The organism is Limosilactobacillus walteri, assembly GCF_014830205.1.
GTDB lineage: Bacteria > Bacillota > Bacilli > Lactobacillales > Lactobacillaceae > Limosilactobacillus > Limosilactobacillus walteri.
This window is the reverse complement of record NZ_QORN01000029.1, coordinates 57,672-115,342: the sequence shown is the minus strand read 5'-3', so window position 1 is coordinate 115,342 and position 57,671 is coordinate 57,672. Positions and strand designations below refer to the sequence as shown.

Here is a 57,671-nt window from a genome sequence, read left to right as displayed (position 1 = left end):
TCGTAATAAGTTTTCCAGACATTGATGTATTCAGCAGGTGCATCAATTGTGTTAACCACTGGCTGATTTGCTTCCGCCTTCTTTAACGCATCTTGTGCGTCACTCAACTTATCTTGGGCATTTTTAACCGCTTGATTTGCCGCCTTGTTTGCAGCATCTTTTGCGTTAACCACATCTTGATCAGCGTTAACAGTTTGTTGAGCCTTGCCGACTTCGGTATCGGCTGCAGAGATTTGGCTGTCAAGGTTCTTAGCAGCTTGATTAATTGCACCTTGCTCATCAGCCTTTTGGCGTGAAATTTCCTTTTGAATAGCAGCGTTTGTGCCATCAGTATTGTTCTTTAAGGCTTGGTCCAACTTGTTTAACGTAGCGTTATGTTCAGAATCAAGGTTGCCAGCTTGGTTTTGATAATCAGCGTTTTCTTGAGCCGTTTCTTGGTTCTTTTGTTGTTCAGTCACAATTGTTGATTGAGCTGACTTTAAGGCTGCATCATTAGCGGCAGTTTGACTAGCCACTGCTTGTGAGTAACTAGCGTTTTCAGCAGCAGTAGCGCTGGTTGCTGCTTGGTTAACAGAAGCAATTGCACTTGCTTGGCTTGCTTGTTGCATGGCAGCGTCACTTGCTTGACGCGTTTGAATTTGGTTATTTAAGTCCGCAATTTGACTATTAGCACTGGTTGTTGCTTCAGACATCACTGCTGCGTTTGAAGCTGCAGCAGCAGATTCAGTTGCGGCGTGAGCGCTTTGCATGTTAGCTAATTGTTGGTCAGTAGTAGTTGCACTAGTAGCGGCAGTAGAGGTGGCTACAGTGTCGGCGTGTGCTGTAGTAGCGACAGCACCGGTAGCGGTTAAGGCGCCGGCTAGGGCAACGGACTTTAAGATAGTATTTTTTCTGTTCATAATATCCCCCAAGATTATAGATTTTCTGCTCATTTCTTTTTTTGATAATTACCACGTTAATATTCTTTTTAAGTTTTGTGCTTTTGTATTTAACATCTCCCTAAAATAAATACAGTAATCTTTATTTAATTACCAAAGTACGACAATTTTTTCTAGAATAGACTATTTTAACTATTCATAATTAACGTTTTCATTATATTTTTCATCATCCAATAAGTCAACACATAAGCACATATTTTATTGTGCATACTCACATATAGAACTAGAATGATACTTATAGATAACGTTCCTATTCGCTATTCTTACTTTTATCCTAATATTAAAAGGATAAGTGAGATTAACTATGCAACAATTATTAGGAAAGAACATTGCTAAACGTCGTCATAAGTTAAATATGACTCAACAAGAACTTGCCGAACTAAGTAACCTATCAATTAATTTTATTTCTCGTCTTGAACGTGGTCGTTCAAATACTGTTAGTTCGACTACTCTTTTAAGTTTAGCCAGCGCTCTTGGCACCTCGATGGATTCTTTAATGGCCAATCCTACAGCTCAAGAAAACGAAACCCACTACGGCCCACACTTAACTAAATTAATTAGTAAACTTGAAAGCTATGATTACCCTAAAACAGAACACTTAAGTAAAATAATATTAGAATTACTTGAAGATAAATAGTTTATAAAAAAGCCTCCCTATTTTAAGGGGGGCTTTTTATTAGAGCGTGAATTCATCTTCTTGTTTTTTTGCATGACGATGTTGAACTTTATCCTTAGGTCTGTTGAGTTGACTGTCTTTATCCTCTTGTTCTTGTTTTTGTAATTGGGTATGGCGTTTTCGTTGCTGATTTTGTTGGGCCTCTTCAATAGCCTGTAAATGAATCGCTGCCAATCGAACGCGCTTATTCTCGTGGGCTACCTGGGAGTTTTCATATACCCAGGGAGGAATTTGTTGCCCCTGTATTGCTAATCGTAATGCGCCTTCATTGTCAATATCGATATTTAGATTATATCCCATCAATATCTTCCTTTCCTTTTAGATAGTGATTTAAGATAGCAAATATCCCAACAGCTATTACTAAACCTATTAACTTCCACCACCCAGGAAGTACGATACCAATTGTAATAATCACTCCTAATTCAAAAACAAGTACGCTCATTAAAAGTGTAAACATTTGAATTAATAATGTTACCCTTTTTAGTGCTTCTTCGGCTACCTGAGCTTCTTTTATTGCCGATATTTTAGCTTGCTTAGCTTCATACACATTGGCATTAATTTGTTTAATAATTTCATTCTGTAGGAACTCATTAATTGTAAAACCGGTAAGCTCCTTAAACTCTTTAACCACGGATTTCGTAACGTCAGTAGTATGTACAAAGAATCCATGTACTAACGCGCGATTTAAAATATCGCTATTATTATTTTGGGCCTTAACTACTTTTGCAATAGCCGGTCCAATCTGTTTAAGGTCAGCATTCATAGCCTCATTCTGACGCGTTACCTCATTCATATGCACATTAGCTGTGTCTTGCCGTTTCTGTAGTGCATCAACTATTTGACGAGTATTTGTAATGTCTGCTTGTAGGCCCTTGTTATAAGCAATATCATGTGTACTCTTGGTGATTTCAATCACCTTAGAAGTTTGGTCCGACATCTTTTCCGTGAGTTCGTTTTGCACGCTCTTGGTGTTCTTGAATACGTCGTCGCGTAGTTGCTGTAAGGCGGCGCTGCTGGCTAATTGACTTAGATCGGCTTTGGTTGCCCCGTCTTGGATTAGTTGATCCAGCTTGAGATTTATTTCTTTGTTTCCGCTCTTCAGCTTCGGTGGTTTGGATGTGCTGAATATTGAGTCTGATTCGTTGCTGTCGTTGGTTTGCTGCTGCCTGAGCATCTCGGGCGAGTGTTCTAATTTTAATGAGTTCTTCTCGTTCAGTTTGAACATCTTTTCTGTCATTAGCTTTTACTTCCTTCCTGTAATGACTTTGAACAGGCGTAATATCCTGCTCTTTTTCTAGTTGTTGACGCCAATAATCTTCTAAGCCTTGTCTCGTATAAGCCTGACCTAAACCACGCGTAGATAACACATGTCCCGCCTTATCCTTACGTTGATAATAAGCACGTACTCGATGAAGTTTTGGCTTGCCATTTTTGTCTGGGATAATCTGAGTATAAGTCCATCGTTTCTTTTTACCTCGCTCTTTAATCTGGATACCTATAGTAGATAAACGATTAATAAAGTCGATAACATTACACACTTCTTGTTTAACTTGATCTATTGTCTGTTTAAGCTGCTGCTCCCAACTTGATCGCGTAATTATTTCTTTAGCATCTTTACGCGGACTTGCTTTATTAAACGAATTAGACCATTTTCTCCCTGTAACCAGTTGAAAATTACGTTCAAGATACTTATTAAAATCTCTTCGCATTCGATATACAGAAAAGCGATTTGTTGGGACTGTTTTACCATTTGTTTTTACTGTGTTGATCAGTAAATGGACATGGATTTTTCCACCATCACCATCGCATTGAACACAAGAAACGCTTTGTGCATCACCAAAATGTTGGTAAACATACCCCTGCACTAGTTGTAACGCTTGTGTAGCCTGTTTATTTAGGTCTGAAGTGTCAAATTCCTCGTTTGAGAAACTAATAATAATACTTTGAGCTTGATATTTCCGTTTCGGATTATAAGCTCGTCTTAAACTTTGATGAAATTGCTTTTCTAAGTAAGCACCCGACTGTAATGTTGATAAATGACCATTAGGAGTATGCAACATATTAATATTAGTTCCTGAACAAGCTAAGACACGATGACTCGTTTTAATTGTATTATGAGCAGTTTGATTGAAAATATAACTCAAACGGCCATAAGAAGATTGACAAGCAGTTGAATTAAGCACTGCCAATTTCATCAAGTCCTTTCTTTAAATAAGACTTAGTTTCATTACACAATTGATTTAATTGCTGAATTGTAGGAAAAACTTGTTGTAATTGTTGGATAATCCAGTTCCAGGTATCCTCGTTTGTTGGATCATTATTCTTAGCAATATTAGCGGCATGAGCAATTTCATTTAAATTCTTCGTAACATTTGAACTGTCCCACATTAACGCACTAATCTTAGCGTCTAAATCATCGTATTCCTTCAATAAGTGCTTAACTTGTGTTTGGGACTGTTCTTCAGTCAACGGTGCTAATCGAATTAGTTCTCTTAATGTAGCAGCATTAGTTTTTTCGCTTAATGACAACTTTACTGCTTCAAATTGTTTCATTTCAGCGTCATTTAATCGTACCTGAATCATGTTACGCTTAGCATTAGGATTCACATTTCTCCCTCCTCATTACCAGTAAAATTCTAAAAATTTTAAGTGATTTTCAACCTATACCTTTGGTAAGTGTCGGTTGACTAAATCACGTAATTCGTCGGTTTGATCATCAATGTTTCAGCTATACCACTTATTGGTCTATACCAATACTACAACATTGATGATCAATTTGCAAGTAGTTAATATTAGCTGTAATACAGCTAATGTACTCCTTGGATGGGCGCTTAATCAGCTCCCCTTCACCCCTGCGATGGTCCAATTATTCGTTCAAACACTAACCGTTTTGAGACTTATAATTGGACATTCTTTTGACTCGCCAAAAGAATCAAAACCGACCAGATTTGATTGTAAATCTGGATAAAACAAGTTCATTTTTCCCTGTCGAAAACGAACCAAACAGACCCTTCTCTTTCAATTGATGAAGAGAAACAGACAATCATTTACTTGTTCTGTCAAGTAAACAAACAGATTACTTCTAATATCAGAAGTAATACAAGACGAAACTACCGCCTTCCGCTATAGCTTCAGTTGGTAGACCTCACCTTCATTATCTAAGTTAAAACTTAGATAATTACGTTCGGTAAATAAAAAAGCCTGTAATAATTACAGACTTAATATATTTAATAATCATTAACGGGATATGGCTTTAAATCTTGTAATTCATGCCATTTTGGCATAAATGTATCATCGGGTGGATTATTCTTTAGGTCCTTAAGTCCCAAGTTAAATTCTCGGCATAAATTATTAATTTGATCAGATAACTTTTGCAATTCATTAAAGTTTTTTTCAAATTGCAAATCTTTCTTAAGAGCTTCAATCTCGACTTCATCATCATGAAGTGCTTCTTCCATATCAGACGGATTATAATAAATCATTCTGATCACCATCCTTTTCAAATTTTATTTACTATAACAAAATTAAACTAATAAAAGGAAAGCAAAATTTTAAAATAAAAAATCCACCACAGTAATATGTGGTGGCCATGCTTAAATGATATTTTTAATTTCTGTACAACATTTCATACAACATTTAGATGCAATTTAATGAAATTGTTTAAATCTTATATTTTGAGAAATCTTATTATATCAGCATTTTGAAGCTATTTGAAATTGGTTGCAACCCAACAATGGAGATGACGGGAGTCGAACCCGTGTCCAAGCATATCGCCATTTCAACCTCTACGTTCATATCTCAACTATTTAAGTTTCACTAACCAAAACGCCGTTGATCAGGGCAACCATGATTAGCTAGCTTGATTAGACTCTTCTTATTACTTCAAGCGGGAGTAATAAGCGTAGTCCACTAATTATAAAACCCATTACCGCATCATGGACGAACCCGGAATGGATCTACGCGCGCTACTTGTTAGGCAGCGTATGCGTAAGCGTTTGAATTATTGTTTGCAGTTATAATTTAAAACTGAGCGTTTTTACGAAGACGCAACCTTCGAAACGCAATTGAAACTCGACCTATACCTGTCGAATCCATAAAACATCCCCATAAAGAAGCAACTATATTATATCATATTTATGAAAAAATAAAAGTCGGAAAAGCCCTTATAAGAACTGTTCCGACTTAAAGTTAAATTCAAATTAATTTTAGTACCAACCGTTTGCTTGCCAGTGAGCTTGAGCATTTTGCCATGAGCCGTAACGACTAGCAACGTATTGGTCAGCTACCCGTTCTTGGTTTGCTGGAGAGTAATCACCATTAAGGTATGATGCTGATAATTGGTACTTACCAATGTATTGACCATTTGTAGCACCGTAGTTACCACCAGATTCACGACCAGCAATCCAAGCCTTAGCAGCAGCTTCTGAACCAGAAGCATTTGAAGTATAGCTTTGGTTAGCTTGGTTTTGCGTTTGTTGTGCTTGAGTAGTTTGTGTATTTTGTTGAGCAGCTTGTTGAGTATTAACGTTAGCGTTAGCTGCGTTTTGAGCATTGTATTCTTGGATTTCTCCATCGCTCTTAATGATTAACTTTTGACCAACAAAAATCTTGTTAATATCTTGAATATTATTCTTCTTAGCAAGGTCATTGATCATACTGTTGTTCTTAGCGAATTTGTAAGAAATACCTGAAAGTGTGTCACCACTTTGTACGGTGTAGATTGTGTCGGCATTAGCAGCAGTAGCCGTTGCACTAACACCTAAGGCCACTGCACCAAGAGTAGCAGATACTTTAGCAAAGTTTTTCTTAGAAATCATAAATTAAACAACCATCCTTTATTATTTAGCAAATTATCTTTTCCGTTTCAACACCTTATATACTACACTCTGAATATTACTAAGCTGTAACAACATCATTTCTATTTCCTGCTCTTCGTTTGTTTTTTGTAATATTTTGTAATATAGGCTGTCAAGCAATTAGGCCTCAAGTTTTGTAATCCCTTGTCCCCGTTATGGTTTCGGTTACCTTAACTTTTTTGGAAATTTCAATAAAATACAAATAAAAAAGGTGAATTTTTTCGCAAAAACTTCATAATTGCTTCAAATTCACCCTTTATTTCACGTTTTATAACAATCTTTATTACAAAAGTGTTGCAAAATAACGCTCGCAATACTTTGCAACCCCATCATTATCATTAGTATCTGTAATAGCAGTTGCTGCTGCCTTAATATTTGGCAACCCATTTTCCATTGCAATTCCCTGTGTAGCTGCTTCAATCATTTCTAAATCATTATCTGCATCCCCAAATGCCATTAAATTACTAAAGTCTTCGTTAAAGTGATCTAGTAACGCCTTTAATCCAACTGCCTTATTTAAGTGCTTTGGTAAAAATTCCATAATCATCGGTTGGGATTGAACCGCATGATAATGTACTTTAAGATCGGCTGGTAAATTTTCGATGATTGTCGATAATTCAGCTGGCTCAATTGCCATCACTGCCTTACTATATGTTGTTTCTGGTAAATCACGCATAGCTAAATTATTGAACTCAATATTTTTTAAGACAGTTCGATAAATTGAACCTGGGTAATCGTTTAGTTCATATACCCGTTCAAAATCAAGCACATTTAATGGGATCTTTTCAGCCTTAATATATTCAAATAGGGGCATTAAATCTGCCTTTTCCATCCCCAATTCAAAAAGGTGTTCTCGAGATGCATTATTAATAACTAAGCCACCATTAAATGTAATTGTATAATCATCAGGCTTTGTTAACCCTAGTTGTTCAATATACGGCCAAATTGCATTAATTGGGCGGCCGGTACACAAAACAACCCGGATTCCTTGCTCATGTAATTGTTTAAGCACCGCTGCGTTGCGTGTGCTAATTTCCTTATCACTATTTAATAAGGTGTTATCAAGATCTAAAGCAATCATCTTAATCATTATCTTGTTCTCTCTTTCTAATTTTGCCTTGAATAATTTGTTGGTTAAAGTCTTCAAATAAATTCAAAAATTGATCAGCACGATCCTTACCATAAATCCGAACCCATTTTGAAAAACGTTGATTAATTTTTTGCCAAATCTGTGTTTCAACCTGCTTACCCTTTACCGTGGCTACTAGAAACATCCGTCGCCGATCTGCTGGGTCTGCTTTTTGCTCAACGTATTCTTGTTGGAAAAGAATTTTTAGCTGCCGTGAAACAGCACTTCTCGTTACCTGGCGCTGTTTAGCAATATCCATTAATTTAATGTTAGGATGACTGATAATCATCCGTAAAATCAAGAATTGCTCAAAAGAAAGATTGTATTCACTCGCTGGCTCAGAAATAAAACTTTCTAACCCTTTTAAGCCGGTTAAGTATATATTAATTGCTTTATCTAACAATTGATCTTCTGTCGCCATTATTCTCCTCCCTAATGATTAGTTAAAATTGCCTTAGCGATTAAACGAGCAAAATGGTCATTTCCAGCTGGTCCCATATGAACGTTATCGCTTGCAAACCATTCGGTATGTCCTTGACTAGCCTTATACCAATCAACAACGTGAACATTTTTGTGTTTCTTGGCAACGTCTTTTATCTCATCATTAACTGTTTGTTGCCAAGGTTTTGTTGGAACATGCGCAGTTACCCAAAAAATCTGATGTCCAGGGCCAATTGCACTTAATATATCATCTAATGTATCCTGCGTCATGGCACCATTTGTTCCAAGATTCAAAACAACGATCTTATTTAAATGACCATCTGCTTTTAGCTGCTTGATTACTTCTGGCGTTGCTGACCCTTGTCGCCCAACTTGCGCATCGACATAAGCATTCGGCATCAATTTTTGGATACTATCTGCTGCATCTGCCATTACTGAATCACCAATCGCCGTAACTTTTAGCTTTTGGGCGGCTTTTATCTGGGCGGGCGTTAGATCATATTGCTTTTGAAGTTTCTTTGTAGTACCACTTGCTTCGGCAACCGTTTCGCCTTTAGCAATCTTTTTATTATGTTCTTCAGCAGCTTGGTGATTTTGCTCAATCCGCTGTTGAACTGCGGTCTTCTTTGGTGCCCGGTTTGGTTGACAAAAACCGATAAATGCAATTATCAACACTAATGTACCAGCTAAAAGCTTACTTCCGCTTTGCCAGCTAATATGATGTTTTTCTAAAACTCTTTGAAGATCCGCAGGTAACTCTGTCCACCGATACCGCGCAAATGGTTGTTCAATTAATCGGTACGAAGCCTCGCTAATCGCTAAAATTATTGCGATCTCAACCAGAGCATTTATTAACGGGTGATTGCCGACCTTAATTAACCGTTCGTAGAAAATCATTACAGGGTACTGATAAACATAGATACCGTATGAGCGTTGTCCCACCCAGTGAAATACTGGATTAGAAAACCATTTGTTCATACTTGCTCCCGGATGGAGAATGGTAGCCATTAAAAGAATACCGACAAAGCTGTAGAGGAACATTCCCCCACGATAAGTAAATGCTGACTGTCCATTTAACGAGCAAAAACCAAAAATCGTAATAACAGTTGCCAGGATTCCTGTAATATTCAGTAAATCTCGGCTATTTTTCTGCAAATTTGGCCGTAAACGATTCAATGGCCACGCCAGACCTAACCACGAACCAAGAAAAAGCGAAAATGCTCGCGTATCAGTTCCGTAGTATACACGGTTAATATTGGCTGGATCATATAAAACAGCCATTTCCACCGCTGATAAGATTGCTAATACAAATACAATCCGCCGAACTACTTGCGTTTCTTTAAAAATCCTAAATAAAAGGGTAATAATTAACGGCCACAATAAATAAAACTGTGCTTCAACTCCCAATGTCCATAAGTGCGTAAATGGTGAAATCCCGCCAAACTGGTCAAAATAGGACTGGCCGTGACTTATTTCCCACCAATTGTAAACCCAGGTTAAATTAGTGATGATTACCGCTCGAATATTATGGAGCAACTCGTGAGCAAATAAAGTAATATAAGCAGTCGTTAATACTAACATTGCTACTAATGTTGGGTACAACCGTCGAAAACGTTTCAGGTAAAAGTGCTTAATATCAATTCTTCCACCATATTTAAGTTGCCGACTAAATTGAAAAGTTACAAAATACCCAGAAATTAATAGAAAAAGCGGAACTCCTAAGTACCCACCCATCAAAAAATTGGGTAATAAATGATAAATTATAACGCCTAAGACAGCTAGCGTTCGTAATCCGTCTATTCCAGTCACAAAGTAGTGCGTATGCATTCCCTGAGATGGATTAAAATTCGGCTTCATTGCCTGACCTCCACAAATTCTTCATACCATATTACTTATTATTTCTTGAAAGAATGAAAAAGCCCAAGACCCTATTTTTTCAGCCTTAGGTATTTACCTTAATTACCCGACGTGATTTTCTTTTAAGATTGTTTGAACAATCTTATCAACTTCTGGTGGTCGCCTCCATTCTTCCCAATGATCCATCGATTCATCTTGCATTTTATAATGGGTATTTATAAAGTGCTCATACTTAATAACATTCTTGGAATGAGGAATATTTAACTCTAATATCCGCACTTCCTTAATAAATTTACGTTCTGCTGCTAGTTCAGCACGGCCATTTTGGACCATGTTACCAATTTCATAATATTTTGAACCATCATTACGGGTAATTTCCTCAATCAGTGTCAACGTTTCGTGTTGTTCTTCCACTTTCTCTACCCCTTTCAACCCTACCATTATAACGAGTTTAAACCAAAAAATCATCGTCTAAATGACGATGATTGGCATAAGAGAGAAAGAGAATTGATTAGAAGGTAAATACTTAATACCTTGCACATATTATGATAGCGCTTCCAACAAAATAAGTCAACCCTACTTATTAATCATTTTTCAAAAATATATCAATTTAGATAGTGCCTAATAGATGGAGAAAAGAAAAAAAACAGCAAATTTTATGTAAAATTAACTGATTCTTTTTTTAGATTTTATTGAACAGTAACTGACTTTGCTAAATTCCGTGGCTTATCAACATCAAGTCCCTTGCCAAGACTTGTGTAATAAGCCAACAGTTGCGCTGGCAAGACACTTAATAACGGTGTAAGAACCTCATCAACATCAGGTAAGACAAATGTATCGTCTTCTTGGGCAAGGTGACGAGAAACGATTGTAATTATACTTGCTCCACGAGCTTGAGTTTCTTCAAGGTTACTCCGGGTTAAGCCAGCAGTCCGATCTTGAGTAATGATTCCAATAACTGGCGTGTGGTCTTCAATTAATGCAATTGTTCCGTGCTTTAATTCACCAGAAGCAAAACCTTCCGCTTGAACGTATGAAATTTCTTTTAATTTCAATGCTGCTTCAAGAGAAACTGACCAATCCATTCCTCGGCCAATATAGAATGCATTTGGAACCTTTGATAGGTAACGAGAAGCAATTTCTTCAACCTTCTTCTTACTATCCGTAATTGATTGCATCCCATTAGCTACTAATCCTAATTGATGTTTTACGTCAAAGTCCTTAGCGGCCTGCTTACCCATGTACACGCCAAGTGCTTGGGCTAAAATTGCTTCAACAGCAATTTGTGCAGTATAAGCTTTGGTAGAAGCAACAGCGATCTCCGGACCAGCATATAGCAATTCAGTATAGGTAGCTTCACGCGAAAGTGTGGACTTATCAACGTTGGTAATTGTTAAGCTTGGCCAATTATTTTTGTTAACATTAACAAGTACTTCCCGACTATCAGCAGTTTCACCACTCTGGCTCAAGAAGATAAAGAATGGCTTCTTAGAAAGTAGTGGTTGTTCATAAGCAAATTCTGATGAAATATGAACAGAAGTAGGAATTCCACATAATTTTTCAAAAATACGAGCTCCAACTAAACCAGCATGGTAACTAGTACCAGCACCAACGATATATAGGTGATCAGCATCTGCCATGTCCTTAAGAAGCTTTTCGTCAATTTGTGCTACATCATCATTGCCAAAGTATTCTTGAACAAGTTTCCGCATTACAGCTGGTTGTTCATCAATTTCTTTAAGCATGTAGTATGGATAGGTTCCCTTGTCAGCAGCGTTAGCATCCATATCAACTTTGAAAGTTGGCCGATCTACTTCATTGCCATCAAAGTCCTTCACAATAACATGATCAGGCTTTACAACAACCAATTCGTGGTCGCCAATTTCCATAAAGGTATTAGTTTCTTTAATCATTGACATTGCATCCGACCCCACCATATTGTAGCCATCAGCAACCCCAACTAATAATGGACTCTTGTTTTTAGCAACAAACAAGGTGTCCGGTTGTTCTTTGTCCATTAATACGAATGCGTATGAAGAATCTGAGCTAATTAAACGCAATACCTTAAGTAAGGCTGCTTCAGTAGACATTCCGGATTCAGTAACAAATTTATCGACTAATTGAACAATAACTTCAGTATCAGTCTGACTAACAAATTTTACGTCTGACAAATATTCTTTCTTTAATTCAGCATAGTTTTCAATCACACCATTGTGAACTAAGTAAAAACGTTCATCTTGTGAGTATTGTGGGTGTGCATTAGCCTCATTTGGTTCACCATGAGTGGCCCAACGAGTATGACCAATACCAGCCATACCGTGAACATCATCACTAAGGGCTGCTTCTAAGTTAGCAATCCGTCCTGAACGCTTTACAAGATAATCATGTCCTTGCTGGTCATTAACGTAAACCCCAGCAGAATCGTAGCCCCGATACTCAAGGCGCTTCAATCCATCAATAAGGATTGACAAACTCTTGTCAGTCCCTGTAACTCCAACAATTCCACACATAATTAAATTCCATCCTTTAAATAAAATTGGTATAGATAACTAGTGCAGGGCACTACATCTACGTAACTGTATTGTATAGTACAGTTTTTACTTTTGGTTGTCAATCATTTTATCCAATTGGTCTATATAATTTACTTTTATTTAATAACAAATAAAAAAACTGAGAAAAAACTTTTGTCTTCTCTCAGCTTCAAATATTTTAACAAACGATAGCAAAATAACACGGAACATTTTATTATTCAACTTCTAATTCTGCTCGTGCTACATCACCAATTCGCTCAACGTATTCATGAACTAATTCGGGCGTTGCTGCCTCTGCCATAATCCGCAGTAGCGGTTCAGTACCACTTGGTCGAACAAGAACACGTCCATCGCCGTTCATGTCTTGTTCAACTTGAGCAATGACTTCTTTTAACTTTTCATTTTGCATGGCACTCGCCTTATCTGCAACTTTAATATTTAATAGTTCTTGTGGATAAGTTGTCACATCACTTGCTAATTCAGCTAAAGTCTTACCAGAATCCTTAACAACAGATAAGAGTTGCAACGCTGTAAGCATTCCATCCCCCGTCGTATTGTGATCTAAGAAAATGATATGTCCTGACTGTTCTCCACCAAGATTATAGCCATTCTTTAACATTTCTTCGACAACATAACGGTCACCGACTTTGGTTTTAACACTCTTGAGGTCATGGGCTTCTAAGGCCTTATACATCCCCAAGTTACTCATTACCGTTGTTACTACTGTATCTTTTTTTAGGAGCCCCTTTTTATCCATGTACTTTCCACAGATATACATTATTTTGTCACCGTCAACAATGTTTCCTTCGTTATCAACAGCAATACAACGGTCGCCGTCTCCATCAAAAGCTACACCAAGGTCCGCATTATTTTCAACAACTGCTTTTTGTAAACTTTCAGGATGGGTCGAGCCACAATTCAAATTAGTATTTAAGCCATTTGGCTGGTCATTGATTGGGATAAAATCAACGTTCATATCAGCAAATAGATTGGAAATAAAACCACTTGTAGCACCATTTGCAGCATCAACAACAACCTTTAGTCCTTCTAAGTCTGTTGAAACTGTTTGTTCAAGAAATGAGGTATATTTTAATGCCCCTTCATGGTAATCAGCAACTGTCCCCAAGCCCTCATCAGAAGGACGTGGCAATGTGTCTTCTTCCGCATCTAATAATTGTTCAATTTCATATTCAAGGTCATCTGATAGCTTAAAGCCATTGCCTCCAAAGTACTTAATTCCATTATATTTAATGGGATTATGACTTGCAGTAATCATGACCCCCGCATCTGCTTCTTGTGCTCGTACAAGATAAGCAACCCCTGGCGTAGTTACAACGCCCAGCCGTAAAACCTCAATCCCCACAGACAATAAACCTGCAACTAACGCATTTTCAAGCATTTGTCCAGAAATTCGGGTATCACGGGAAACTAATACTTGTGGTTGCTTTCTTTCAGAGTGACGCGTAAGAACATACCCACCTGCGCGACCAACCCGAAATGCCAATTCAGGACTAAGATCTTTATTTGCAACACCACGTACACCATCAGTTCCAAAATATTTTAACTTCATGTCACTTCTCCTCTATTCATATTAAATAATTAATTTGCATCACTTGAGCTTGAATCTCCACTACTATTTATACTACTTGACGACTGAGATGTCTCTGTAGACGATTCTGAAGATGATTCCCTAGATGACGTCTTAGAGCTACTCGTATCGTTTTTAGCACCATTGCTTGACGATGAGCTACTTGAATTACTACTTTGTATTCCCGCTGATACAGGAATCGTTATATTAGTAGTTGTTGGTGAAATTACAACATTTAATGTTTGCCCGTTCCGATCAAGCGCTTGAAGGGTAACTTGTCGTGAAATGTTATCTTTAGCATCATGCGGTACCGCAACGAAAGCGACGATCTTATCAACATGGTTAACCTCTTCACGCGCCCCTGTTACTTGAACATTTTGAATATCACTATGTGGGCGGCCAATTTGGTAACCATTATCTAAATTCTTAGTGCTCAAACGAACAGTCACTTTCATTGTAATTGTCTTACGTGGTTGAATATTTACATTAATATATTGCGGATTGATACTAGAAGTCAATTCAGAATTCAAACCACTCGTTTTTAACTTAACACGGTGTCTTCCTGGTGATAAATCCGAAAGATCTGCGTAAACCTTAAAATTTTGCGTATTAGATGTGGTGGTAACCAGTGCTGAAGGACCAGTAACTTTAACTTTTACATATTGAGGATAGCCACTCACAATATATTTGGCATTATCCACTGTAACGTCAAGCGGCATTTTAATTGTTGCTGATTTATCAGACATTAGCGCGCTATTCTGGTTGTTATTGCGGGTATTTTGGCGAAGAAAGCCGCTTTTACTCCCGTTTACATACATAAATAAGAAAAGCGCTAAAATTAACGAAATAATTCGCAAAACCCACTTATGGCGGAAAAAGCCCTTAGTGTCCTTGCCCATGACGGCCACCTCCTTTGCGGTGGAACTTAGCATATAATTCTGTTACTAAGTTTTCATGTTGTGGTTCATGAGTATATAACTGCGCACGTAAGAATTTCAGATAATCTTCTCGCGACATATTTCGAATTAACTCATTATCCTTAGTAATTGAAACTTCACCAGTTTCTTCTGAAATTACAATCGTTAATGCGTCAGTCACTTCACTAATACCAACTGCCGCCCGGTGACGTGTCCCTAATTCTTTAGGGATTAACTTGCTGTCAGAAAGTGGCAAATAGGCAGCCGCAACCGCAATCCGATTATCTTTAATGATAACTGCTCCGTCATGCAAAGGTGTGTTAGGAATAAAAGTATTAATTAATAGTGCACCGGAAATATCAGCATCTAATGGAATTCCTGTTTCAATATATTCTTCAAGCCCAGTCTTCATCTGAATACTCATTAGGGCTCCAATTCTTCGCTTCGACATATACTGAATTGCTTGATCCAACTGTTTGATCGTATCCTCTTCCTTCTCATTAGCCGTTTGGTTGTGTGTAAAGAAGGTACCTCGACCAAGGTGTTCCAATCCTCGCCGAATCTCCGGCTGAAAGATAATTACAATTGCAATAACACCCCAGTTGATGATCTGATCCATCACCCATGAAACAGTGCTCAGGCCAACGTACCAGCTAACAATTTTAACAAGGATAATAATCAAAATTCCCCGAAAAAGTTGAACTGCTCTTGTCCCACGAATGAGCATTAATAATTCATAAATCAAAAACCAAATCACTAAAATATCAATCAAGTGAATCAGATTCTGCCATGTTAGAAGCGAAACTATAAATTGCATCGCATTCACCATCCTCTAAATCACGTTCATATTATATCATTTCATTTTAAGTTTGACCCGACTTGAACAAAATTAATGCTTATTTTCCTAAGCATACAAATAAAGGTCCAGTAAGCTAACGGTTAGCCACTGAACCTCATAATTGATTTTTAGATTATTTCCTGGGAAATACTAATGTTCCTGAACTTCATTTGGATGAGCTTTTTCCCAGCGGTGTTCTGTCCAGAAGTAAAGGGTAATAAAGGCAAAACAAATTGCTGGAACAATAAATGATAGCTGCATTGAACCAGTCAAGTCAGATACTCGTCCTTGAATAGTTGGGATGATTGCTCCACCAATTAAGGACATAACAATAAATGCCCCACCAGTTTCTGTGTACTTCTTTTCATGAATTTGATCAAGCGTATGTGCATAGATTGTTGGCCACTCTGGTCCAAAGAAGAAACTAGTAGCAATTGCTGCAATTACAGCAGTAATATTCGGAATAGTAAAGGTAATAATCAATGAAACAGTTCCTAGTAATGAGAACCATATCAATACCTTAGTGATTGAATAACGATCAAGGAACCAGTTAGCAACAAGCTTCCCAAAGAACCAGGCAATATAACTATAAATCATAAACGTTGACGCAGCGGCATCAGAAATATGCGAATCAAGACGCAATGCTAACCGAATCGTAAATGACCATACAGTCGTCTGCATCCCAGCATAGATAAACTGACAAAGAACCCCCTTCATATAACGCTTATTATGGAATAAGTAGTTAAATGTTTCTCCTAATGATGGTTGTTCTTCTGCTGCTTCCTGCGCTTCTGCACTTGTTGAAAAAGCCTTGGCCCGTGGCATCTTAGTAACGGCCAAAACGATAAAGATAATGATTAAAACAATTAAAATATATTTATAAGGCTGTAATGTCAATTGTAATAAGTGCTGATTATATGCTTCAGCTTCAGCCTTTGACATCTTAGAAACCTTATCGGCAATATTGCCACCTTCACCAAAGATAAGGTACTTACCAAGCACGATCCCCATAATATCACCAAGGGGAATCAAAACATTTGCAACGTTCAAGCGCTTATTGGCTGTTTCCTTTGGCCCAAACATTGTGGCATAAGTATCACAACTTGTTTCAAGGAAACTTAAGCCAATGGCAATTGCAAAAATGGCAACTAAAAACATACTGTAAGTAGCAACATGTGATGCAGGGAAAAACATTCCACAACCAATAATATAAAATAAGAGCCCAATAAGAATTGCTAACTTGTATGATGTCTTTTTGATAATGATTGATGCCGGAATTGCCATCAAGAAGTAACCACCATAAAAAGCACTCTGCACGAAAGCAGTTGCTGTATCATTTAAAGTAAAAACAGTCTTAAACTGCGTAATTAAAATATCATTAAGACTCGCGGCAGCTCCCCATAGCGGAAAGATTAGACACAAAATAACAAATTGGAACATCGGTGTCCGACTAAGATATCCATCGGAAAGTTGTATCCAACTTTGTCCTTTACTGCTATTCATTTCTTTATCCATAATTTACTTTTCTCCCCCTAGCTTAGAATGTTACACCTGATTCAAGAATAATATTTGAATATGGCGTCATTTCTCCAGTCCGAATAAAGGCATGCGTCTTAGCAAGATTCTTTTTCAAATCGCTATGAGGCATAAATGCGATGTCAACATCGGGTAAAGCCTTTTTGATGTTTTCTAATTGCTTTGGATTTTGGTCTTTGATCTCGTCTGCCAAATAAATTTTTTGAACTTTCATTTCTTTCAAAACGTTATTCAAGACATCCATAAAACTTGGCAATTCTTTATCTACTGCCAAATCAATCTTTTTTGTTCCAAATGGAACCGGCATTCCCGCGTCACCAATCGAAAGCCAATCCATATGTCCCATATTGGCAACAACTGCGGAAACCTCTGAATTAATAATCCCTGTTTTTTTCATTAAGCTTACTCCTTACTTTTCTGCTAATGCTTTTACAACCATCTCATAATCTGGAATGGATGGCATTGCTCCCATTTGCTGAACAGTCAAACTAGATGCACGTTGAGCATATACCAATGCTTTATCAACATTTGACAGGTCCTTCTCTAATTGTGAACTTAGTGCTCCAAGGAACGTATCACCTGCTGCTGTAGTATCTACAGCTTTGACCTTAAATGCTGGCACCAATCCATGTGCTGTTGGCGTTGAATAGAAGACACCCTTAGATCCTAATGTAATCAAAAGATGCTTAACGCCACGTTCACGGAAGTATTCTGCACTCTTTAACATTGATTCTTCATCAGTAATCGTAATTCCCGTTAAAAGCGCACACTCACTCTCATTTGGCGTGATAACATCGGTATATTTTAATAATTCAGGCAAAATTTCATGAGCTGGCGCCGGGTTTAAGAGCGTTGTTACTCCGTGTTCTTTAGCCTGTTTAAATGCAGCCAATGTCACTTCTTGTGGAGTTTCAAATTGACTAATTAAGAAATCGGCGTCAGATAGTACATCTTCAATCCCGACTAAGACATCCGTAGTCATTGCTTGATTAGCACCACCATACACCATAATGTCATTTTGACCATTGGCGTCAAGAGTAATCGCCGCGCTACCAGTACCATGTAATTTATCAGTCATAATATGGTGAGTATCAATGCTGTCATCTGTTAATGATTCCAGCATATAAGTCCCTTCTTTATCAGAACCCACGGCCCCAATAAAAGCAGTTACCGCACCAGATCGAGCTGCCGCTACCGCTTGATTAGCACCCTTACCACCTGGAGCAGAACTTTTACTTACTGCAGAGATAGTTTCGCCAGGTTGTGGGAAACGATCGACATGATAAGTCGTATCAACATTAATGCTTCCCAAAACAACTACATTATTGCTCATAAATATACTCCTAACTTTGTGAATTTTTTATAAAACGAGACTTAAATATCCTATCACATTTTGAAAGTGATTACAAAATTAATTAGCTTTTATAGTTTATCGATATACCTTTAAAGACTGCGAAAACGCTTTTTGTCAAAGTAAATAATTTTTCAATGAGTAATTTGTGAGATTCTTTCATAATCTACCAATAAATAATCGTAGTTACTGTCATTTTCCTTTGATGTTAAGGCAATTTAACCTCGCTAAAGATTTCACGATATTTAAAAAAGAAAAAGCATAAAGCTATGAGAGAACTACCTCAAGCCTTACACTTTTAATTATTAATCGCGGCGTCCAATAATTCTTACTTCAGTTTCTAAATCAACGCCAAATTTCTCTTTAACTGTTTTTTGGACATGGTGGATTACATTTACGTAATCAGCTGCAGTCCCATGGTCAATGTTGACAATAAAGCCCGCATGTTTAGTTGAGACCTGAGCACCACCAGATGTATAACCTTGTAGACCGGCATCATGAATTAATTTACCTGCATAATATCCTTCCGGTCGCTTAAATACACTTCCGCAAGACGGTAAATCAAGGGGCTGCTTTGCTGCACGACGATCGTTTAAATCATCCATTTTGGCTTTTATTTCATCGTAATCACCAGGTTCAAGGGTAAAGGTCGCATCCAATACCACCCCATTATTTTCTTGAATACTGCTATGACGATAGCCAAAATCTAACTCCTTATTTGAAAGATGCTTGATTGTCCCATCTGGCAACATAACCGTCACATCAGTAACAACGTTTTTGGTCTCGCCACCATACGCCCCAGCGTTCATAAAAATGGCCCCGCCAATACTTCCAGGAATTCCTGCAGCAAATTCTAATCCAGTAAGATTGTTATCGCGAGCAGCCTTAGTAGTATCAATATATGACGCTCCGGCTTGAGCCGTCACTTTATTGTCTTGAACCGCTATTTTATTAAGACGGGTAAGAATTATCGTTAAATCATCTACCCCACCGTCACCAACAATTAAGTTACTTGCGTTTCCAAGAACAGTTAACGACATACTATGTTCCCGAACATAATCTACTAATTCTTTAACCTGATCAACCGTTTCAGGAAAGGCTAGCCAATCAGCTGGTCCCCCAGTATGAGTGTAAGTATAATTCATTAATGGTTCATCTTGTTTAATTTCAATATCAGGAAACTCATTCATCAAATTAGCCATTTTATTTTCTTCCTTTTTGTATTTACTTTCAAAAGCTATTGTATCATTTTTCTATATTAAAAGTTTTGAAAAATGATTAGTTGATTGTACAATAATAATATTGAAATTTGCAAGGAGGGTACTAAATGAACTTTGTAGCTATGGACTTTGAAACTGCAAGCGGTAAACGTTATAGTGCCTGTTCATTAGCATTAACGATTGTTCGCAACGGACAGATCGCTGATGAGTTCTATACACTAATTAATCCCCATACTGACTTTTTCTGGCGTAACATTCAAATTCATGGGATTCATGAACGCGATGTTTTGAATGCGCCAGACTTTCCAGCAGTATGGCAACACGTTAAACAGTTTTTTACTCCTGATAAGCTAGTAATTGCGCATAATAATCGTTTTGACAACAGTGTCTTAAAAAACACTCTTGAACACTATCAGCTTGAAGTGCCGGCTTATCAAACCCTTGACACAGTTACCAGTAGTCGCCGATTAATCCCCGGCTTAGCAAATTATAAGTTAAATACCGTATGTGATGCATTAAATATTGATCTTCATCACCACCATAACGCACTTGATGATGCTCAAGCCTGCGCTAATATTTTACTCTACCAGAGTCAGCACTTTACCCCGCAACAAATCCAACCTTTTATTAAAATGGTGGGATGAAAGGAGACATAATGACAGAAATTAAACTTAAGGGCGGCCAGCTTAGCCTCAAACAATTAAACGCTATTTTTAAAACTATCCCTGTTGAATTTGATTTTATTGACGAGAATGATATCGTCCGATGGTCCTCGGCGAATAAACATCGTCTCTTCAAGCGAACAGATAGTGACCTTGGAAAGCATGTATTAGAAGTTCATCCTGGCCATAGCCAAAACCATGTTAAACAGGTTCTTCATGATATGCACAGTGGGGATCGTGACTCAATTAATATCATGATTAAACACCATGATCATCCCGTTAACATTGCTTTTTATGCCCTTCGTGATGAAGATGACCATTATTTAGGATGCGTTGAAGTTACCCAAGATGTTAGCACCCACCAACAAAAAGGTTCCCGCTGGCGCAACATTAAACAAATTTTTCATAAAAAATAAGGGTTCAGGTTGTTGGATATCCAACACCTGAATCCTTATTTTCTTGGCCGGTATTTCATCTGAATAACACGGTGTCCTTCTTCAATTGTCCTCCCAGTATCCACAAAATTTAGTTGATGGTATAACTTAATTGCTGCCACATTATCCTCAAAGACTGTTAAGACTAAGTTCTCCAAACTACTATACGTATTAAACCAGTATTCAGCTTCATCAACTAGCAAACGGCCAATCCCATTTCGCCAATACTTTTTACGGACAATTACGCCTAGTTCACCGGTAGTTGGTTGGTTTTCTAATACCATTACCGTTACCATGCCAACAATTTCATCCTCTAGCATCGCTAATAGCATCACACAATCATCGAACTGGTTAATTAAGTCGATATTTCTAGCTTCTTCTGTTTGACTAACTTCATTTAAATGCGGAATGAGAACCGCATCACTTTCCATGGCAGTTTCCCGCAAAAATTTTAAAACCTGCTCAGCATCTTTGCTTGTAGCCAACTTAATTGAAATCTCGTCTGCCATTACTCAATCACGCCTCTTACGATTTGATTAAAATGTTTGCCATGTGGTTCAAATTCGAGTACTCGCGTATCATCATCACCTGTCCGCTTGAAGTGAATTGCCAAAAAGTCTGCAGGTAATTCATCTTCAACAAACTCAGCCCATTCAACAACTGATACCCCGTCGCCATCAAAGTATTCTTCAAGTCCTAAGTCCTCTGCTCCACCATTTTCCAAACGATAAGCGTCCATATGGTATAACGGTAACCGCCCATCTTGATATTCATGAATGATGGTAAAAGTTGGACTTTTAATAATATCTGGTATTTCCAGCCCCTTAGCAAGGCCCTTAGTAAAAGTCGTTTTCCCAGCACCGAGATCCCCATCTAGAACTAAGACATCACCTGCTACTAACTGTTGACCAATCTTTTCTCCAAGATCAATCGTTTTCTCACGGCTTGTCATGGTTAATTTTTCCATATTAATCTCTCCTGCTTCATAATAACTAGCCCTATTGTAGCCTATTCAGCCAAAAACAAAAAGAGTATAGGATAGAACTAGCTTATCTGGTTCGTAATTCTACCTCCCTTCAGCTGGCTAAGCTGGTCAAATGATGATTTATTAACAGTTGACTACCAGCTAGCTACTATCTTTGTTGTATTTTCATATTTAAAACAACAAAGAGACTGAGTTTTCCCCAGCCTCTACTATTTTAATAAACAATAACAAGATAACATGACCAATAACCACAAGATTCGCGTCTAAGTGCGAATAATAAGCAACCTGTAACGTGCTAATCATCGTCTTAACTTAGCAAACTGCCTTATCGAGAAGGTTATTTTCCACTCCCAATTAATTTTATAGTGCTTGAGCAGCGGTAATCATTGCAACCTTGTATACATCATCTTCACTGCATCCCCGTGAAAGATCGGCAATTGGGGCATTAAGTCCTTGCAAGATTGGTCCCACGGCCGTAAAGCCACCAAAACGTTGAGCAATCTTGTAACCAATATTACCAGCTTCCAAACTAGGGAAGATAAAGACGTTGGCGTGACCAGCAACCTTTGAACCTGGCGCCTTTAATTCACCAACTTCTGGAACAACAGCCGCATCAAATTGTAATTCACCATCAACAGGCAATTCTGGATCCATATCGTGGACAAGGTTAGTAGCATCGGCAACCTTGGTAACCATGTCACCCTTTGCCGATCCCTTAGTAGAGAAGCTAAGGAGGGCAACCTTAGGATCAATTTCAAATAGGCGTGCCGTTTCTGCACTTTGAACAGCAATTTCTGCCATTGTTGGCGCATCTAATTCAATGTTAATTGCACAATCAGCAAAGATATAACGCTTATCACCTTTAAGCATTAAGAATGCACCACTAATACGGTGAGCGCCTGGCTTGGTTTTAACAATTTGTAAAGCCGGCCGAACTGTTGAACCAGTTGAATGAACAGCACCAGATACCATTCCGTCAGCCTTTCCCATATAGACAAGCATAGTTCCAAAGTAGCTAACATCTTCAAGCATCTTATGAATTTGTTCAGGAGTATTCTTACCCTTCCGCCGTTCCATTAGTGAGTCAAACATTGCTTGCTTATCTTCTTCAGGATAAGTAGCGGGATCAATAATTTGTAAACCAGCAAGATCAAAGTTATTTTCTGTAGCAACTTTTTCAATTGCATCCTGATCACCAAGAAGGATCGGCTCTACTAAACCATCTTTCTTCAACCGGACGGCAGCGCCTAAAATCCGCTTATCTTCACCTTCAGGAAAAACAATTGTCTTATTTTGTCCCTTTACCTTTGCAGCAATCTCATCAAATAATTCCATAATGCAAGTACCTCCTTAATGGTTACTAAACATTTTAAAGTTGTGACTTTCTATCTCGTCACGCCTTTATCAATAATTGGTTGGGCAGGTAACTGCCAGTCGATTGGCTGTTCTCCCATTGCTTGAAGTGCCTCATTAGTCTTTGAAAATGGCCGTGATCCAAAGAAACCACGATTTGCAGATAGTGGACTAGGGTGAGCCGATTCCAAGACGATATTAGTGGTGGTATTAATCAATTGTTTTTTATTCCGGGCTGCTCGTCCCCAGAGGATAAAGACAACTGGTTTAGGACGTTCAGACAAAGCATGGATAGCCGCATCTGTTAATTGTTCCCAACCATGACCACGATGCGAGTACGCTTGCCCCGCACGAACTGTCAAGACAGAATTTAGTAACAAGACACCTTGGTCTGCCCACTTTTTTAAGTAGCCATGATTAACTGGTGTACAGCCTAAGTCAGCTTGCAGTTCTTTGTAGATATTCTGTAATGATGGCGGAACTGGAACACCCGGCAATACTGAAAAGCTGCACCCATGGGCCTGATTAGGTCCGTGGTATGGATCTTGCCCAAGAATAACAACCTTCACCTTACTAAACGGTGTCCATTCAAATGCTTCAAAAATATGATGCATTTCGGGATAAATTGTTTGATGTGTATATTCTTCTTTTAAGAAATTATGCAACTGTGCATAGTATGCACTTTCAAACTGGGGCTTTAAGACTTCCCACCAGTCATTATGAATTAATTGTTTCACGATTATTAGCACCTCGCCTATTATTTTAGCATAATTAAACATCATGATGCGATAAATTGGAAGCGTTTTTTATTGTTAGAAGTTTATTCACCAATTTTAGCAATAAGCTGGTAAAATAAAAGATAGATTATCAAAGAATGGTGGTGGCAAAGTGCGACAATTATATATTCGTGATCGTTCAACAGATTTACACGGGACAACTGTTATTCGCGATAAAAATGGCAAATCCTGCTATCTCCTTGTCGGTAAGTGGGGAATAAGACACGATGCCCTATCATTGTATGCAATTGATGGCGCACTTTTAGCCGAAGTAAAACAACTTTCACTAGGTCTATTACCAAAATTTGCATTATATGTTAACCGTCAACGCGTTGGAACAATTGGCAAAGGCTTTGGTCTTGTTCAACAGGTCGTCTACATTCGGGGCATCAATTGGATTATCGTTGGTTCCCCTTTAACAAGTCGTTATCGGGTATTTTATGGTAGCCACTTAGTTTTTTCTATTCATCCGGTTAAACTTTCAAGCGGTTATTGTCACGAATTAAAAGTAAATAATAAAAATGATGAGCCATTAGCCATTCTCGTTGCTAGCATCCTGAATCACTGGGCACGACGAAGCAATCAAGAACCGATTTTCGCTAAATTATTAAAACGTTCTCCAAATTTAGGAACAAGCATGTCATTTTCGATTAGTAACCAATTAAATCTATCAATTAACTAAGAAAGTAAAATAAAAGGTTGTTGATAATTGCACTTCTCTATCTGGCAATTATTAACAACCCTTTTTATTTAATAATGCTTCATTACCCGTTCAATTTCTCGGTTTTGTTCACGTCGCTTAATTGCTTCCCGTTTATCATATTGATGTTTACCCTTCGCCAGCCCTAAGAGGACTTTTGCGTAACCATGCTTAATATACATTTTTAACGGAATAAGCGTAACCCCTTTATCTTGTAAAGCACCATTAAGTTTATTAATTTCTTTTTTATGCAATAATAACTTTCGATTGCGCAACGGATCTTGATTAAAATACGTACCGTTATCATATTCACTGATATGCACGTTCATTAACCATGCTTCACCATTACGAACCTGTGCAAATCCATCCTTAAGATTAACCCGGTGAGCACGAACCGACTTTATTTCGGTTCCTGTTAAGACCAAGCCTGCTTCAACTGTGTCTGTTACAAAATAATCGTGACGGGCCTTTTTATTTTGAGCAATTAAGTTATCGCTATTTGGCTGCTGGGATTTTTTTGCCATAATATTCCTCCCCACTTTTAATGGTGACGACGAACGTTTTCTTGATCACGCGAATTATTGTGGTGCCGTGTTTGTCCACGATTTATTTGCCGATTATTTTGCCGGCCATTTTCCTGATGACTACGCCGCCACTTGCCTTGTGTGTTCCGATAATGGCTTCCATTATTATTTTCACGACGACTATTATTATTTGAACGTCCATTACGACCACGACCCCGGCCGCGATACTCATCATTATGCGGTACCCGGATTTTGGTCTTTGGAGCACTTTCAGGGTTAACTAATTCAAAGTCGACCTCACGCAAATCTTTATCTGCTCGAATTAACTTAACCTTAATTGGCTGACCAATTTGGAAAATCCGATGCGAACGCCGGCCAATCAATGCCAAATGTTTTTCTGAATATTCATAATAATCATCATTCATAACGCTAATATGAATTAATCCTTCTACCGTATTTGGTAATTCGACAAATAAGCCAAACTTCATTACTGAACTAACAACAGCATCAAAAGTCTCGCCTACATGGTCTTCCATGTACTCAGCCTTCTTCATGCTATCAACATCACGTTCGGTATCAATCCCCCGTCGTTCAGTCACAGAAGTATGTTCAGCAATCTCTGGAAGCTTATCGCGCCAATGATCTTTAGCAGCTTCATTCTTTCCATGTTTGTCATACCATTTAATTAAACGGTGAACAGTATCATCAGGATACCGCCGAATTGGTGAAGTAAAGTGTGTATAATACTTTGCCCCTAATCCAAAGTGGCCTAATTCTTCATCAGAGTATTTTGCTTGTTGCATACTCCGCAATAGCATTACTTGAACCATTTGTTCTTCAGGCGTTCCTGCAACATCCTTTAATACCTTTTGCAGCATCTTCGGCTTAACATTCTTGATGTCCCCATGAACATTAATCCCAAATACGCTTAAGAAATCAACGAATGACTTAACCCGATCATTATCGGGAGTCTCGTGAATCCGGTAAAGAAATGGAACGTGTTCCTTAAAGTAGTGTTCAGCAACCGTTTCATTAGCAGCTAGCATGAATGACTCAATCATTCGTTCTGATAAGCCCCGTTCCCGCAATTGGATATCTGTTGGGTGACCTTTATCGTCAACAATAATCTTTGCTTCCGGTGCTTCAAAATCGATTGCTCCGCGCTTCTTACGGTTTTTGAGCAAGAGTTTGTGAATTTCACCCATCGTCTCAAACATTGGTACAAGATCTTCATATTGCTTTATTGTCTTTGCATCGTGAGATTCCAAAATTCGGTTTACAGCTTTATATGTCATCCGCGCATGAGATTTCATTACACTTGGGAAGATGCGGTGGTTAACAATATGTCCTTGCTCGTCAATCTCCATCTCACAGCTCATTGCCAGCCGTTCTTCTCCTGGATTTAATGAACAAATTCCATTTGAAAGACGTTTAGGAAGCATTGGTACCACCCGATCAGTAAGATAAACAGAAGTACCCCGTTTAAATGCTTCCCGATCAAGGGGGGTCCCTGGTTTAACGTAATGACTCACATCCGCAATATGAACCCCAAGATGATAATGACCATTATCCATTTTCCAAGCAACAACCGCATCATCCAAGTCTTTTGATTCAATCGCATCAATTGTCACTAATGGCTGATCCGTAATATCTTCCCGTCCTTTTTTTTCTTCAGGAAGGACTTGTAGTGGAATCTTATTAGCCTGTTCCATTACTTCTTTAGGGAATTCATGCGGGACATCATGAGCATAGATTACCGACATAATGTCAATTCCCGGTTCATCCTTATCCCCGATGACCTCTGTCACTGCCCCGGTTAATACTTGGGGAGCCTCATCACTCGGATAAGTCTCAATCGTTGCGGTAACAACCTGACCATCTAATGGCTTTAATCCTTTATCAGTTACGTAAAAATGATATTGGGATAGCTTTTTATCTTTTAGCAAGATTTCCCCGATGTAATTTCCGACTGTTTCTTGTTTAAACTCGCCGACCATCTGCTCATACTTATGTTCAACAATCCGGGTAACCTGTCCTTCGGGGCCTTGATCGCTGCCAGGTTTAGCCGGACGTAGCACCTTAACTTCAACCGTGTCCCCGTTTAAGGCATGAAGAGTATGATCGGGATTAATATACATATCTGGCAAGTCGGGATCATAATCCACGAAACCAAATCCCTTATCATTTCCATGAAAAGTACCAACTAACGGCTGTTGTTTGATAATTGCTTCAAATTCACCTTTCTCCGTTACCTTAACTTTCTTCTCCCGTTCTAATTGAGCAAGGGCTTGGACAATGGGGGTAAACTGATCAGCATCGTTCATCCCCAATTGATGGGCAAGACGTTCAGCTGAATAACTTATGTTTGCATTGTCTGTTAAATGCGTTAATATTTTTTCTTTTAAATTATTATTTGTTGTCATTGGAAGACACCTCGAATAAATTTTGTAGATATTTTTCCACATCGGCAAATAATTGACGATGAGCCGTATTGACGGTTAATAGATGTGTTGCATCAGGATAATAGTGATAATCAACTATATTGCCATTAGCTAGCAACCGTTCTTTTAGTTGAAATCCTGATTGAGGGTCAATAATCTCGTCAGCACCACCTTGAGCGATAAAAAATGGTTGGTGGATTTGATCCAAATCGTTAGATATTTGATGAGCCATTGATTTTATCTGGTTAAGTTGATGTGGTAGGCGGATTAATAGTTTATCAATTTTTTCATGAATTATTAATGGATTAAATTTTCGTTGGCGATAATACTTCGCAGCAAGTTTAGGGAAATATTCTGGCACATTTGACTGCCCCCAAGTTGTAACTGGCGAGGCAAAAACACCTCCTCCTAGTAATTGAGGATCATTTTCAAGTGCTTTTGTTGCCAATAATCCACCTAATGAAAGACCAAACACCGCAATTTGATCAATTCCTGCATCACGAAGACGAAAAATCGCCATTCGCGTATCATCCCACCAATCTGCCGGCCCATTACTCGCCAGCACATTCTTAGGATCGCCACCATGGCCACTCAATAGGGGGGCAAAAACGGTATATCCTTGCCAATTGAGTTGCCGCCCCAACATGCGAACATCATTGGTATTACCAGTGTATGCATGAATTAAAATGACACCACGTCGTCCGCTATGAGGAAAGAAAAAAGATTCACCAGTATATGTTTTCACTAAACCATCCCCCAAACTTTACCGCGTAGTGATAAAAAAGCCTCCTGGAATCACAATAACTTCAGGAGGCACTTTAAATTTAATGTGACGAGACGTAAATCATTGCCAATGCCAGAATAAAGAAGAGTGCACCACAAATCGTTGTAACAATTTGCATAACTGCTTCAAATCCCCGTGCTTTACGACGCGAGAATAAGTCACCAGCACCACCAGTCAATGCTGACATTGCATCATTATCGTTTTTTGCTGGTTGCATCATCACACATGCGATTAATACAACGCAATCAATTAAGAATAAAGTCATTAATGTGTTATACAAGGAATTCTCCTCCTAATACTTTCACGCTATTATCTCAATTATCATACCATACTTACAGTTCTATTGCTATCCTTGCGCATAATGAGCTGCACGGGTAACTTTATAATATACTTGCCGAGTAGCTGCTGAGTTTACCCGTAAAATTAACGTATCACCTGCTAAAAGTTTCGTTTGCCCGTTTGGAATTATTTTTTCCTCGCCACGGCAGACTACCATTACAATAGTGTCTGCTGGCCAATGATAGTCTTTTACTTGGCAGCCATCTAACTGAGCTCCAGCATAAATCGTGATTGGCATTGTTACATCTTCTTTATGCTTTCGTTGTTGGGGATTATTACCGATAAAAGCATTAAACATTGCTGTATAAACCGGCTCCCCATGCAATATATCAACTACTAAGTAAGCAACAACGGCCACCAATGCTAACGGCATCAGATGCGCTAATGAACCCACCATTTCTGTAATTAATAGGATAGCAGTAAAAGGCGCCTTACTAATACAAGCAAAATAGCCAGCCATCGCATAAATAATAAAATTAGGTAAATAACGGATAGGCATTAACCCGAGACGAACCATTAACGCACAATACACAGCTCCTAAAATCGCTCCTAATGTCAGAATCGGTAAAAAGATCCCTCCAGGCAGTTGTGAACCATAACTAATCATCGAAAAGACAAAACGCAATACAAACAATCCAACAAATAACGAGAGCGAAAATGGCAAAGAACGCAACCCACTAATCAGCTCATTACCGCCGCCAAGAGTTAACGGGAAGTACCACGCAATTGGAATCACCAAGATGAATGGAATAATCGGATAAGCAATTGGTGGTAAATGCGGTATTCTGGCTGCCCATGAGTTTAAATTTAGGATAACAACCTGGTATAGGCGCCCAAGGACTCCGAGAATAATTCCTAAAACAATCAGGTGCCAGTAAAGATCATTCGGCAACATGTAATTATAAGGAACATTCAAGACTGGTCGTAAGCCAAAAAACTGCATTGAAACCATATTTGAGCAAAGCGCACTAACAAAAGTCGACAGCCAAATTACAGGAGAAAAGTTATGGTAAACCTCTTCTAAAATAAAAATAGTAGCTGCGATAGGGGCATTGAAGGCCGCTGAAAGCCCAGCTGCTGCGCCACTTGCAATCCCAATTTGGCGATTTAAATGACCGACTTTAGCCGTTTCTTCTATTCCTTGACCAATCGTTGCCCCTAATTGAATCGAGGGCCCTTCTCGACCAAGATATAGGCCAGAACCAATGGCAAAAATTCCACCGACAAATTTTCGCCATAAAACCGGCCACCATTTTTCGTCAAATTGATTAGTTAACTGTCCTTCAACTTGCGGAATCCCTGACCCTTTAATATCTGGATTGCGTTGCGCTAACCAACCAAGAATTAAAGCAAGGATGATTGAACCTCCCAACCATAAAAAGAGGCCCCACGGATGAGTATGAAAATATGTAAAACTAGCCCTAACAAATTGCAAAAAAAACTGAATTGTTAACCGAAAGACACTCACAACTAATCCGGTTAATATTCCAATTAAAATTGCACGCAGTAACTGATTGAACTGATTATAGCGATGAAATGTTTGTTTTCTACTTTCCATCTTCTTCTCCAATTATTAAAAGTCTACTAGCCATTTTACTACAATCATTCGATGATAGAAAATAGGAGTAGCCAAGAAATTAACCGTAACTCCTTGCTACTCCCATCAAGATATTAAATTTTTAAGCTTTTTCGGTCTTAAAGCCGTGCCGAACAAGATAAACGACTACTGCTAAGATTAATACTGCCGCACCAACAATTACGGAAACACGGGTATCGGGATTGATGAACATAAAGATCACAATCACAATTAGCATGATAAACGCGAAATAATTAGAAAATGGATATAACGGCAACTTAAATGGATGGTCAAGCATTAAATCCTTGTTATTACGCCGAAAACGTAACTCCGCCCACAGAATTACAAACCACGGAATCATTCCGGGAAGCACTGAGGAACTGAAGACAACAACGAACATATCAGAAGTTGAATGACTATAAACTGATGAAATCATGTCAATAATAAAACCAATAAGAATTCCACCAGAAATCCCTAAAATTGCCGCATCGGGAACAATTCTTTTCGACAACCGTCCAAAAATCTTGGGCGCATCCCCTTCGTGTGACAACTTAAAGAGCATCCGACTAGAACTGTAGATTCCAGAGTTTGCTCCTGAAAGAGCAGCCGTTAACACAACAAAGTTAATAATCGAAGCAGCGGCCGTAATCCCAACTTTCGCAAAGGTTGATACAAATGGTGACCCCACACTACTTAACTCATTCCATGGATAAATAGTAACAATAACAAAAATTGCACCAACATAAAAAATCAAGATTCGGAAAAGCACTGATTTAACTGATTTAATAATCGCCTTTTGAGGGTTAGCAACCTCACCCGCAGAAATACCTAATAATTCAATTCCTTCGTATGAACCGACGATAATTGACATGGAGAAGAAGAAACCACTCCATCCACCAGTAAAGAAACCGCCATGCGCCCATAAATTACTAAAACCAGTAGGATGTCCGCCATTACCAAAGCCGAAGAAAATCACCATAAATCCTAATAAGATCATGAAGATAATCGTAACAACCTTAATCATCGCAAACCAAAATTCCAGTGATCCATATGCCTTTGCACTTGCCAGATTTGCTAATACTAAGAAAATAATAATAACGATTCCGGCAACCCATGTATGCATATGGGGCCACCAATATTTTAGATATTCAGTTGCCGCAACAACCTCAGACATTCCCACAACGATGTATTCAAACACATTGGCCCACTTAGCAAGATAACCAGCGAGGGGATGGACATATTCAGTTGCGTAATCCGCAAAAGATCCCGTCCCCGGATTGATATAAATCATCTCTCCTAACGCTCGCATTACAATATATAAAATCAAACCAACAAATGCATATGCAAGTAAAACAGACGGTCCAGTCCACTTAATGGTCGAAGTCGAACCCATAAAAAGTCCAACCCCGATTGCACCACCAAGTGAAATCATCTCCATCTGACCAGCAGTCATCGAACGATTAAGCTCTGGTGCCGATTTTTTCATTTGTATCATTATCCTTTCGTCAATTTAACTCTTAAAGATTATATTATATTTTTTACAAAATTCCAACGGCTTTTTCTCATTATTTTTTAATATAAACAATGTAATCGTTTTTCGTCTTATTTTAATTAATGCTAATCGTTTAGCCATTGCGGTTGTTACTTTACTTTACTATTTAAAATAAGCATAAAAAAGAGACCATGGAAATTAATCCATAGTCTCTATAAACTCTTAGAGATTTATTCTAAGATTAACGGTTTTCGATATCTTGACGAGCTTGTTGGCTCAAGTTGTAGAATGAGTGAATACCCTTGTATTGAGCAACATCACCAAGTTGATCTTCAATCCGCATTAATTGGTTGTACTTAGCAAGACGATCAGTCCGGCTCATTGAACCAGTCTTGATTTGTCCAGCATTAGTAGCAACAACTAAGTCAGCAATAGTTGTATCTTCAGTTTCACCAGAACGGTGGGAAACAATAGCAGTGTAACCAGCTTCCTTAGCCATTTCAATAGCTTCAACAGTTTCAGTTAAAGTACCAATTTGGTTAAGCTTGATTAAGATTGAGTTAGCAGCACCCATTTGGATACCCTTCTTTAAGTAATCAGTGTTAGTTACAAAGAAGTCATCACCAACGAGTTGTACTTTCTTACCTAACTTATCAGTAATCGTTACCCAGTCATCCCAGTTGTTTTCGTCAATTGGGTCTTCAACAGATACTACAGGGTACTTTTCGATAATTCCTGATAAGTAGTTAATCCATTCTTCAGTGCTGTATTCTTCACCAGTTGACCAACGAAGCTTGTACTTCTTGTCTTCATCGTTCCATAATTCTGAAGCAGCAACGTCAAAGGCGATAGCAATGTCCTTACCTGGCTTGTAACCAGCATCTTCAATAGCCTTGATCAAGTATTCGAATGGTTCTTCGTTGTTAGCAAAGTCAGGAGCAAATCCACCTTCGTCACCAACAGAGGTTACCTTACCAGCAGCTTCCAATTCCTTCTTCAAAGCGTGGAAAGTTTCTGAGCCCCAACGAATAGCTTCACGAACAGTTGGTGCACCAACTGGCATGATCATAAATTCTTGGAAATCAACCTTGTTATCTGAGTGAGCACCACCGTTAATAACGTTCATCATTGGTGTTGGCAATACGTGAGCGTTAAAACCACCAAGGTAGTTGTAAAGAGGTACTTGTAATTCGTCAGCAGCAGCCCGAGCAGCAGCCAATGAAACAGCTAAAATAGCATTAGCACCTAACTTACCCTTGTTTGGAGTACCGTCTAACTTGATCATTGCCTTATCAATAGCGATTTGGTCAGTGACTTCCATCCCTACGATTTCCTTAGCAATAATGTTGTTTACGTTTGAAACAGCCTTTAAAACACCCTTACCGCCAAAACGGTTCTTGTCGCCGTCACGTAATTCAACAGCTTCGTGTTCACCAGTTGAAGCACCTGAAGGAACGATACCGCGGCCTACGCCACCGGCTTCTGTATAAACTTCTGCTTCAACTGTTGGGTTACCACGTGAATCAAGGACTTCACGTGCATAAATATCTGTAATGAGTGACATTTGATGAATCTCTCCTCTGTCATTTATTTGGAAAGCAATTCCAATTATCATTGTATTATTTTACACAATTAAAAACAAGCATTTAACAAGCTAATGGTGAACTAATTGTAAAAATGTTTGCGGATCTAAGCTAGCGGTTCCGACAAGTACCCCATCAATATCTGCTTTAGCCATCAGCGCATTGATATTAGCATTTGTAACACTGCCCCCATAAAGGATACGGACATTATTAGCAACTGCATCGCCATACATATCACTAATCGTTTGTCGAATTAGGTAACATCCTTCTGCCGCTTGCTCTGGATCAGCGCTCTCACCAGTTCCGATTGCCCAACTTGGTTCATAGGCAATCGTTACATGACATATTTCGTCATTAGATAATCCGTGGAGGTCCGCTAAAATCCTACTGACTACCCAGTGAACCTTTTTCCCTGCTATCCGGCGTCCCATCGTATCATCACAACATACAATTGGGCATAATCCATTTTGCAAAGCCGCTTTAACCTTCTTATTGATTAACTCATCTGTTTCGTGAAAATACGTTCTCCGTTCAGAATGTCCTAAGATAACATGATGAATTCCTGCTTGATATAAAGCATACGGGCTAGTTTCGCCAGTATACGCTCCCCTATCTTTATAATAACAATTTTCCGCCATTATCTTTAATGGGGAGCCACCAGCAGCCTTTACCATTGGCACTAAACAAAGCGTCGGCGCTGCAAGGGCTGTTTCAAGCTGGCTTGCTGGTGGCAAATGATCTTTAATTTGATTAACAAATGAGACTGCCTCTTGGACATCTTTATTCATTTTCCAATTTCCAGCAATAATCGGTACTCTCATTACTCGCACCTCCTAAAAAACTTCTCAGCAAGATAGTTGACTTAGCTAGAGCTGTAATTATAATCATCGTTCGTACTTAGAACTGAGCCTTACGGTTATCTTCTGCAATTAAACTTTATAAGATTCACAGACCGAAAAAGGCTGGTGAAAAAACTAAAGTTTTTTCCCAGCCCCGTTAATTTATGCGCAGACAGCAAGCTACCTATGCTTACTTTTCAGAAATTGCAGCAATTCCTGGTAATTCCTTACCTTCAAGGTAGGTCAATGATGCTCCACCACCAGTTGAAATGTGAGTAAGCTTATCTGCAACGCCTAATTCTTTAACAGCAGCAGTTGAGTCACCACCACCGACAATCGTAGTTGCATCTGATAATGTACCAAGGAACTTACCAATTTCTAGAGTTCCCTTAGCAAAGTTAGGCATTTCGAATACACCCATTGGTCCATTCCAAACAACAGTCTTAGCATCCTTTAAAACATTTTCAAATTCTTCAACAGACTTAGGACCGATATCAAGAGCCATCCAGCCATCGTCAATATCGCCTTCTACTACCTTAGTATCAGCATCGTTATTAAACTTGTCAGCAACAACATTGTCGATTGGTAAGACTAACTTATCGCCAGCCTTGTCTAAGATCTGCTTGGCAACCTCAATCTTGTCCTTTTCAACAAGTGAGTTACCAACCTTGATCCCCTTAGCAGCATAGAATGTGTAAGCCATTCCACCACCGATAATAATCTTATCAGCTTTTTCAAGAAGGTTATCAATAACACCAATCTTATCAGAAACCTTTGCACCACCAAGAATAGCAACAAATGGACGTTCTGGATTATCAACAGCATCACCTAAGAACTTGATTTCCTTTTCCATCAAGTAACCAGCCGCTGCCTTGCCTGGCATATTTGTAGCAATACCAACATTTGATGCGTGCTTACGGTGAGCAGTACCAAATGCATCGTTTACAAATACATCGCCAAGTGAAGCCCAGTACTTCCCTAATTCAGGGTCATTACCAGATTCACGCTTTACATATTCGCCATCCTTAACATCTTCGTAACGAGTATTTTGAACAAGCAAAACATCGCCATTCTTCATGTTATCGATAGCATCTTCTAGTTGCTTTCCTTCAGTAACTGGAACAAATGTTACTGGCTTGTTTAATAGGTTAGAAAGACGTTCTGCAACTGGACGAAGTGAAAGTCCTGGCTTATCTTCTTCTTTCTTAATCCGACCAAGGTGTGAGAATAAGATTGCCCGGCCACCATGGTCAATAACGTATTTAATTGTTGGTAAAGCTGCAACGATCCGGTTATCGTCACCCACAACACCATCTTTAATTGGAACATTAAAGTCAACACGCATTAATACTTTCTTGCCTTCTAAAGGAAGGTCTTCAACAGTCAATTTAGCCATTGTATTATGTCTCCTCTTCTCTTGATGAAAAAAGGCGGGCGGAGTATTCCTCCTCCCACCTTAAATCAATTAATTCAACTTGTTACTTCAAATTAAAGAGTAGCAAAGTGAAGTAAAGTCCGAATCATGTTGCTAGTGAAGCCGTATTCGTTGTCGTACCAAGCAACAGTCTTAACTAATTGTGAACCATCGTCACCTTCCATAATTTCAGTTTGGGAAGGATCGAATACTGAACCGTATGTTGAACCGATAATATCAGTTGAAACAATTGGATCTTCAGTGTAACCGAATGCTGGGTTAGTAGCCTTCTTCATAGCATCGTTGATTTGGTCAACAGTAACCTTCTTGTCTAAGATAGAAACAAGTTCAGTTAATGAACCGTCAACAACACCAACACGTTGTGCGTGACCTGAAAGCTTACCGTTTAATTCAGGAATAACTAAACCAATAGCCTTAGCAGCACCACTTGAGTGAGGAATAGTGTTTACACTTGCAGTACGGTTGTTACGCATCTTCTTACCACGAGGGCCATCAAGGATAGCTTGAGTAGAAGTAAATGCGTGGATAGTAGTCATAGTACCAACCTTAACACCAAATTCGTCATTTAAGACCTTAGCCATTGGTGCCAAGCAGCTAGTAGTACATGAACCAGCTGAAACAATAACATCGTCCTTGTTCAAAGTATCAAGGTTAACACCAGGAACAACAGTTGGGATGTTACCAGCAGGTGCTGAAATCAATACACGCTTTGCACCAGCGTCAATGTGTGCTTGTGACTTTTCAGCAGAAGTGTAGAAACCAGTACATTCAAGGACAAAGTCAACACCATCGTTCTTTACCCAAGGAATGTTACGAGCATCACGTTCAGCATATACAGGGTATTCCTTACCATCAACAACAATACCAGTATCAGTAGCTGTAACTTCACCTGGGAACTTACCATGAGTTGAGTCATACTTAAGTAAGTATGCCAACATGGAAGGAGTAGTCAAATCGTTGATTGCAACAACTTCAATGTCATCTGTGTTGAGTTCGTGAATCCGACGAAATGCTAAACGACCAATACGGCCAAAACCGTTAATACCAATTTTTACAGTCATACTGCAAATTCCTCCTTTAGGAAAAACATAATTAGTGTACTTGCTTAGTTTATCACATTACATCAGCATCGCAACTCTCAACCATTGTAAGTGACGTAGTGGTAAGGTCTAAGCAATATACAACTCCTACGATACTTATGATACCATCTTCAAAAAAATTGTCTATTCAATAACAACATTTTTCTGATGTAAGCGTTATTTTGATTAAAAATTTCAAATAATACTTGCATTTTTATCTCGATTAAGATATCATAATATCTGTTGACGCGCCCTTAGTGTAATGGATCGCACGTGAGATTCCGGTTCTCGAGATCCGAGTTCGACTCTCGGGGGGCGCATATCTGCAGAGGATTCGTTCCTCTGCTTTTTTATATCTTAATTAAAAATGGTTGCGGAATGTATTTTTCCGCAACCATTTTTTCGTTTTTGAATATGACAAAGGCTAATCAAGGAAAGCAACCGTAAGACGATTTCTTCCTAATTACTGCCTGCTTCTAATTAATCTTTACTTGAATCAGCAATTTTTTCGGCATGACGTTCTGCAATAAGAATATAAATTAATAATAGCAACGCTAACGTCGATGCGGCATATAAAACAATATTACTTGCAAGCCAGCCGTACTTAGAAACCAAAATCCCAATTAACGCTGTTGCTAATGTCTCACCAAATATATATTGGAAAAAGCCCATAAATCCAGTTGAAGAACCAACAGCAAACTTTGGTACAGCTTCATTAACCATTAGTCCGACTAATGTTAATGGTGCATAAATCAGGGTCCCCATAATAAATAATACTGTTACAATCAATGCATGATTTGTGCTGAAAAAGTACGTGGTTAAACATACAAATAAGCCGATTACACATATAATACATACAATTGCACGCCGACCTTTTAGGGCATCAGAAATTGCTCCCATAATAATTACACCAGGAACTGCAGCTAATTCAAAAATTCCGACAAGCCATTTAGCAAAGTTGGTTGTAAAACCCTTTGATTCAACTAAGTAGCTTGGAATCCAGCTCATAATTCCGTAACGCACTAGGTATAAGGACATGGATGTTAATGTAATCGCCCACACTACCTTATTTGTTAAGATATATTTAACAAAGATTTGCGGAAGGGTTAAGCTCGTTTCTTCTGAAGCAGATTCATCACCATTTTCAAGCACAACTTCATCACCAGTGTATTCAGAGATACTAGGCAGACCAACACTTACCGGACGATCAGCACCAACCAGTAAAACAAATGCTGCAATAACTAAGGAAACGACCGAGGAAGTATAAAAGACTGCTGGAATTGATCCTGCAAACATAAACGTTGCTAATTGAACGACTGCAACACAGACAAACGCACCAGCATTATGGGCTGATGACCAGATTGAGTATATCGCTCCACGGTGTTTCTTTCCCCACCATAATTGAACTGAACGTTGACAAGCAGCTGCCCCCATTCCTTGAGCAATTGACATAACCAACATTAAAATCATCATTACGTAAAGGTTACGAGTTGCCCCTAATCCAAAGTTCAAAAGAGCAGAAACGATTAATCCGGTTGCCAAGTAGTGATTGGTATTACTCTTATCACTCAAAGCTCCCATAAATAGTTTAGAAATTCCATAACCAATTCCAAAACACGAAAGAACCATTCCAACATCTGCAGTGGTAAAACCATACTGCTTCATGATTTCATTTTGTTCGGTTGTAAAAATTAAACGAATAACATAATAGCCAATATAACCGATACAAATTGCTAACAAAACCCCAAACTGGTGCCAACGATATGAGCTAGCCACCTTATCACTCGGCACTTTTTTCGCTGCTACAGGTGCAGGTTTTAAAAACGAGAACATATTTCTCACCTCTTTGATTATTGATATCGCTTTCAAAAGCGCTTTAATATTTTATCATAACTTATAATGGATTAATATTCTTTTTTGCATTAAATTGTTTTATATAGAAAAAGGGACTAAGATAACTAAATTATCCTAGTCCCACTAAAGTTTTATTACTTTTCATCAGCTGGCTTTTCCTTAGCCCACTTACGAATAGCTTCAATCTTCTTTTCTTTTAATGCTCGCTTATACTTAGAAGCGATTGGGCGACGGCCTTGTACGCCGTATGGGTGTGCTTTACGCATGTGACTATGCCTCCTTTAATATTAAACGTAAATTAATTAACGTTCCAATTATACCGGGCATTGTTTTAAAAAGCAAGTCTACCTATTAGCAAATCAAATTATATGAATGTTGTTGTAGTACCGGCGCTTTACTTTTTAAAAATCTTAAGCAATTTGCTAAACGATTATCTTTACCAGCCTATCTACTATCTCAGCAATATATCTATACCAATTTTAATATTACAGCGATAATCATTATCACTAAAAGCTTTCAATTTCAGACCAATTGTAGTATGATACAGAATATAAACCAAAGCTAGAAAAATAAAGCATAATTTTATGGAGGAAAACATCATGAAAACAAATTCATTAAATGTATTTAACGTTACTAATAATTGGGCAGAATTAGATAAGGAATGTGCGGCAACCGAATTAGCATTAGTGAGTGCAAGTCTTAATCAAAAATAACCTGATAAGCTATAGAGCCTAGTGAAAAACTAAAAATTTTCATCAGGCTTTTTTTATTGTAAAACCTAATAAATGGCAGATAGTTCACCATGTTCTAACGTCATGCCAGCATAACCAACCATGCTGCTAAAAAAGTTATTTAGATTTTAATTTTAAATTTTCGGTTAAAACATTTGACCTTTTTTGACCAATCGAGTATAGTATTATTATCCGTTAGCATAGAAGTCTAACGAGTGCTAATTTATACAAGGAGGCCACACTATGAACTTAGTTCCTACTGTCATTGAGCAATCATCTCGTGGTGAACGCGCCTATGACATTTATTCACGGCTTCTGAAGGATCGGATTATCATGCTTTCCGGTCCAATTGAAGACGAAATGGCAAACTCAATTGTTGCGCAACTTCTATTCTTAGACGCGCAAGATTCAACTAAAGATATTTACTTATACATTAACTCACCTGGTGGGGTTGTTACCTCTGGAATGGCAATCTACGATACAATGAACTTCATTAAAGCAGATGTTCAAACGATTGTTATCGGGATGGCTGCTTCAATGGCTAGTGTATTAGTATCTTCTGGTGCAAAAGGTAAGCGTTTTGGTTTACCTCACTCTCAAGTGCTAATTCACCAACCATCTGGTGGTGCTCAAGGTCAACAAACTGAAATTGAAATCGCTGCTACCGAAATTCTGAAGACCCGTAAGATGTTAAATGGCATCTTAGCTAAGAATTCTGGACAGCCAATCGAAAAGATTCAAGCTGATACTGAACGTGACCATTACTTAACTGCGCAAGAAGCTGTTGACTATGGCTTACTTGATGGAGTGATGGAAAATAATTCAAAATTAAAGTAATTAATTAGTTTGGATTTTCACAATATTCAGTAATTAATAATAAAGAAGACAAGCGATAGTGCTTTTAGCTCTGCGCTTGTCTTCTTTTTTAATTTGTTTGTGATGCACGTAATTCATCAGCATATGCGTTTAATTTGCGCAAACGATGATTTACACCCGATTTAGAAATTGGTCCTCCTGGCACCAATTCCCCCAGCTCTTTTAAGCTGACCTCTTGATGAGCTAACCGTGTTTCCGCAATTTCCCGCAATTTATCTGGTAAACTACTTAAACCGACCCGTGAATCAATCAGTTCAATATTTTCAATCTGTCGTGTTGAAGCGTTAGCAATCTTATTTAAATTAGCATTTTCACAATTTACCAATCGATTAACCGAATTGCGCATGTCACGAACTATTCTAACGTTTTCAAATTGAAGCATTGAATTAGTAGCCCCGATTAATGACATAAAGTTAGCAATTTTTTCTGCTTCTTTAAGATAAACAATAAAACCACTCCGTCGTGCTGTAGTTTGCGCGTTTAGGCCAAATTTATTCATCATCTGAGCAATCATCTCATTATGCTCTTCATATAGTGAATAAATCTCTAAATGGTAACGAGAGGTTTCCGGATTATTTACAGAGCCACCAGCAAGGAATGCCCCTCGGAGATAAGAACGAACCATCCATTCATCTTTTAATAATTCAACCGGAACCTGTTCCTTAATTTGGTAATTTTGCAAGATTCCTAAATTATCTAATACACGTTGGGCATGGTAACGCAAGCGAACAATATACTGGTTATTCTTTTTCAACTTCATTTTTCGCCGTACGACAATTTCACTTTCGACTTCATAAAATTGTTTTAGTAGTGAATATATCCGTCGTGCAATCGCTGGATTTTCTGTTTGAACGTTTAAAATCAACTGGTGGTCGGCAATTCCGATGGACCCATTCATACGGATCAACGCCATTAATTCGGCCTTCGCATTATCTCGATGAACCTTAATCCCCGTTAATTCTTTTTTCACTTCACTTGCATATGACATCTACTACCCACCTCCTTATTCATGGACTTGGTGAAGCCGATTCATTAACTCAGCGACTACTTTATCTCGATCATGGAAAGCCCCATTATCTTTTAAGCGCAAAAAGTTAGAGCTGATTACTCGGCATCCCTGCTCGCGTAATCCTTGAAAATCGTGTTTAACGGGTTGAGAAATCTCATTCCATTCTTGAAAATCAAGATAATTTGCCGGAACAGGCTGGATATTTACTAATACAGTGTCGACAAAGTTCTTACCAAGGTGTCGATTAAGCACCCGAACATGGTCAGCATCAGTAAAGTTATCCGTCTCACCTTTTTGCGTCATAATATTACAAATATAAATTACTTCAGCTTTACTTTCGCAAACTGCTCGTCCAACTTCAGAAATCATTAAGTTTGGCAAAATGCTTGTAAATAAGCTACCAGGACCAATAACAATCTGATCTGCTTCTTTAATCGCCGTTAAAACCTCTGAGACAGGATGGGCTTGGTGACCATCGTTGTCGGAAGAAGGAGTTACCCATACCCGTTTAATTTGCTTATGTGCGGCTGTAATTTCTGATTCCCCGCTCAACTTAGTGCCATCCGTAAATTCTGCATTTAAAGTTAAGGGCTCATTAGCCACCGGATAAATATGACCCTTTATTTTCATCATTAGTGACAATTCTTGAACAGCTGTAAAAATTCCCCCTTTCATTTCTGATAAAGCAGAAATGATGAGGTTGCCAATTGCATGTCCTGCAAAAAATTGATCACTACTCTTAAAACGATACTGAAAAATATTTAGTTCAAGATCAGGTAATTCTGACAACGCCACTAACACATTGCGAATATCACCAGGTGGAACAACGTTAATATAATTACGTAAAATTCCTGATGAGCCCCCATCATCTGCCACAGTTACAACAGCAGTAACATCAGCATCTTGATCACGTAATCCGCGGAGCACGACTGGCAGTCCAGTTCCTCCACCGATCACAACAATCTTTGGTTTATGCAACATAATTAAAACTCCTCTTTATTTTGCCTTATCAATATCACGATGATATGTATTTATTTTGTACCCATCAGACGCTAAATCTGCTGATATCTTATTAGCAATCGTCACTGACCGATGTTGCCCACCCGTGCAGCCAATAGCAACTGTCAAACTACTCTTTCCTTCGCGAATATAACCTGGAAGAGTTATTTGCAGAAGCGACTGCAAATGTTGGTAAAATTCTTGGGCAAGCGGACTTTTCATTACATATTCTTGAACCGCTTTATCATTTCCTGTCTGATGTTTTAATTCTGGAATATAAAATGGGTTAGGAAGAAAACGTACATCCATTACAATGTCAGCATCTAGTGGTAACCCATATTTAAAGCCAAATGACATTACTTCAACATAGAAATCATTACCTTCCCCATGACCAAAAAGCTTATTAATTCGCAATTTAAGGTTGCGTGGTGTTATGTTGGTGGTATCAATAGCAACATCAGCCTGACTCTTAAGGTCCGCCGAAAGCTTTCGTTCTAATTCCACACCATCGAGAATTCGACCATGCGGAGAAAGCGGATGTGCACGCCGCGTTTCTTTATACCGTGAAATTAACGTAACGTCATTAGCGTCAAGAAATAGCAACTTAACATCAAGGTCTGTCCGTTCTTTCAGCCTTTCCAAATTTGGCAAAACCTCGTCATAAAATCCCCGTGAACGAGTATCCATCACCATCGCTATCTTATTAAATTCACCAGAATCTTTAACTACATCCACAAATTTCCCAGCGAGACTCGGAAGCATATTATCAATTACGAAATAACCTAAATCTTCTAGACTGTGGACGGCAACAGTTTTACCAGCCCCACTCATCCCCGTGATTATTACTACTTTTAATTTATTATCCGCCATCATTAGTTCCCTTCTTCCTTACAGCTACCCACCTATTTTACCATATCAAGCCGGGCGTGTCTTAATTGAATCTCAAAAAGAAATGGCGCGTGACAGAAGTTATTCATGACTTCAGCTTCACGACCCCACAAACATACAAAGGACTCTAGCATTCAGTTTTGCCGAATACTAGAGTCCTTTGTATACTGCGCTGTAGCATTTGCAATTATATCGATGCCTTATGTCACAGCCTTATTCACCATTAATAGTTATTAGTTACCATTTCATTCGACGCTGATCCATTCGTTTAACAATGTAAAGAATTGGTAAACCAACAATCACAATTCCTACAAAGAGAAGAACACCAGCCGGGTCATTCAATACCTCACTTACCAGTACAAAAATTCCGCCGGCAATTGCAACAATGGGAACAAGCGGATATAGTGGCGTACTAAATGGACGAGGTCCCTTATTTTTACGCCGCAAGATGAAAATCCCAAAGAAGGCTAACAAGTAGAAACAATACACTGTAAACACGCACAAGTCTGACAAGTGATCTGGATCAAAGAAACACATCATCACCGTCGCTAGCACGATAATAAAAATCGTAGCAACAACTGGCGATTTTCCTTTAGGCGTAATATAAGCAAGATACCGTGAGAACGGTAGGTCACGACGGCGGGCCATTGCGTAGACAATCCGCGGGAAAGTAATCATTTTACCGTTTAATGTTCCCATCATTGAGATAATAATTCCCGCTGATAATAATTTACCGCCAACAGCCCCGAAAGCCTTAACAGCTAAGTAAGCAGTGGCATTTTCTCCCAACCGATGAATTGTATTAGCGGGAAGAAACTTCAAAATACCAACAGTAATTAATGTATAGATAATTAGAACAGCGGTAATCCCAAAAATAATTGCCTTAGGGAGTAATTTTTGTGGATTCTTCATTTCACCACCAAGGTTAGCAATTAAAATCCAGCCATCATAACCAAATAAGGTTGCAAGAACGGCAACTCCGAAGCCGCCGGTTGCTTGATGGACTTCCGTAACTGTTTGACCAAAAGCATCTTGGTGTCCCCAAAACAGCCCAAAGATGATAATAGCTGCAATCGGAATCATTTTACCAGCAGTTGTAATAATGGAAAAAATAGCTCCAACTTTATTTTCAAATAAGTTCATAATCCCAATTGCAACGACCGTAATAACCGCTAACGGAATGCGCCATGCTGCCCCGAGGCCGAAGAAATTTGCCATTAAAATACTCATAAAGCCGGCTACCGAAGCAATAATCGCTGGGCCATAGACAATCACCTGCATCCAGCCAGCAAGGAAGCCTAGTAAACGACCATAAATATTTTCAATGTATACATATAGACCCCCAGTGTATGGCATTTGGGCCCCAATTTCAGCGACTGTTAGTCCACCAGTGAGGGTAATAATACCACCAAATACCCAGGCAGCAATCGCTAGGGTAGAAGTTCCAGCACTATCTAAAACTGATCCCTGTTTAAAGAAGATTCCTGACCCGATTATTGTTCCAACAACAATCGAAATGGCAGACCAGAACCCAAGCGACCTTTTTAATTCATCTGCTGGTTGTTGATTCATCATCATTCCTCCATTCTAATATTAGGCAAAATAAAAACCCAGGTCTCGTTACATTAATCATAAGGACTTGCCAAATGATTAATAGAGACCCGGGTATATTTACACCTGTCTATGGGTACACCAAAATCACTCAGCCTTAATGGAACTAGAGGCTGAGGAGGAAGAAAATTGTTGATTTTGATTAACTAATCGTAACATTTGTTTTCCCTCATTTCGTGTACGTTGATTTTTATTAGAATACCATTAGAAGATTAAATTTGCAACTCTTTTTTTATTTTTTATTTTTGGCTGCTCGTTCTGCTGCCCAGTTTTGATCTCGCGTAAGCATCTCTTTAAGGTAGCGGCCTGTATAACTTTCTTTTACTTCTGCCACTTCTTCAGGAGTCCCTGTTGCAACGATATTACCGCCCCCGGCTCCTCCTTCCGGTCCTAGATCAATTAACCAATCAGCTGACTTGACCACATCTAAGTCATGTTCAATAACCAATACTGTATTTCCAGCATCTACTAATCGTTGAAGAACTGCTAATAGTCGCTTGATATCGTCCATGTGCAGCCCAGTTGTTGGTTCATCGAGGATATAGAAGCTCTTACCGTGAGATTGTCGGTGCAATTCAGCCGCTAACTTCATTCGTTGGGCTTCACCACCAGAAAGAGTAGTTGCCGGCTGTCCGAGGTGAACATAACCTAAACCAACATCTTCAATTGTTTGAAGCTTACGCTTGATCTTCGGAATTGCACTAAAGAATGCTAATGCTTCAGAAACAGTCATGTTCAGTACTTGCGCAATATTTTTTCCCTTATATTCAACTTCAAGCGTTTCAGAGTTGTAACGGGTACCATGACATACTTCACAAGGAACGTATACGTCTGGTAAGAAGTTCATCTCAATCTTAATAATTCCATCACCACGACATGCCTCACAACGACCACCCTTTACGTTAAAGCTAAAGCGTCCCTTTGTGTAGCCCCGCATCTTTGCTTGGTTAGTCTGCGCAAATAACTCCCGAATATCATCAAAGACTCCAGTATAAGTAGCTGGATTGCTTCGAGGTGTCCGTCCAATTGGGGATTGGTCAATATTAATCACCTTTTCGATGTTTTTAACACCACTAATTGACTTATACTTCCCCGGTTTAGCAGAGTTATTATTTAATTTTTGTGCCAAGACCCGCTTCAAAATCAAATTAACCAGCGTTGACTTCCCAGAACCAGAAACACCTGTTACACAGATAAATTTACCTAAAGGAAAATCAACATCAATATTTTTTAAATTGTTTGCAGCAGCGCCTTTAATCGTAATTTTTTTGCCATTCCCTGGTCGCCGTTCCTGCGGGACCTCAATAAATTTCTTTCCGGAAAGATATTGACCAGTAAGCGACTTTCGTGAGCGCATAATCTGCTTCGGCGTGCCCGCAGCCATTACTTGTCCACCATTTTCACCAGCGCCAGGACCGATATCAATAATATAATCAGCAGCACGCATCGTGTCTTCATCATGCTCAACCACAATCAATGTATTGCCAAGGTCGCGCATTGCTTTTAAGGAAGCGATTAACCGGTCATTATCCCGTTGATGCAACCCGATTGATGGTTCATCTAATACATACATTACCCCCGATAGATTCGAGCCGATCTGGGTTGCCAATCGAATTCGTTGGGCTTCACCACCAGAAAGCGTCCGCGCAGATCGACTAAGCGTCAAATATTCAACTCCAACATTTTTCATAAATGTTAATCGGTCAATAATTTCCTTCAAAATTGGCTTAGCAATTTGCTGATTTTGATCTGATAATTGAACATCTTTAAAGAACTCAAGTGATTCACTGATTGGTAAGTCAGAAATTTCTCCAATATTTTTACCATCAATTTTGACTGCTAACGCACGCTGATTTAAACGATAGCCGTGACAAACCGGACATGGCAGCTCCGTCATATATTTTCTCATTTGCTCACGAGTAAAGTCGGAATTAGTTTCCCGATAACGCCGATTGATGTTGTTAATCACTCCTTCAAAAGGCACATCAACATCACGGATACCGCCAAAATCGTTTTCATAATGAAAGTGGAATGTCTTAGCACCATTCCCATAGAGAACCTGTTGTTGCTGCTTTTTCGGTAACTTATTAAATGGCGTATCCATATCAATCCCCGCCGATTTACAAAATTGTTCTAGTAGCTGCGGATAGTATTGTGAAGAAATCGGATTCCACGGAACGATGGCCCCTTCTCTCAATGTCTTAGCAGGATCGGGGACAACCAAATCAATATCTACTTCTAGCTTCAACCCTAATCCTTCACACTCGGGACAGGCTCCAGTCGGTGCATTAAAAGAAAATAGGCGTGGTTCTAATTCACCAACCGTGAAGCCACAAATTGGACAGGCATACTGTTCTGAGAAAGGAATTGGGTCGCCACCAATAATATCGGCAATCGCATACCCTTTACTTAAGCGAAGCGCTGCTTCAAAAGAATCAAATAGCCGCGATCTTACACCGTCTTTAATAATAATTCGGTCAATCACAACGTTAATCGTGTGCTTTTTGTTTTTATCTAATTCCGGCACTTCATCAAGGTCATAAGTTTCCCCATCTACCTGCACTCGAACAAAGCCTTCACGCTTAATTGTCTCAAAAACTTTCTTTTGCGTCCCCTTTTTTTCACGAACGACTGGGGATAAAATTTGCAAACGAGTCCGTTCCGGTAATTCCAGTACACGGTCAACCATTTGTTCCGGCGATTGACTAGTAATCGGAATATTATCATTTGGACAAATCGGTGTACCAACCCGCGCCCATAATAAACGTAAGAAGTCATTGATCTCAGTAACAGTTCCAACCGTTGAGCGGGGGTTATGCGACGTTGTTTTTTGATCAATCGAAATTGCTGGTGAAAGCCCGTCAATTGAGTCGACGTCCGGCTTGTCCATCTGTCCTAAAAATTGCCGCGCATACGCAGACAGGCTCTCCACGTAGCGTCGTTGTCCTTCGGCATAAAGGGTATCAAATGCCAGTGAACTCTTGCCAGAACCTGACAATCCTGTTACAACAACTAGCTTATTCTTAGGAATCGTCACGTCAATATTTTTCAAGTTGTGTGCTCGTGCACCATGGATTATGATCTTATCATTTGCCACGAACTAATCCCTCCTTTTATTTTTTAACTTGTGTTTTTAATTCCATAATTGTGTCGCGAAGAGTAGCGGCTTGTTCAAAGTCTAAGCGCTTAGCTGCTGATCGCATTTGTTCTGTCAATTCATCAAGCATTTTGACCTGCGCGTTTTTATCAAGCTTAGCAAAATCTTTATCTGTAAATTCGGCACTATTGACTTGTTCTTCATCATCCGCCGCCTTTTTAGTAACGGAAATTGCTTCTTGAATTGGTTTAATTATTGTATGTGGCGTAATATGGTGCTCTTCATTATACTTCATCTGAATCGTCCGCCGGCGTTTCGTCTCATCGATTGCCTTTTGCATCGAATCAGTTACTGTATCAGCATACATAATAACAGCACCGTTCTCATTCCGCGCTGCCCGGCCAATTGTCTGGATCAGTGAGCGCTCATTTCGTAAAAATCCTTCCTTATCAGCATCCAGAATCGCTACTAACGATACTTCAGGAACATCAAGTCCTTCCCGCAAAAGATTGATTCCGACCAGAACATCAAACTTACCCAGCCGCAAGTCCCGAATGATCTGAGTCCGCTCAAGCGTCTTAATATCACTATGGAGGTATTTAACCTTCAACCCCATGTCTTTCAAATAATCAGTCAAGTCTTCTGACATTTTCTTCGTCAACGTAGTCACAAATACCCGTTCATTACGCTCAATCCGCTTATTGATTTCGCCAACGAGGTCATCAATCTGCCCCATTACTGGTCGTACTTCAACTGTCGGATCAAGAAGTCCGGTTGGCCGAATAATCTGCTGGGCAACATGGTCAGTTTGCTCCATCTCATAAGGTCCGGGAGTAGCTGACATATACACAACCTGGTTAACGTGTTGCTCAAACTCTGGTAGTTTTAATGGACGGTTATCTAAGGCACTTGGTAACCGAAATCCATAATCGATTAGCATCTGTTTCCGGGCGCGATCGCCGTTGTACATTCCACGTACCTGCGGCATTGTTTGGTGGGATTCATCAACAACAAGCAAAAAGTCTTTCGGGAAGAAATCAAGCAACGTGTATGGCGGCTCACCCGGTTTTCGTCCGTCCATATAGCGGGAATAGTTTTCAATTCCGTTGGTATAACCCATCTCCCGCATCATCTCGATATCGTAAGTCGTCCGCTGCTGAATCCGCTCGGCTTCAAGAAGTTTTCCAGCATCAGTAAATTTCTTTACTTGTTTTTTCATATCCGCTTCAATCTGCGGAAGCGCGCGATCCATCACTTCTTCGTTAGTCATAAAGTGCGTCGCTGGGAATATCGAAACATGGTCACGGTCACCGATCACCTCGCCAGTTAAAGCGTCAACTTCGCGAATCCGGTCGATCTCATCTCCGAAAAATTCAACCCGTAAAGCCCGCTCATCACGAGAAGCGGGAAAAATCTCGACAACGTCGCCCCGTACCCGAAACCGTCCACGTTGAAAATCAATATCATTACGGTCAAACTGAATGTTAACAAGGTCGGTTAACAGCCGATCACGTTCGATCTCTTGTCCTACCCGCAAAGAAAGGACACTATTCTGGTACTCCCGCGGATCACCTAATCCAAAAATACTCGATACTGAAGCAACCACAATAACGTCATTTCTTTCTAGCAATGAAGTAGTCGCTGAGTGGCGCAATTTATCAATCTCGTCGTTAATTGAAGCATCTTTTTCAATATATGTATCACTAGAAGGAACATATGCTTCCGGTTGGTAATAGTCATAGTATGAAACAAAATATTCAACTGCATTATGAGGGAAGAACTTTTTCATCTCACCATAAAGCTGTCCCGCAAGCGTCTTATTATGAGAGAGGATCAATGTCGGCTTATTGACATTAGCGATAACGTTTGAAATCGTAAATGTTTTTCCTGTCCCTGTGGCTCCTAATAGGATTTGAGACTTCTCGCCCTCTTCAATTCCCTTAGTCAATTGTGCAATCGCTTGGGGTTGATCGCCTGTTGGCTGATAATCTGATACTAATTCAAATTTTTTATCTGGTTGCCGGTATATCACAAAAAGGTCCTCCCTCTTACAATTTTTAGACAAAAGAAAGTGGAATCGCAAGCGTTAAATTACCGCGTCCCACTCATATCATCACTTCACTATTTACTGTTATAAGTTTATCATCCAAACATGCATTCGTCTATAAATTTACTAGATAAAAATAAGGAGAATCGTGGGCATTTCCCACTAATTCTCCGCAAAACCTATTTTTAATTAAACCGCCGAGCATAACCAAAGTAAAATTGGAAACCTGCCGCAATAACGTTAAGCCAATTGAGGCAAATAAACCATGGAACAATATTGGCATTGCCCAAGTGAGTTACACCATAAAATACACTAAATCCGCCGATAATTGCAATTAAATTAATCCAAGCGCATATCCGACGCATTACGATATCTTTAGGCCGACTTAATATCCAGAAAATATCAACAATTAACCATAATACTAAAATTGAAAATGTTCCCGTAAACATACTTGCCGTAAACATGTTTGCCGCCTCCCTTTACTTTGTTAGCTTTTACCCTCTATCTCTATTATAAGAAAGCGTTTGCAAAAAGCAACTATTAAGTAAAAGAAGAACATTTTACAATACCTATTGTTGAATTATTTGGGTTGTCACAATTGCCAGTTGATTTTTGGCATTACCATCTGCATTGTCTTTTAATAACTCCGGCAAGATCTTTTTAAGAAAGTATTGCACACTTGCCATATCGCGAAAGTCCATGATCGCGGTCAAACTTGACTTGTAGATATCCATATACACCGGTTCTGGATTACCTTTTTGAATTTCGCCAAACGATTCATACATCAGGTCAATTTTATCAGCTACTGCTAGAATTTGACCTTCAAGCGTATCATCTTTTCCTTCCGCAAAGCGTCGCTCGTATGCCGTGCGAAATTCAGCCGGGATTTCTGATTGAATAAAGTTCTCAGTCAGTGACTTGTCTACCCGGGCCAACATCGACCGCAATTCCGGCGTCGCATACTTGACCGGTGTCTTAATATCACCGATAAAGCGCTCTGTGTAGTCATGATTAAGGGCTTTTTCGTATAGTGACCGCCAGTTAATCTCATTACCTGCTTGTTCTTCAATATCACCAAGCATTTGTGCCGCCTGCGTCACCTTAAAAGAATGGGCAGCAACGTTATGCTCTTCAAATTTAAAATATCCCGGAGCACGATTAATCATTTCAAGATCACTTAAACTTTTTAAATACTCATGCATTCCCATGGCGGATTCCTCCCCAAAATAGTTGATTTTTACAATCATACAATTTTTATGTAAAAATTCAAGAAAAAACTTATTAGGAATAATTAGATTTTCAACAAGTCTCTTGGTGACCTTAAAAGATAATCGGCTTTCTTTAATGCTTCCGGGTTGATTGACCCATATAATGCTCCGGCGAATTTTATTCCCGCTCGATGCGCAGCAAGCAAATCAGTTTGCATATCACCAATATAAATAGTTTCACGGGGATTTGCTTTCATTTCCTTCATTGCATATACAATTGGCTCTGAATCCGGCTTATGTCTATTCGTTTTATCGGCAGTTACTACCACTGAATAAACAGATGCAAAATCATACTTATCTTGAAAATACCGTTGATACTCACGTTCCGTTTTTGAAGTCACAATTGCTAAATGATTATCAGGATCTGCTGCCATCTTTCTTAATACATCAGGAATGCCATTGAATATTTTTACCTCATTAAAATTTTGATAAGCTGCCCTTAACCATTCTCGGTTAATTATCTTCACTTCACTATGTGGGACACCCAGGTACTCTAACGCATTTGTAGCAGCCAAACCATATATTCTTTTTTTCAGCTCTTTTATTTGACTTGCCGAAAAGTAATACCCGTTCTTTTTAAGAGTCACAAATAAGCCGGCATATACATATTACATGTATTTATTAAAGTACCATCAATATCAAAAATAAAATTTTTTAGTTTTGTCATATTAACTGTCTTCCTAGGCAAATGATGTTGCAACGCTTCCAATTACAATTAACACAATTCCCAAAATTGTATAAAACATTTCACGTTTACTCTTGTGTTCATGAAGAATGAAAATTCCACCAAAAGTTGCAATAACAACATTTAACTGCGTCCAAATAAATGCAGATGTATTTCCGTTTACTTGTGCAGAAAAAATATAAGCAAAACCGGCAACTCCCCAAGCAAGACCTCCAAGAATATTAAGGTATTGTTGTTTCTCAAAGAAAGCATGACGGTCAGCAAACAGCCCGTATATTATTGCTCCGAGTAGGATTCCTAACATTTCCGGGAGAAAAATTCCAGTACCACTTTGTTGCTTGATTACTGGAATATTAGGAAATGAAGAGTAAACCCAAAAACCAATTGTTGTACACAATAGGAACAAAACAGCACTTGCTGATATTTTCTTCTCTTTTTGATCACTCACAGATGTAAATAACGCTCCAACGATAACAATAATTAAAGCAATTATTCCAATAATTTTCGACTTCACCCCAGCCCAATCGCCAAAAATTAAAACACCAATAATCGAATTCCCAACTAATTGAAAAACAGTTGATAACGGAATAGTATTTGAAACACCAATGTGCTTAAACGAAATAAATTGACCGATTTGTCCAACAGTCCATAATGCTCCACAAAGAACGGAAAGCCAAAAAGCTGCTGTACTAATTGTTGGATGGGTAAAAATATATGCGATTAAGCCAATAAGTGAAGCTCCCGCACCTATTCCAAAAATTTGATTAACCGGTGATCCACCAATTTTTCCAGTAATCAGGGGCATTGTTCCCCACCCTAACGCAGGAATTAAAGCAATCAAAATATTCATAATTCCAATCTCCTCTATCATATAATTCTTTTGCGGACTTATAATAATTTAGGAAACTGGTTTCCTGTCAATAAGAAATGAGGAAAAAACATGTCAACAATTTACGATGTCGCTAAAGAGGCTGGCTGCGCTCCATCATCAGTATCTAAATTTATTACAAAGCATGGCTATGTAAGTAATAAGCTTGGTAATAAAATAACTGCAGCAATGGCTAAGCTAGATTATCACTATAATGGCCTTGCGCGAAATCTCAGCACTAAAACTAATAATCGCATTGGCGTGATTGTTCCATTTTTAGATCACCCCTATTTCCAAGGATTAGTAAATGCAATTATCCTTGAAGCTAGTAAGATAAGTAAGGAAGTTGTTATATTACCTACCGCATATAACGCAAACCGCGAACAACAATATTTACAAGAACTCGAACACAACATGGTAAGTTCACTCATTATTACTTCGCATTCCTTGCCATATACAAAAATTTACCCTTATCAGCGCTTTGGCAAAATTGTTTTCTGCGAAAATAGTAATCATCAGCAGACTCGCTGTGTTTTCAATAATCGCAAAGAAATATTTGAAAAGCTTTTTACAACTTTAAAACAAAAGGAAATTACTAATTTTGGTTTTATGTTTATTCGCAATCCGCAAGATAGTAAAACAACTAAAGAAACTTTTGAGGCTTTCAAAAAAATTTTTAATCATTATCCCCAGCCAGAAAGAATTATATATAATTGTCGAACTGCTGAGGATGGAAAAAACGGTTATTTAAAGCTAAAAAGAACTATTCCTAACTTACAAATAGTTCTTTCGGAAAGTGATATATCTGCTGCTGGTGCTTACCAGGCCCGCGGCAATTCAGACACATTAATCATCGGACAGGGAAATCAATTAGTTAGTAAATTACTTCGCTTTACATCAATTGATCAACATTTAGATGAAACTGGCATTTTAGCATTAAAACTAGCTACTGAAGCAACTTCAACAATGAAAGAAAAGGTAAACTTTGATATAATTTGGCGCTAAAAAAACGAGGTTGAAAAAATTTTCAATCTCGCTTTATCCTTATCAGTTCAATTTATTCTTCAGCAAATTCTTGCAAAGCCTTTTCAAAGTCAGCTAACTTTGTATTGGCCTTTTCCAAGGTATCCGCACTCGTTCCAATGTAGAACTTAAGCTTTGGTTCAGTTCCTGAAGGACGAATTGCAATCCATGTATCGTCATCAAGAATGTAACGCAATACGTTTGATTCAGGAATGCCTAATTCGCTAACCTTGCCATCAGCAGTCGTCTTAGTACCCTTAGCAAAGTCTTCAGTAAGTACCACTTGGTGACCAGCAAAATGGGTTGGTGCTTCTTCGCGGAACTTCTTCATTAAGTTCTTAATCTTAGCTGGACCGTCCACGCCAGCATAAGTGTTAGCGATCGTCTTTTCACGGAAGTAGCCATACTTCTTAAAGAGTTCTTGTAAGCCATCATAAAGGGTCATATCCCGACTACGGTAATATGCAGCTACCTCAGCTAATAGTGTTAATGATTGAATAGCATCCTTATCCCGAACAAATGGCTTAATCAAGTAACCATAGCTTTCTTCAAAGCCAAACATAAAGGTATGGTCAATCTTACCAGTTTCATATTGGTGAATTTGGTCGGCAATCCACTTGAAACCAGTCAAAACATTAACCATTGCAACCCCGTAGCTTTCGGCAATCTTTGCAGCAAAGTTAGTTGAAACAATTGACTTAACAGCTGCCGCATTCTTGGGTAAAGTTCCTGCTTGTTTATGAGCTTCGAGGATGTAAGCAAGCATAATTGAAGCAATCTGGTTACCCGTAAGCAATTGATATTCACCATTAGGTTGACGAACGGCACAGCCAAGACGGTCAGCATCTGGATCAGTCGCAATTAAAACATCGGCACCAACCTTTTTGCCAAGAGCAATCGACCGTACAAATGCTTCGGGGAATTCTGGATTAGGATGTTCTAACCCTGGGAAATCACCATTAGGCTGTGCTTCAGTTGGTTCCATCTCATAATTTGTAAAACCAGCTTGTTGTAAAGCACGTTCACCAAGCATCCGCCCGGTCCCGCATAATGGTGTAAAGACAAACTTCATGTCCTTGCCATATTCTTGAGCTAATTTTGGATTAACAGTTACTCCCTTGGCATTTTCAAGATAAGCAGCGTCAACATCTTCACCCATAATCGTCTCAAGACCATTATCAAGCATTTCTTGTTCGTCAGCTAAGGCAATATCAAAGATGTCATCAATCTTACGAATATAACCGGTCATCATGTCAGATTCCTTTGGCGGCATCTGTCCGCCATCTTCACCATAAATCTTGTAGCCGTTATATTCTTTCGGGTTATGACTAGCGGTAATCATAATTCCGGCGTAAGTTCCCATATGCCGAACCGCAAATGATAGCTCTGGAGTTGGGCGAAGGTTGTCATAAATATAAACTTTGATCCCATGTGCGCCTAGTACGCGAGCCGCATCATGAGCAAACTTACGTGAATTGTGACGTGAATCGTAACCAATCGCAACCCCGCGCTGCTTGATCTCATCACCAAGTGAATCCATCAAGGTTGCTAATCCTTCTGTTGCTTGCCGAACCGTATATACATTCATCCGGTTAATCCCTGGTCCCATCAAGCCCCGCATACCAGCAGTACCAAATGAGAGCGGTCCATAGAAGGCGTCCTCAATTTCTTTATCATCGTTCATTGCAGCTAATTCTTGCTTTAAGTCTGGTTCAAGATCTGTCCGTTCTTGCCAAACCTTATAAGTATCTTTCCAGCTCACAATAATGTCTCCTTTACGTCTTACTCTGTTTTTTAGTATACCGCATAAAATCCTTGATGTCGCTTTTTACTTTTGTTTTTACTAAAATTTTACCAACACTACTTTAGCCATGGTTTATTAAGTGAAATGTTTTGAAGAAAATCTTGTTGCGCTTGCCGCTGTATTCTCCGATCTGCTAGCCGTTGCGGATAAGCGGCCACTAATGCTTGTTGTTCAGCATTCTCTGGAATTACCCGCGTAAAATTAACTTGTTTTTCCGGTTCTAAGATAACAAAAGTCATAAAACTGGTAAATCCAAGAAAACGTTCACCGGTCATCAAATGTTCTCCAATTACTTTTGTAAAAACTTCAATTGACCGTTTGCCAAACCCAGTTACGTAGGCTTCCATGCACATAGAATCTTGTAAATCAAAAGGACGAAGGAATTGAATATGATCCATTGAGGCTGTTGCAACAGTTGTCCGCGCCACTCGCATCGCCGCCACCGAAGCCTGACCGTCAATTAAGTCTAATGTTCGTCCGCCATAAACCGTCCCGTGTTCATTTAAATCGGAATTACGAACGCGATGGATAGAAATTGCCAAGGTATCATTGCACTTGATCGCATCCATTGAAAAGTCCTCCTTACTTTTATGTATTAATTTTAGCATAAAAGAAAAAAGCCAGGATCTTCTTCCCAGCCTTTCTAACTAATCAATTGATTTAATATATTGGTAAACCTGTTGCCCCGCAATCGCTCCGTCACCAACAGCAGTCGCCACTTGACGTAATGGCGTTTCACGAACATCCCCAATGGCAAAAACACCTGGCAGTGATGTCCGCATTCGTTCATCCGTTTTAACCCATCCTTGATCATCGAGAATATCTAAATTAGTAAACGCCTTCGTCATTGGCAAGTTACCAACATAGATAAAAACACCGTCAGCTGTCATTTCGCCATCTTCACCGGTTTTATTATTATGGGTTTTAACGCCTGTAACCTTTACATCATCCCCGATAATTTCCGTTACACTCGTATTATAGATAAACTCCATTTTATCATTGTTCATAGCTTCAGCTTGGATAATCGGTTCCGCGCGTAATTCATCACGACGGACTAAAACCGTTACTTTTGCCGCTAGCTGGGTTAAGTAGACGCCTTCTTCAACCGCAGCGTCACCACCGCCAACGACAATTAAGTGTTTTCCTCTAAAGAAAGCTCCGTCACAAACTGCACAGTATGAAACACCGCGACCGCCAAATTCTTCTTCTCCTGGTACATCTAAGTGCCGTTGGTCAGAACCAGTAGCGATCACCACCGCCTTGGCGCTGTACGTCTCGTTCATATCAGTAGTTATCTTTTTCACATTACCATCAATTTCGATTTTCGTGACGGTTCCGTAAGCATATTCAGCTCCAAATTGGGTTGCTCCCTCATACATTTGTTGGGCAAGTTCTGGCCCCTTAATACTCTTAAAGCCAGTATAATTTTCAATTTCAGCAGTATTGTTTAGGTTTCCGCCATAAATCCCTCGATCTAACATTAAGACAGATAGATTGGCGCGTGAAGCATACATTGCAGCAGTCATTCCACCAGGACCAGCACCAATGATCACAACATCATATTGCTTGTTTTCTGCCATTTTTTCTTCCTCCTCAAATAATTATTATCCATATCATACCGACTTTCTGTGTGCTTGTCTATTTTTTAGCTTACTTTTTCATAGTTATATTCTTATCAGACTATAACAAATATTATTATTTTATATATGTGAATAAAATAATTAAAGCGATATCAACACTAAGTTATCAACATTTGCGTTATACTTATTATGATAAGCATTTATTAATTTTAATTGGATTCGATTATTTTAAGGAGGCGAAGTGCATTCAACTAATGCACACTTATATGAAAGTCTGTATTTTTTCTACTTGTATTGTTGATTTGCTTTATCCAGACGTTGGTAAAGCAACTGTCGAACTCCTCCAACGCTTTGGGTGTGAAACATTTTTCCCTAATAAGCAAATTTGCTGTGGACAGCCAACCTATAACAGTGGTTACGACAAGGAAACTATGGCAACTTTTAAGAACCA

Annotated in this window: 55 protein-coding genes and 1 other RNA gene (2 of these 56 cut by a window edge); 7 read left to right on the top strand and 49 right to left on the bottom strand. The window is 38.9% G+C overall.

Annotation, left to right across the window (positions count from 1 at the left end):
* A protein-coding gene (locus tag DTK66_RS07815; protein ID WP_225209041.1) for an SEC10/PgrA surface exclusion domain-containing protein crosses the window boundary here: on the bottom strand, window positions 1-899 show its 5' portion. 1,831 nt of this gene lie to the left of the window's left edge; the window shows 899 of its 2,730 coding nt (coding positions 1-899); its start codon is at window positions 897-899; the stop codon falls past the left edge of the window.
* Window positions 900-1,230: 331 nt separating this feature from the next.
* On the opposite strand from DTK66_RS07815, the gene DTK66_RS07810 reads away from it, so the two are divergent.
* Complete coding sequence (locus DTK66_RS07810; RefSeq protein WP_191668295.1) at window positions 1,231-1,575, top strand: helix-turn-helix domain-containing protein; 345 nt, start codon at window positions 1,231-1,233, stop codon at window positions 1,573-1,575.
* Between the two features lie 39 nt (window positions 1,576-1,614).
* Here the strand turns inward: DTK66_RS07810 and DTK66_RS07805 are convergent, their stop codons facing one another.
* The 19 genes from DTK66_RS07805 to murB all read right to left on the bottom strand — a co-directional run bounded on the left by DTK66_RS07805 (window position 1,615) and on the right by murB (window position 19,860).
* Window positions 1,615-1,914 (bottom strand): hypothetical protein, encoded by a 300-nt coding sequence (locus tag DTK66_RS07805; RefSeq protein WP_172467650.1) that lies wholly within the window; start codon window positions 1,912-1,914, stop codon window positions 1,615-1,617.
* Window positions 1,904-2,530, bottom strand: a complete 627-nt coding sequence (locus tag DTK66_RS07800; RefSeq protein ID WP_172467649.1) for a hypothetical protein — start codon at window positions 2,528-2,530, stop codon at window positions 1,904-1,906. The genes DTK66_RS07805 and DTK66_RS07800 overlap by 11 nt, the downstream gene beginning before the upstream one ends.
* A gap of 1 nt (window position 2,531) precedes the next feature.
* Window positions 2,532-3,809 carry a relaxase/mobilization nuclease domain-containing protein gene (locus DTK66_RS07795; RefSeq protein WP_191668294.1) on the bottom strand — a complete coding sequence of 426 codons (1,278 nt, stop codon included), beginning with the start codon at window positions 3,807-3,809 and terminating at the stop codon, window positions 2,532-2,534.
* Window positions 3,790-4,221, bottom strand: a complete 432-nt coding sequence (locus tag DTK66_RS07790; protein ID WP_172467647.1) for a hypothetical protein — start codon at window positions 4,219-4,221, stop codon at window positions 3,790-3,792. The genes DTK66_RS07795 and DTK66_RS07790 overlap by 20 nt, the downstream gene beginning before the upstream one ends.
* A 620-nt stretch (window positions 4,222-4,841) precedes the next feature.
* The gene (locus DTK66_RS07785; RefSeq protein WP_172467646.1) at window positions 4,842-5,096 is read right to left on the bottom strand and encodes a hypothetical protein; all 255 of its coding nucleotides are present in this window, start codon (window positions 5,094-5,096) and stop codon (window positions 4,842-4,844) included.
* A 249-nt stretch (window positions 5,097-5,345) separates the two neighbouring features.
* Window positions 5,346-5,720: a transfer-messenger RNA gene (ssrA, locus tag DTK66_RS07780) on the bottom strand.
* Window positions 5,721-5,819: 99 nt separating this feature from the next.
* The gene (apf, locus tag DTK66_RS07775) at window positions 5,820-6,431 is read right to left on the bottom strand and encodes an aggregation-promoting factor (RefSeq protein ID WP_153930549.1); all 612 of its coding nucleotides are present in this window, start codon (window positions 6,429-6,431) and stop codon (window positions 5,820-5,822) included.
* A 322-nt stretch (window positions 6,432-6,753) separates the two neighbouring features.
* A complete protein-coding gene (locus DTK66_RS07770; RefSeq protein WP_153930550.1) occupies window positions 6,754-7,560 on the bottom strand; it encodes a Cof-type HAD-IIB family hydrolase in 807 nt (268 codons plus the stop codon).
* Window positions 7,553-8,020, bottom strand: coding sequence for a MarR family winged helix-turn-helix transcriptional regulator (locus DTK66_RS07765; protein WP_153930551.1), 468 nt, complete (start codon window positions 8,018-8,020; stop codon window positions 7,553-7,555). Before DTK66_RS07765 ends, DTK66_RS07770 begins: the two co-directional genes overlap by 8 nt.
* 11 nt (window positions 8,021-8,031) lie before the next feature.
* Window positions 8,032-9,897 carry an acyltransferase family protein gene (locus DTK66_RS07760; RefSeq protein ID WP_153930552.1) on the bottom strand — a complete coding sequence of 622 codons (1,866 nt, stop codon included), beginning with the start codon at window positions 9,895-9,897 and terminating at the stop codon, window positions 8,032-8,034.
* 102 nt (window positions 9,898-9,999) lie between these two features.
* The gene (locus DTK66_RS07755) at window positions 10,000-10,311 is read right to left on the bottom strand and encodes a hypothetical protein (protein WP_191668293.1); all 312 of its coding nucleotides are present in this window, start codon (window positions 10,309-10,311) and stop codon (window positions 10,000-10,002) included.
* 275 nt (window positions 10,312-10,586) lie between these two features.
* Entirely contained in the window at window positions 10,587-12,407 is a 1,821-nt protein-coding gene (glmS, locus tag DTK66_RS07750; protein ID WP_153930554.1) for a glutamine--fructose-6-phosphate transaminase (isomerizing), read from the bottom strand.
* Between the two features lie 235 nt (window positions 12,408-12,642).
* Window positions 12,643-13,998, bottom strand: a complete 1,356-nt coding sequence (glmM, locus tag DTK66_RS07745) for a phosphoglucosamine mutase (protein ID WP_191668292.1) — start codon at window positions 13,996-13,998, stop codon at window positions 12,643-12,645.
* Between the two features lie 29 nt (window positions 13,999-14,027).
* Window positions 14,028-14,915: a CdaR family protein gene (locus DTK66_RS07740; RefSeq protein ID WP_153930556.1), complete on the bottom strand. Its 888-nt coding sequence runs from the start codon at window positions 14,913-14,915 to the stop codon at window positions 14,028-14,030.
* Window positions 14,899-15,750, bottom strand: a complete 852-nt coding sequence (gene cdaA, locus DTK66_RS07735; RefSeq protein ID WP_153930557.1) for a diadenylate cyclase CdaA — start codon at window positions 15,748-15,750, stop codon at window positions 14,899-14,901. Before cdaA ends, DTK66_RS07740 begins: the two co-directional genes overlap by 17 nt.
* 171 nt (window positions 15,751-15,921) lie before the next feature.
* Window positions 15,922-17,286: an L-fucose:H+ symporter permease gene (gene fucP / locus DTK66_RS07730; protein WP_191668291.1), complete on the bottom strand. Its 1,365-nt coding sequence runs from the start codon at window positions 17,284-17,286 to the stop codon at window positions 15,922-15,924.
* 22 nt (window positions 17,287-17,308) lie between these two features.
* Window positions 17,309-17,704, bottom strand: a complete 396-nt coding sequence (gene rbsD, locus DTK66_RS07725) for a D-ribose pyranase (protein WP_153930559.1) — start codon at window positions 17,702-17,704, stop codon at window positions 17,309-17,311.
* 12 nt (window positions 17,705-17,716) lie between these two features.
* Window positions 17,717-18,640 (bottom strand): ribokinase, encoded by a 924-nt coding sequence (gene rbsK / locus DTK66_RS07720; RefSeq protein ID WP_191668290.1) that lies wholly within the window; start codon window positions 18,638-18,640, stop codon window positions 17,717-17,719.
* Between the two features lie 323 nt (window positions 18,641-18,963).
* On the bottom strand, window positions 18,964-19,860 hold the full coding sequence (gene murB / locus DTK66_RS07715) for a UDP-N-acetylmuramate dehydrogenase (protein ID WP_191668289.1): 897 nt from the start codon (window positions 19,858-19,860) through the stop codon (window positions 18,964-18,966).
* Between the two features lie 125 nt (window positions 19,861-19,985).
* Between murB and DTK66_RS07710 the strand changes: the two genes are divergently transcribed.
* Complete coding sequence (locus DTK66_RS07710) at window positions 19,986-20,522, top strand: 3'-5' exonuclease (RefSeq protein WP_153931372.1); 537 nt, start codon at window positions 19,986-19,988, stop codon at window positions 20,520-20,522.
* 11 nt (window positions 20,523-20,533) lie between these two features.
* Window positions 20,534-20,956, top strand: a complete 423-nt coding sequence (locus DTK66_RS07705) for a PAS domain-containing protein (protein ID WP_191668288.1) — start codon at window positions 20,534-20,536, stop codon at window positions 20,954-20,956.
* Window positions 20,957-20,991: 35 nt separating this feature from the next.
* Here the strand turns inward: DTK66_RS07705 and DTK66_RS07700 are convergent, their stop codons facing one another.
* The 4 genes from DTK66_RS07700 to DTK66_RS07685 form a co-directional block, all read right to left on the bottom strand.
* Window positions 20,992-21,483 (bottom strand): GNAT family N-acetyltransferase, encoded by a 492-nt coding sequence (locus DTK66_RS07700; RefSeq protein ID WP_153931370.1) that lies wholly within the window; start codon window positions 21,481-21,483, stop codon window positions 20,992-20,994.
* Window positions 21,483-21,941: a tRNA (adenosine(37)-N6)-threonylcarbamoyltransferase complex ATPase subunit type 1 TsaE gene (gene tsaE / locus DTK66_RS07695; protein ID WP_153931369.1), complete on the bottom strand. Its 459-nt coding sequence runs from the start codon at window positions 21,939-21,941 to the stop codon at window positions 21,483-21,485. Before tsaE ends, DTK66_RS07700 begins: the two co-directional genes overlap by 1 nt.
* Window positions 21,942-22,319: 378 nt before the next feature.
* Window positions 22,320-23,294 carry a phosphate acetyltransferase gene (pta, locus tag DTK66_RS07690; RefSeq protein WP_191668287.1) on the bottom strand — a complete coding sequence of 325 codons (975 nt, stop codon included), beginning with the start codon at window positions 23,292-23,294 and terminating at the stop codon, window positions 22,320-22,322.
* Between the two features lie 50 nt (window positions 23,295-23,344).
* Window positions 23,345-24,049 (bottom strand): uracil-DNA glycosylase, encoded by a 705-nt coding sequence (locus tag DTK66_RS07685; protein ID WP_191668286.1) that lies wholly within the window; start codon window positions 24,047-24,049, stop codon window positions 23,345-23,347.
* Between the two features lie 151 nt (window positions 24,050-24,200).
* Between DTK66_RS07685 and DTK66_RS07680 the strand changes: the two genes are divergently transcribed.
* Window positions 24,201-24,770, top strand: a complete 570-nt coding sequence (locus tag DTK66_RS07680; protein WP_191668285.1) for an LURP-one-related/scramblase family protein — start codon at window positions 24,201-24,203, stop codon at window positions 24,768-24,770.
* Between the two features lie 68 nt (window positions 24,771-24,838).
* Here the strand turns inward: DTK66_RS07680 and smpB are convergent, their stop codons facing one another.
* The 12 genes from smpB to DTK66_RS11130 all read right to left on the bottom strand — a co-directional run bounded on the left by smpB (window position 24,839) and on the right by DTK66_RS11130 (window position 39,000).
* Window positions 24,839-25,312, bottom strand: a complete 474-nt coding sequence (smpB, locus tag DTK66_RS07675; RefSeq protein ID WP_153931366.1) for an SsrA-binding protein SmpB — start codon at window positions 25,310-25,312, stop codon at window positions 24,839-24,841.
* A gap of 17 nt (window positions 25,313-25,329) precedes the next feature.
* Entirely contained in the window at window positions 25,330-27,735 is a 2,406-nt protein-coding gene (gene rnr / locus DTK66_RS07670; protein ID WP_191668284.1) for a ribonuclease R, read from the bottom strand.
* On the bottom strand, window positions 27,722-28,498 hold the full coding sequence (locus DTK66_RS07665; protein WP_191668283.1) for an alpha/beta hydrolase: 777 nt from the start codon (window positions 28,496-28,498) through the stop codon (window positions 27,722-27,724). Before DTK66_RS07665 ends, rnr begins: the two co-directional genes overlap by 14 nt.
* A 79-nt stretch (window positions 28,499-28,577) precedes the next feature.
* On the bottom strand, window positions 28,578-28,817 hold the full coding sequence (secG, locus tag DTK66_RS07660) for a preprotein translocase subunit SecG (RefSeq protein ID WP_003667480.1): 240 nt from the start codon (window positions 28,815-28,817) through the stop codon (window positions 28,578-28,580).
* 66 nt (window positions 28,818-28,883) lie between these two features.
* Window positions 28,884-30,434, bottom strand: a complete 1,551-nt coding sequence (locus DTK66_RS07655) for a ClC family H(+)/Cl(-) exchange transporter (RefSeq protein WP_153931363.1) — start codon at window positions 30,432-30,434, stop codon at window positions 28,884-28,886.
* A 121-nt stretch (window positions 30,435-30,555) separates the two neighbouring features.
* Window positions 30,556-31,938: an amino acid permease gene (locus DTK66_RS07650; RefSeq protein ID WP_153931362.1), complete on the bottom strand. Its 1,383-nt coding sequence runs from the start codon at window positions 31,936-31,938 to the stop codon at window positions 30,556-30,558.
* A gap of 247 nt (window positions 31,939-32,185) precedes the next feature.
* A complete protein-coding gene (gene eno / locus DTK66_RS07645; protein ID WP_153930368.1) occupies window positions 32,186-33,508 on the bottom strand; it encodes a phosphopyruvate hydratase in 1,323 nt (440 codons plus the stop codon).
* A gap of 90 nt (window positions 33,509-33,598) precedes the next feature.
* Complete coding sequence (gene tpiA / locus DTK66_RS07640; protein ID WP_191668282.1) at window positions 33,599-34,348, bottom strand: triose-phosphate isomerase; 750 nt, start codon at window positions 34,346-34,348, stop codon at window positions 33,599-33,601.
* A gap of 208 nt (window positions 34,349-34,556) precedes the next feature.
* Entirely contained in the window at window positions 34,557-35,762 is a 1,206-nt protein-coding gene (locus tag DTK66_RS07635; RefSeq protein ID WP_153930366.1) for a phosphoglycerate kinase, read from the bottom strand.
* A gap of 92 nt (window positions 35,763-35,854) precedes the next feature.
* Window positions 35,855-36,862, bottom strand: a complete 1,008-nt coding sequence (gene gap, locus DTK66_RS07630) for a type I glyceraldehyde-3-phosphate dehydrogenase (protein WP_153930365.1) — start codon at window positions 36,860-36,862, stop codon at window positions 35,855-35,857.
* Window positions 36,863-37,360: 498 nt separating this feature from the next.
* The gene (locus tag DTK66_RS07625; protein ID WP_191668281.1) at window positions 37,361-38,713 is read right to left on the bottom strand and encodes an MFS transporter; all 1,353 of its coding nucleotides are present in this window, start codon (window positions 38,711-38,713) and stop codon (window positions 37,361-37,363) included.
* 155 nt (window positions 38,714-38,868) lie between these two features.
* On the bottom strand, window positions 38,869-39,000 hold the full coding sequence (locus DTK66_RS11130) for a hypothetical protein (RefSeq protein ID WP_255505084.1): 132 nt from the start codon (window positions 38,998-39,000) through the stop codon (window positions 38,869-38,871).
* 708 nt (window positions 39,001-39,708) lie between these two features.
* On the opposite strand from DTK66_RS11130, the gene clpP reads away from it, so the two are divergent.
* On the top strand, window positions 39,709-40,302 hold the full coding sequence (gene clpP / locus DTK66_RS07620; protein WP_003666435.1) for an ATP-dependent Clp endopeptidase proteolytic subunit ClpP: 594 nt from the start codon (window positions 39,709-39,711) through the stop codon (window positions 40,300-40,302).
* A gap of 88 nt (window positions 40,303-40,390) precedes the next feature.
* Here the strand turns inward: clpP and whiA are convergent, their stop codons facing one another.
* The 10 genes from whiA to DTK66_RS07570 all read right to left on the bottom strand — a co-directional run bounded on the left by whiA (window position 40,391) and on the right by DTK66_RS07570 (window position 52,795).
* Window positions 40,391-41,329 carry a DNA-binding protein WhiA gene (whiA, locus tag DTK66_RS07615; protein ID WP_153930363.1) on the bottom strand — a complete coding sequence of 313 codons (939 nt, stop codon included), beginning with the start codon at window positions 41,327-41,329 and terminating at the stop codon, window positions 40,391-40,393.
* Between the two features lie 15 nt (window positions 41,330-41,344).
* Window positions 41,345-42,331: a gluconeogenesis factor YvcK family protein gene (locus tag DTK66_RS07610; RefSeq protein WP_153930362.1), complete on the bottom strand. Its 987-nt coding sequence runs from the start codon at window positions 42,329-42,331 to the stop codon at window positions 41,345-41,347.
* A 15-nt stretch (window positions 42,332-42,346) separates the two neighbouring features.
* Window positions 42,347-43,219 (bottom strand): RNase adapter RapZ, encoded by an 873-nt coding sequence (rapZ, locus tag DTK66_RS07605; protein ID WP_191668311.1) that lies wholly within the window; start codon window positions 43,217-43,219, stop codon window positions 42,347-42,349.
* Between the two features lie 255 nt (window positions 43,220-43,474).
* Complete coding sequence (locus tag DTK66_RS07600; RefSeq protein WP_191668310.1) at window positions 43,475-44,809, bottom strand: APC family permease; 1,335 nt, start codon at window positions 44,807-44,809, stop codon at window positions 43,475-43,477.
* A gap of 271 nt (window positions 44,810-45,080) precedes the next feature.
* Window positions 45,081-47,945, bottom strand: a complete 2,865-nt coding sequence (uvrA, locus tag DTK66_RS07595) for an excinuclease ABC subunit UvrA (RefSeq protein WP_191668280.1) — start codon at window positions 47,943-47,945, stop codon at window positions 45,081-45,083.
* A gap of 16 nt (window positions 47,946-47,961) precedes the next feature.
* On the bottom strand, window positions 47,962-49,977 hold the full coding sequence (uvrB, locus tag DTK66_RS07590; protein WP_191668279.1) for an excinuclease ABC subunit UvrB: 2,016 nt from the start codon (window positions 49,975-49,977) through the stop codon (window positions 47,962-47,964).
* Between the two features lie 200 nt (window positions 49,978-50,177).
* Window positions 50,178-50,456: a hypothetical protein gene (locus DTK66_RS07585; RefSeq protein WP_153930360.1), complete on the bottom strand. Its 279-nt coding sequence runs from the start codon at window positions 50,454-50,456 to the stop codon at window positions 50,178-50,180.
* 105 nt (window positions 50,457-50,561) lie between these two features.
* Window positions 50,562-51,200 (bottom strand): YfbR-like 5'-deoxynucleotidase, encoded by a 639-nt coding sequence (locus tag DTK66_RS07580; RefSeq protein WP_153930359.1) that lies wholly within the window; start codon window positions 51,198-51,200, stop codon window positions 50,562-50,564.
* An 83-nt stretch (window positions 51,201-51,283) separates the two neighbouring features.
* Window positions 51,284-51,847 (bottom strand): HAD family hydrolase, encoded by a 564-nt coding sequence (locus tag DTK66_RS07575; RefSeq protein ID WP_191668278.1) that lies wholly within the window; start codon window positions 51,845-51,847, stop codon window positions 51,284-51,286.
* Window positions 51,848-51,940: 93 nt separating this feature from the next.
* On the bottom strand, window positions 51,941-52,795 hold the full coding sequence (locus DTK66_RS07570) for a GRP family sugar transporter (RefSeq protein WP_191668277.1): 855 nt from the start codon (window positions 52,793-52,795) through the stop codon (window positions 51,941-51,943).
* 90 nt (window positions 52,796-52,885) lie between these two features.
* Here DTK66_RS07570 and DTK66_RS07565 point away from each other — a divergent pair, with 90 nt between their 5' ends.
* Window positions 52,886-53,818, top strand: coding sequence for a LacI family DNA-binding transcriptional regulator (locus DTK66_RS07565; protein ID WP_191668276.1), 933 nt, complete (start codon window positions 52,886-52,888; stop codon window positions 53,816-53,818).
* Window positions 53,819-53,870: 52 nt separating this feature from the next.
* Here DTK66_RS07565 and DTK66_RS07560 read toward each other — a convergent pair whose 3' ends face one another.
* The 3 genes from DTK66_RS07560 to trxB form a co-directional block, all read right to left on the bottom strand.
* Entirely contained in the window at window positions 53,871-55,598 is a 1,728-nt protein-coding gene (locus DTK66_RS07560) for a phospho-sugar mutase (protein WP_191668275.1), read from the bottom strand.
* Between the two features lie 98 nt (window positions 55,599-55,696).
* A complete protein-coding gene (locus DTK66_RS07555; RefSeq protein WP_153930355.1) occupies window positions 55,697-56,209 on the bottom strand; it encodes an acyl-CoA thioesterase in 513 nt (170 codons plus the stop codon).
* Window positions 56,210-56,287: 78 nt separating this feature from the next.
* The gene (trxB, locus tag DTK66_RS07550; protein WP_191668274.1) at window positions 56,288-57,220 is read right to left on the bottom strand and encodes a thioredoxin-disulfide reductase; all 933 of its coding nucleotides are present in this window, start codon (window positions 57,218-57,220) and stop codon (window positions 56,288-56,290) included.
* A gap of 266 nt (window positions 57,221-57,486) precedes the next feature.
* Here trxB and DTK66_RS07545 point away from each other — a divergent pair, with 266 nt between their 5' ends.
* A protein-coding gene (locus tag DTK66_RS07545; protein ID WP_172971264.1) for a (Fe-S)-binding protein crosses the window boundary here: on the top strand, window positions 57,487-57,671 show its beginning. 619 nt of this gene lie beyond the right edge of the window; the window shows 185 of its 804 coding nt (coding positions 1-185); the start codon lies at window positions 57,487-57,489; its stop codon lies beyond the right edge, outside the window.

Bases quoted from the DNA above. Each gene is read 5' to 3' on its own strand.
- DTK66_RS07805 (WP_172467650.1), bottom strand. From the start codon at position 1,914: ATGGGATATAATCTAAATATCGATATTGACAATGAAGGCGCATTACGA.
- DTK66_RS07795 (WP_191668294.1), bottom strand. From the start codon at position 3,809: ATGAAATTGGCAGTGCTTAATTCAACTGCTTGTCAATCTTCTTATGGC.
- DTK66_RS07785 (WP_172467646.1), bottom strand. From the start codon at position 5,096: ATGATTTATTATAATCCGTCTGATATGGAAGAAGCACTTCATGATGAT.
- apf (WP_153930549.1), bottom strand. From the start codon at position 6,431: ATGATTTCTAAGAAAAACTTTGCTAAAGTATCTGCTACTCTTGGTGCA.
- DTK66_RS07770 (WP_153930550.1), bottom strand. From the start codon at position 7,560: ATGATTAAGATGATTGCTTTAGATCTTGATAACACCTTATTAAATAGT.
- DTK66_RS07765 (WP_153930551.1), bottom strand. From the start codon at position 8,020: ATGGCGACAGAAGATCAATTGTTAGATAAAGCAATTAATATATACTTA.
- DTK66_RS07760 (WP_153930552.1), bottom strand. From the start codon at position 9,897: ATGAAGCCGAATTTTAATCCATCTCAGGGAATGCATACGCACTACTTT.
- glmS (WP_153930554.1), bottom strand. From the start codon at position 12,407: ATGTGTGGAATTGTTGGAGTTACAGGGACTGACAAGAGTTTGTCAATC.
- glmM (WP_191668292.1), bottom strand. From the start codon at position 13,998: ATGAAGTTAAAATATTTTGGAACTGATGGTGTACGTGGTGTTGCAAAT.
- DTK66_RS07740 (WP_153930556.1), bottom strand. From the start codon at position 14,915: ATGGGCAAGGACACTAAGGGCTTTTTCCGCCATAAGTGGGTTTTGCGA.
- cdaA (WP_153930557.1), bottom strand. From the start codon at position 15,750: ATGCAATTTATAGTTTCGCTTCTAACATGGCAGAATCTGATTCACTTG.
- fucP (WP_191668291.1), bottom strand. From the start codon at position 17,286: ATGGATAAAGAAATGAATAGCAGTAAAGGACAAAGTTGGATACAACTT.
- rbsD (WP_153930559.1), bottom strand. From the start codon at position 17,704: ATGAAAAAAACAGGGATTATTAATTCAGAGGTTTCCGCAGTTGTTGCC.
- rbsK (WP_191668290.1), bottom strand. From the start codon at position 18,640: ATGAGCAATAATGTAGTTGTTTTGGGAAGCATTAATGTTGATACGACT.
- murB (WP_191668289.1), bottom strand. From the start codon at position 19,860: ATGGCTAATTTGATGAATGAGTTTCCTGATATTGAAATTAAACAAGAT.
- DTK66_RS07710 (WP_153931372.1), top strand. From the start codon at position 19,986: ATGAACTTTGTAGCTATGGACTTTGAAACTGCAAGCGGTAAACGTTAT.
- DTK66_RS07705 (WP_191668288.1), top strand. From the start codon at position 20,534: ATGACAGAAATTAAACTTAAGGGCGGCCAGCTTAGCCTCAAACAATTA.
- DTK66_RS07700 (WP_153931370.1), bottom strand. From the start codon at position 21,483: ATGGCAGACGAGATTTCAATTAAGTTGGCTACAAGCAAAGATGCTGAG.
- tsaE (WP_153931369.1), bottom strand. From the start codon at position 21,941: ATGGAAAAATTAACCATGACAAGCCGTGAGAAAACGATTGATCTTGGA.
- pta (WP_191668287.1), bottom strand. From the start codon at position 23,294: ATGGAATTATTTGATGAGATTGCTGCAAAGGTAAAGGGACAAAATAAG.
- smpB (WP_153931366.1), bottom strand. From the start codon at position 25,312: ATGGCAAAAAAATCCCAGCAGCCAAATAGCGATAACTTAATTGCTCAA.
- rnr (WP_191668284.1), bottom strand. From the start codon at position 27,735: ATGACAACAAATAATAATTTAAAAGAAAAAATATTAACGCATTTAACA.
- DTK66_RS07655 (WP_153931363.1), bottom strand. From the start codon at position 30,434: ATGGAAAGTAGAAAACAAACATTTCATCGCTATAATCAGTTCAATCAG.
- DTK66_RS07650 (WP_153931362.1), bottom strand. From the start codon at position 31,938: ATGAAAAAATCGGCACCAGAGCTTAATCGTTCGATGACTGCTGGTCAG.
- eno (WP_153930368.1), bottom strand. From the start codon at position 33,508: ATGTCACTCATTACAGATATTTATGCACGTGAAGTCCTTGATTCACGT.
- tpiA (WP_191668282.1), bottom strand. From the start codon at position 34,348: ATGAGAGTACCGATTATTGCTGGAAATTGGAAAATGAATAAAGATGTC.
- DTK66_RS07635 (WP_153930366.1), bottom strand. From the start codon at position 35,762: ATGGCTAAATTGACTGTTGAAGACCTTCCTTTAGAAGGCAAGAAAGTA.
- gap (WP_153930365.1), bottom strand. From the start codon at position 36,862: ATGACTGTAAAAATTGGTATTAACGGTTTTGGCCGTATTGGTCGTTTA.
- DTK66_RS07625 (WP_191668281.1), bottom strand. From the start codon at position 38,713: ATGTTCTCGTTTTTAAAACCTGCACCTGTAGCAGCGAAAAAAGTGCCG.
- DTK66_RS11130 (WP_255505084.1), bottom strand. From the start codon at position 39,000: ATGCGTAAAGCACACCCATACGGCGTACAAGGCCGTCGCCCAATCGCT.
- clpP (WP_003666435.1), top strand. From the start codon at position 39,709: ATGAACTTAGTTCCTACTGTCATTGAGCAATCATCTCGTGGTGAACGC.
- whiA (WP_153930363.1), bottom strand. From the start codon at position 41,329: ATGTCATATGCAAGTGAAGTGAAAAAAGAATTAACGGGGATTAAGGTT.
- DTK66_RS07610 (WP_153930362.1), bottom strand. From the start codon at position 42,331: ATGTTGCATAAACCAAAGATTGTTGTGATCGGTGGAGGAACTGGACTG.
- rapZ (WP_191668311.1), bottom strand. From the start codon at position 43,219: ATGGCGGATAATAAATTAAAAGTAGTAATAATCACGGGGATGAGTGGG.
- DTK66_RS07600 (WP_191668310.1), bottom strand. From the start codon at position 44,809: ATGAATCAACAACCAGCAGATGAATTAAAAAGGTCGCTTGGGTTCTGG.
- DTK66_RS07585 (WP_153930360.1), bottom strand. From the start codon at position 50,456: ATGTTTACGGCAAGTATGTTTACGGGAACATTTTCAATTTTAGTATTA.
- DTK66_RS07580 (WP_153930359.1), bottom strand. From the start codon at position 51,200: ATGGGAATGCATGAGTATTTAAAAAGTTTAAGTGATCTTGAAATGATT.
- DTK66_RS07570 (WP_191668277.1), bottom strand. From the start codon at position 52,795: ATGAATATTTTGATTGCTTTAATTCCTGCGTTAGGGTGGGGAACAATG.
- DTK66_RS07565 (WP_191668276.1), top strand. From the start codon at position 52,886: ATGTCAACAATTTACGATGTCGCTAAAGAGGCTGGCTGCGCTCCATCA.
- DTK66_RS07555 (WP_153930355.1), bottom strand. From the start codon at position 56,209: ATGGATGCGATCAAGTGCAATGATACCTTGGCAATTTCTATCCATCGC.
- trxB (WP_191668274.1), bottom strand. From the start codon at position 57,220: ATGGCAGAAAACAAGCAATATGATGTTGTGATCATTGGTGCTGGTCCT.